Consider the following 56,677-nt stretch of genomic DNA (forward strand, 5'->3'; position numbering starts at 1 on the left):
CCCCACCAGCCCGGCCAGCTCGACCGACAGCAGCACGCTGACCAGCACGGTCAACGGGTTCAACCGCACCGCGCGGCCCATGATGACCGGTTGCAACAGGTGGTTCTCCACCTGCTGGTAGACCACGAAGAAGACGAGCACCACGAGGCCGGCGGTGGGGGAGTGCAGGAACGCCGCGCCGGCCGCGGCGAGCGCGCCGAGCGTGGCGCCGACGAGCGGGATCAGGTCGAACACGGCGACCGTCAGCGCGATCACCGCGGCGAACGGCACACCGAGCAGGAACAGCACGACGAAGGTCAGACCGCCGCAGATCACGCTGATCAGCAGGTTGCCGCTCAGGTAGCCGGTGACGATCCGGGACGAGCCACGCCCGATGCGCCGCAACCGCGCCGCCGCGCCGTCGCCGGTGAGCCGCAGCGTGGCGGCCACGATCTTCGGCGCCTCCAGGACCATCAGGTACGCCAGCACCACCACGGTGACCAGCGCGGCGACCGCCTGGGCCACGCTGCGGACCACCCCTACGGTCGGGTCGCCGAGCCGGGCGCCGTACCGGCGTAGCTGGCCGGGTTCGGCGTACCGGAGCAGGTGGAAGCGGTCCAGCAGCCGCCCGAGCGGCCCCTGCCCGGCCTGCGCCTCGCGTACCAGCTCCGGTGCCCGGTCGGCGAAGCGGCCGACCTCGTCCACCAGCGGCACCACGATCAGCGCGCCCACGGCGGCGAACAGCGCGAACGCGGCCAGGAACACCAGGAGCGTGGCGAGCGCACGGCGGCGTACCCGGCGTTCGAGACGGTCCACGAGCGGTTTGAGGGCGACCGCGAAGAACACCGCCACCAGCCCCCACACCAGCACCCGCCGGGTCGCCCAGACCAGCGCCAGCCCGACCCCGGTGGCGAGGACCAGACCGATCACGATCAGCGTCCGGCGCGCGATGGACCGATCGTCGGCGGCGCTCATCCGGCGCGGCTACCCGCGCTGGGGGTACGAAAACCGGCTCAGCCCAGGTCGGCGTCGGTGACCGGGTGGGCGCCCGCGGCGAACGCGTCGAGCGTCGTGCCGTGCAGCACCGTTCCGGGCACCGGGTCGGCGGCGACGCGGGTGGCGAGCCGGATCACCGGGATCCGGCCCGCCGTGGGCGTGGCGGCGAGCACCACGTTGCCGTAGCGGCGTCCGCGCAGCATCCGCCGGTCGGCGACCAGGCAGACGTCGGCGAACACCGCACGCAGCGTGGCCACCTGGGCCCGGGTGTGCGCCAGCGGCGGCAGATCGGTGAGGTTGATCAGGTAGAGGCCGTCCGGGCGCAGCACCCGGGCCACCTGCGCCGCGAACTCGACCGCCGCCACCTGCGGCGGCATCCGGGCCGCCCGGTACACGTCGGCCACCACCACGTCGTACGTTCCGGACGGCTCCCCGGTGACGGCCTCCCGGGCGTCGCCGAGCGCCACCACCACCTCCGGCGGCAGCCGCGGCAGCCTCCGCCGGACCAGCTCGACCACGCCCGGATCGCGCTCGATCACCCGCTGCACCGAACCGGGCCGGGTGCTCGCGAGCCAGCGCGGCAGCGTGAGCGCGCCGCCGCCCAGGTGCAGGGCGGTCAGCGCCACGCCGCGCGGGGCGGCCAGGTCGATCGCGGCGGCGATCCGCCGCACGTACTCGAAGTGCAGGTACCGGGCGTCGGCCACGTCCACGTACGACTGCTCGACCCCGTCGGCCAGCAGCGTGCGCCCGGACGGGCGGGCCGGGTCCACCACGATCTCCAGCGTCTCGGTGTCGTCGTGATCCACGGCGGGACACGGTACCGCGCGGCCACGGGCGGCCCCGGCCCGCGTGGGACCGGGGCCGTTCCGCCGCCGGGTCAGCCGGCCGCCATCCCGGCGCCGGCCTCGTCGACCGCCGCGTCCACCCGGTGCGCGAGGTCCACGTCCGCCGCCGTCACGCCGTCGACCTGCTGGGTCCGGACCGTCAGCACGGCGTTGTCCGGGTCCGGCCGCCCGATCTGCGGCGACCGCCCGACGTCGGACTTGAGCCGGTCCAGCCGGTCGAGCACCCGGTCCAGGTTGCCGCCGGGCAGCTCGATCGTGCGCACGAGTGAGCGCCGGTCGCTGGACCAGTAGGGCAGCGTCGCGAGCGCGTCGCGCAGCTCGGCCTCGGTCAGCGGCGCGGTGGCCGAGGACGCGCCCACCAGGCCGCCGCCGAAGTCGGTCGGCCCGAGCAGGTCGCGCAACTCGTCGGGTACGTGCAGCGACTCGACCAGTTCCGCGTCGGCCTCGGCGAGCGCGGCGAGCGTCGCCTCGGCCTGGTAGCGGGCCTGCTCCGGGGTGAGGCGGCTGTACCGGCCGACCTCGGCCAGGAAGCCGGGCAGGTCGCGGCGGCGTTCCAGGCCGTACACCGGCACCACGTCGTGCAGGGTCAGCGGCACCGCCTCCAGCAGCCGCTCCCGTTCCGCCTCGTCCAGCGCCTGGGCCAGGGCCAGCACGGTGCCCTCGGCCGCGACCTTGGCCGTGGTGAAGTCCACCCCGGCGCGCCGGCTCACGTCGTCGACGAGATCCCGGTAAGCCATCGAGACCCCGGGTGACGGCGTCGGTTCCGGCAGCGGGCGCTGCTGCTCCGCGACGGCGACCGGCGGCGGCGCGGGACCACCCCGGGTGGTGTCCGGCTTGTGCCGTCCGGCCGGCGGCGGGCCGGACCGGTCGTGCTGGTCCAGCGAGGTGACCTGCTTGGACGCGCTCAGGCTGGCGCCGGTCTGGCTCGGCCGCAGCCCTCGTTCGCGGGCCTCGCGGGCCAGGGCCCGGCGGCGCTGGTTGTCGCCCTCCATCTGCTTGCGCATCGTCGCACCTCGTTCCTGGGTCGGTTGCGCTTGCGCCCACCGCGTTCCCGGCGCTGCCGGGAAGGTAACGGCGGACCGCCGGGGCGGACGCTTCATTCGCTGCGGGTGAGGAGCGCTCACCCCGGCGGGCGGCAGGCTCGGACGGACCGGACAACTTCCGACGCACGCGGAAGGGCAGGTCGACATGAAACGGATCGTGGAGATCGTCCCCGCCCGTCCCGGCTGGTACGCCCGTTGGCGCATCGGCCCGGACGACACCCGCTCCTACCCGGTGACCCTGTGGGCGCTGCTGGAACACCACGACGGCAGCGGACGCGAGGTGGTCGGTGTCGACTGTGTCGGGCAGTGGCCCGGCGCGGACGACGACGACATGAGTGGGGACTTCGTCCGTTATCTGTTCCAGACGCCTGATTCCGGCGCGCCGGAGGACGTCGAGCCTCCGCTCGCGGGGCAGTCGCGCGACGAGACGCGGCACCGGCAGGCCGAGCCTGCCGCCTGAGCCATCCTCCCGGCCCCCGGCCCCTGGTCCCAGGGTCGGGGGCCACCCCTGTCCGCCCGTCGCTCAGCCCGCTTGACGGGTCGAACTGGGCAGGGTCAGCCGACCTCGCGGACGCCGCCGGTCAGGTCGCGCGGCGGGGCGGCCAGCAGTTCGGCCAGGCCGGTGCGGTCCAGCAGGTGCCTGATCTGCGGGTTCAGGTTGACCAGGCGGATCGCCCCGGTGCCGGCCCGGTGGATCACCACGAGCGCGCTCAGGCCGGAGGAGTCGCAGAGGTCCACCCCGGCGAAGTCGAGTTCCAGCTCCTGGTGACCGTCGCGGCGCAGGTCGGCCACGGCGTCGACGAGTTCCGGCGCGGTGTCGAAGTCCAGCTCTCCGGTCAGCCGCACCCGGGCGGAACCGGCGTCGAGCCGGTCCACCTCGATGGTCAACATCTGGGAGGGCACGTTCCCATGTTCCCAGCCGTGCCCGGCCGGGAAACCCCCGGGGTCACGCGGACGCGGCCGAACCCGGCGCGGCGAGGCCCGGCGCGTCGTCGACCGGCGAGCGGTCGAGCAGACCGGTGACGCCGGTCAGGTCGAGGATGGTCTCCAGGAACCGGGGGACCGACCGCAGCTCGATGGTGGTGCCCGCGTGCTGGCCCTCCCGCCAGGCGTGCACGATCACGGACAGGCCGGTGCTGTCCATGAACTGCAGGTCGCCGAAGTCGAACACGAGCGTCACCGGACGCGCGGCGAGCAGCCGGTCGATCTCGGCGCGCAGCGGGGTCGCCGTGGCGTACGCCAGGTCGCCGCCGACGACCACCACCGGAACGGCCGGGTCGGAACGATCCACGGAGATGCTCAGCGGGCTCGCCTCGGGCCTTCTCCGTTGAGGAACCACGTCACGCCTTTCCGCGGGGCTGCCGGCCGGGACCGGGATGACAGGATCGTAACAACAGCGGCATCACCTCGCTGGACGCGCGAGCGGGCCTGGCAGCGCCGTGGGGTGGCGGTCCCGGCATACCGGCGTAGGGTGGGCGGGGAGACGTGACCACAGGCGCCGGGTCCGGCGCCCCCGGGTGTCGACGAGGAGAGTGGGGCTCAGCTGGTGACTGCTGCCGACGTCAGGGGTGCCGACCCGGGCGACGGACGGATCTCCACGCCGAGCGTCGCACGGGCTCCGGCGTGGTCCGCCGGCGCGCCCGCGCCGTCCGCCCTGCCGCCGCTGGCCGCCGACCGCGACCTCACCGTCCCGAACTGGTCCGAGGTGGTCGAGCACTTCCGTGAGGGCCTGGTCGTCTGCGACGCCGACGGTGTCGTCCAGCACGTGAGCCCGGTCGCGGAGCGCCTGATCCCCGAGGTGACGCCCGGCGAGCTGCTGGCCGCCGCCGGTCCGGCCCCGCTGCGCGGCGACGGGCCGGCCGAGTTCACCCACCACGGGCGGCGGCTGCGCGTACGCCCGGTCGCACTGTCCCGCCGCCGGCGCTGCTGGTACGTCGACGACGTCACCGAGATCGTCAGCCGGGCCGACGCGCTGCTGGCCGAGCGGGCCCGCTCGGCGTTCCTCGCCGTGGTGGGCGAGAAGCTCGGCAACCCGCTGCACCCGGACCGGGCCGCCGCCGCGGTGGTGCGCCTGGCCGTGCCCACGGCGGCCGACGTGGCGGTCCTGGTCCTCGCCCCCCGCTCCGGCCGGGCCCGCTGGTGGCGGGCGGTACGCGCCGACGACCGGCCGCCGGTGGTGGACAGCGGGGTGCTGCCGGCCACGGCGCTTCCCGCGGCGATCGAGGCCGGCCTGGCCGGCACCGAGCCGCACGAGCTGGACTGGCTGGTCGAGCAGGCCGCCGATGCCGGCTGGCTGCCCGGCCTGGGTGCCTCCGGCGCCACCGCGCGGGTGGTGCCGCTGCCCGGCCGGGAGGCGCCTGCCGGTGCGCTGCTGGTGGCGCGGCGCGCCGACCGCTGGTACGACGAGGCCGACATGGACCTGGTCCGCGCGTTCGCAGCCCGGGCCGGTGCGGCGCTGACCACCGCCATGCTCTACCGCGACCAGGCTGAGGTCGCCGACACGTTGCAGGCCAGCCTGCTGCCGGTCGAGCCGGCCGCCGCGACGGGCGTGCAGTGGGGCACCGCGTACCGGCCGGCGCAGGCCGGGCTGCGCATCGGCGGTGACTTCTACGGCTCGCACCGGCTCGCCGACGGCGGCTCGGTCTTCTTCCTCGGTGACGTGTCCGGCAAGGGCGTGGAGGCGGCCGTGTTCACCGGCCAGCTGCGCCAGTGCCTGCAGGCGCTGCACCGGGTCGAGACGCAGCCGGGGCGGCTGCTGAAGCTGCTCAACGACGCGTTGCTGGAGACCACGCAGGCGCACGGGCAGGGTCGGTTCGCCACCCTGGTGCTCGGCGTGGCCCGGCCGCACCGCGACGGCGGCCTGACGCTGAGCCTGGCCGGCGGCGGGCACCTGCCGCCGCTGGTGCTGCGGGAGTCCGGCGAGGTCGAGGTGGTGCCGCTGCGCGGCATGCTGATCGGCGTGGTGCCCGATCCCCGCATCGGCGAGGTGACAGTGCACCTGGCGCCGGGGGAGACCTGCCTGTTCTACAGCGACGGGGTGACCGAGGCGCGCGGCGGCCGGCGCGGCGACGAGCAGTTCGGCCCCGAGCGGCTGCTCCACGCGGTGACCGGCTGCCACCGGATGCCCGCGCCGGCGCTCGCCGAGCGGGTCGAGCAGGTGACCTGCGACTGGCTCGCGCACGGTGACCACGACGACATCGCGGTGCTGGCGCTGCGCGCCACCGGACCGGCCGGGCGGGCGCCGCGGCACCTGCACGCGGTGCCGGACCCGGCCGTGACCGAACCGACGAGGGAGTTGTCCGCGTGACCGTGCCGACCGTCGAGGCCGATCCGGGCAAGGCCTTCCCCCGCTACCTGGAGTGCCTGGCCGACGCCGACGAGTCCGCCGCCGTGGCGGTGGCCCGGGGGCTGCTGGAAGCGGGTGTGCCGGCCGAGCGGGTGCTGCTGGACCTGGTCGCACCGGCCCAGGCCGAGGTGGGAGAACGCTGGGCCCGCAACGAGTGGAGCGTCGCCCAGGAGCACGCCGCCACCCACATCAGCGAGCGGGTGGTGGCGGCGGTGGCCGGGTACGCCGATCCCCGCCCGACCCGCGGGCGGATCGTGATGGCCTGCATGGACGGCGAGTGGCACGCGCTGCCGGCCCGGCTGGTGGCCGAGGTGCTGCGGCTGCGCGGCTGGCAGGTGGTCTTCCTCGGCGCCAGTGTCCCGGCCGCGCACCTGGTGTCCTACCTGCACCGCTACGACGCGGAGGCGGTGGCGCTGGCCTGCGCGCTGCCGATGCGGCTGCCGCACGCGCACCGGATGGTGGAGGCGTGCCGCCGCTCCGACGTGCCGGTGGTGGTCGGTGGCCGGGGCTTCGGCGACGACGGCCGCTGGGCGCGTGTGCTCGGCGTGCCGTGGGCGCCCGACGCGCCGGCCGCGGCGGACCTGGTGGCCGACGAGCGAGCGCTGCGCGAGGCGCCGCCAGCGCGGCTGGACCACCTGGCCGACGACGAGTACGCCAGCCTGGTGAAGCGGCGTGGCGAGCTGATCGACAGCGCCCTGGCCGATCTGCGGGAGCGGGTGCCGTCGACCGCGGACTACACGCCCGCGCAACTCGACTCCACGATCAGCGACCTCGGCTACATCGTGGACTTCCTGGCCGCCGCGCTCTACGTGGACGACGCGACGCTGTTCACCGGGTTCGTCGAGTGGCTGGTGGAGATCCTGGTCAGCCGCGGGGTGCCGGCGGGCGCGGTCGGGCTGACGCTGGAGCACTATGGACAGCAGCTGCGGGACTTCCCGCGCGCGGCCGCCTTCCTCGACCGGGGCCGCGCTCTGGTGGGCGGGCTGTCGGCGGCGGGCCGCTGACGGGCACCGGGGCGACCGTCGCATATACTTGCACCACTGCAAGTGTTTCCTGTGGTGGGAGCGAGGGGGGCCACTGTGACGTTCACCGTCACGTACGCCCAGCGGGACGGGGGCGGCGCCCGCCTCCGGCTGGCCGGCGAGCTCGACCTCGGCACGGCCGGAGAGCTGAACTCGGCGATCGACCGGCTGATCGCCGAGGGGCACCGTAAGCTGCTGCTCGATCTCACCGACCTGACGTTCTGCGACTCCACCGGCATCGCGGCGTTCGTCCGGGGGGACAACGTCGCCGCCGCCGACGGCGGCTGGCTGCGGCTCACCGGGGCGACCGGGCGGGTCGCCCGGGTGCTCCAGGTGACCGGGCTGGCCGAGGTGCTCCACCACGACCGCGACACCGTCGACCCGACCGCGCCGGCCGCCTCCTGATCCGATACATTTCCCCGCCAGCAGCCGGCCGTGCGGCCGGACGCCCTCCTCACCGAGAAACAGGTAACCCCATGGGTCAGACCAGTCCCAGCCCCGTTCGCATCCTGGTGGTGGACGACGACCCGGGCGACGTCCTGATGATCGAGGAGGCGCTCGCCGACTCCGACGTCGACAAGGTCATCGACGTGGTCGCCGACGGCCAGGAGGCGATGGAGTTCCTCCGCCGCGAGGGCCGGCACACCGAGGCGCAGCGCCCGGACGTGATCCTGCTCGACCTGAACATGCCCCGGATGGACGGGCGGCAGGTGCTCGGCGAGGTCAAGGGTGACGAGAGCCTGCGGACCATCCCGATCGTCGTGCTCACCACCTCCAACGCCGACACCGACGTGGTCAGCAGCTACACGCTGCAGGCCAACGCGTACGTGACGAAGCCGATCGACCTGGACGACTTCAACGACGTGGTGCGCCGGATCGACGAGTTCTTCGGACGGGTGGTCGTGCTCCCGAAGCACCAGTAGGGGCGGGAAGTCCGGGCCCCCGCATCCTGCACATTTTGTGGGAACGGCCGCGCCCGGGAGCGCCCGGACCGCAGGATCGGCTGGTGGGGACGCACACCGGCTGCCTGGGGGGCGACGCATGAGGTTCTCGGTGGTGGAGACCGGCTACGACAGGCGGCAGGTGGACGCCTGCCTGGACGAGCTGAGCCTGCGGCTGGGACGGCTGGCGGCGCGTGCGGAGGGTGCCGCCGGGGCCGGCCGGGAGTGGGACCAGATCCGGTCGGACGCCCTGCACCTGTGCGATTTCCTGCATCGCCGTACCGCTCCGGTCGAGGGCGGCACGTCCCGCCCGCCGGCCGCCGAACGGGAGGCGGCCGTGCTGCTCGCGCAGGCCCGCGCCGAGCTGGAGGCCGCCCGCGAGGAGGCCCGCCGGTTGCGGGAGGAGGCGTACGCCGAGGCCGTGCGGGCCCGCCGCGAGTTCGAGGCGGCCCTGCTGGCCCGCCGCCGCCGGGAGTCCCGGGTCGACGAGATCCTGGCCGGTGCGCGGGGCGATCGGGTGGCGGTGGACACCCCCACCGCCGCGGCGGGCGTGCGCCCCGGTGGCGACGGGCGCAGCGCCGCGTGACCCGCGCCGGTCAGACCAGCGCCGCCACCACGGTCGTGGCGCGCTTCTCGTGCCGGGCGTACGCGTCGGGGTAGGCGGACACCTGCACCGCCTGGGCCGCGGCGGTGACGCTCATGTCCGCCCAGCCGGGCACCTCGCGCAGCGCGGCGTAGAAGGCCCGGGTCGCGTACGCCGGCCGCATGAGCTGGGCGACGGTGCCCCAGCCGCTGCTGGGCCGCTGCTGGAACAGCCCGACCGAGTCGTGGTCGGAGCCGCTGCCCTGGTGCGGGTGGTCGAAGGACTCCGGCAGTACGTCGCTGGCCAGGTTGTAGAGGTCGCTCTCCTGCATGGCGGTGGCGACGGCGACGACCAGGGCCCGGCGGGGCATCTTCATCTCCCGCCCCACGTCGACGATGGCCTTGGCGTTGTCCATCTGCCGCTGGTCCAGGCCGGCGACCGGCCGAGGGCGCTTGGGCGGCGCAGGCTTGCGCGCCGGCTTCTTCGTCGCCGGGGTGGCGCTGGGCGTGGGAGCCGGCGGCGGCAGGGCCGCAGCGGCCGGTGGCGCGATCCGGGTGAAGTCGCGGGAGGCGCGCTGGTCGGCGGCGGCCCGGTCGGCGACCGCCTCGCGTACCTCCAGGTGCGCCGGGCCGGTCTCGCCGACGCCTGCCACGCCGATCAGGCCGAGGCAGCAGGTGACGCCGGTGGCGACAGCGATCCGGCCGGGTACGGTCCGGGCCGGGCCGCGTCGCGGCGGTCCCGGGGCGCGGTGACGCCCCACTCTCCGTTCGGCTGATGCCGGGTCAATCGTTCGGCGAACCGGGCGGTTGGCGGGCAGCGGCTGATGATCGGAGTCGTCGGGATGCACCCGCCGAGGCTAGAAAGCTTCCGGGCCTTTGCCATCGGGGTGATTGGTGGCATGCGCCACAATCTGCCGGATTCGCGGGCCGCATTAGGGGTGCTGAATCATGAAAACCGCCAACCTCGCGTACCCGGAAGAATGCCTATGTCGGTTTCAGCGGTGTGAAACGGACGTCATGCCGAGCCGGTGGCGGCGTACCCCCGGCTCCTCCGTTCGGCGGAGGGTGCCCTGGTCGGAAAGCCTGCGCGGGGCGGCGGTCCACCGACCCGCCGGGATCGACGCCTCGCTATCGGACACTCCGCGCCTGCGCCCTGTGGATCATGGCGAGGCCGCCGCGCGGCGGCCCGGGCGCTCGATACGATTCCCACGGTGACGGAGCGGATGGTCGACGAGCGCCCGAGCGGCCCCCGCAGCCGGCGCGGCACGCTCGTCGTCGTCTGCGCCGTGCTGCTCGCGCTGCTGCTCGCCGGGCACCGGCTGGTGCCCAACGTCCACGGCCTGGGCAGCCTGGTGGACAGCGTCACCCCGCTGCTCGGGATCGCCGTACCGCTGCTCGCGCTGGCGGCGCTGCTGCGCCGCTCCCGGCCCGCGCTGCTGGCGGTGCTGCTACCGGCCCTGATCTGGGCCGGACTGTACGGACGCGCCTGGCTGCCCCCGGCCGCCGGCGCGGACGGCGCCACGGTCCGGGTGGTCAGCCAGAACCTGCGCGTGAGCAACCCCGACCCGGCCGCCACCGTCGGCGCGCTGACCGGCGACGCCCCGGACCTGATCGGCCTTCAGGAGGTCGCCGACGGCGGCCGGGTGGCGCCGGTGCTGGCCGAGCGCTACCCGCACCGGGCGGTCGTGTCGACAGTCGCGCTGTGGAGCCGGTGGCCGATCCGCGAGGCGCACGGCGTGGACACCGGGCTGGGCTGGGACCGCGCGCTGCGGGCCGTGGTGGCCGCGCCCCGGGGCGACCTGACCGTGTACGTGGTCCACCTCGGCTCCGCCCGGGCCGGCCACACCGCCACCCGGGACCAGACCGTGGCCGCGCTGGCCGACGCCGTGCGCGCCGACCCGGCCGACCGGCTGGTGGTGCTCGGCGACCTGAACACCGCCACCACCGACCGCGTCTTCGACCCGCTGACCCGGCTGCTCGGCGACGCGCAGGCCGAGGCCGGGCAGGGATTCGGCTTCACCTGGCCGGCGGAGCTACCGGTCACCCGCCCGGACCACGTCCTCTACCGGGGCCTCACGCCGACCACCGCCGGGGTGCTGCACACCCCGGACAGCGACCACCGCGCGGTGACGGCCGGCTTCCGCTGGTGAACGCTCAGTGCCGGCCGTTCTCCGCCGGGGTCACGGTGAGCCGGTGCCGGCTCGGGTCGCCGCTGGAGAACGGCCACAGTCGGTCGGCGTACGCGACCAGGTCGGCCAGCTGATCCCGGGTCAGTCCCGCCGAGGAGATCTCGGCGTGCACGTCGGCCCGGTAGCGGCCGTCGTCGTCGCGGCCCAGCTTCGCCTCGGCCGTCACCTGCACGGTGTGCGCCTCGTCCGTGATCTCCCCGGCCGCCTCCACCGCCGCGTGGTGCAGGCAGGAGGCGAACGCCGCGGCCAGGAGCTGCTCCGGCGTCAGGCCGGTGCAGTGCGGCGCCAGCGGGGACGCCAGGGCGGAGGAGAGCCCGCCGTCGTCGGTGCGTACGTGACCGCCCGCCGCGGTCGCCGTGGCCGTCTCGGCCAGCCAGGAACTCGGATCCGGCATCGCGTTCCTCCCGTCACTCACCGGACCGCGTTCCCGGACCCGCAGCGGCGAAACCGTGCCCGGGCGGGCAGTAGGAGCGCTCAGCCGACCCGGCCGCTGGTCGCGGCGTCGACGGCCATCGCCTCGGTGGCCTCGGCGGCGGCCCGGCTGGTCCACGGCGACACCTGCGGTTCGCGCTGCCGGGGCAGCGTCGCGGTCATCGGTACGTAGACCCGGGCGTCCACCGCCTCGGCCAGCAGCAGCGCGGCCATCGGGCTGGTCGGCCGGGCGGACGGGTCGGCGTCGAGGCAGCGCCGGCACAGCTCGGCCACCTCGGCGGGCAGCCCGGGCACCTCGGGCAGGGGGCGGGGCGGCCGGCGGCGGCGCGACCCGAGCAGCTGGGTGGTGCTGCCGGCCTCGTACGGCAGCTCGCCGGTGAGGCAGTAGAACAGCAGCACGCCGAGCGCGTACATGTCGGCGGCCGGCGTGACCGGCCGCCGGTCGAGCTGCTCCGGCGCCAGGTACGCCGGGGTGCCCACCACCACGCCGTCCGGAGTGTGGTCCGGTGCCCCGGCCGGGGTGGCGATGCCGAAGTCGAGCACCTTCACCCCGCACGGGGTGAGGATCACGTTCGCGGGCTTCACGTCCCGGTGCACGATGCCGTGCGCGTGCGCGGCGGCGAGCGCGGCGCACACCTCGGCGCAGACCCGGACCGCGATCCGCCAGTCCAGCGGCCCGCTGCGCAGGTGCGCGGCGAGCGTCTCGCCCTCGGCCAGCTCCATCACGATGTACGGCACCGGCCGCCCGTCCGGCAGCGTCGCGGTGCCGAAGTCGTGCACGCTGGCGACGTTCGGGTGCACCAGCCGCGCCGCCGAGCGCGCCTCGGCCCGGATCCGGTCCACCGAGCCGGCGTCGCCGTCGAGCGCGGGGGAGATGAGCTTCACCGCGACGGTCCGGTCCAGCACGCGGTCGTGCGCGCGCCACACCTCCGACATGCCGCCCAGGCCGGCTCGCTGTTCGAGCTCGTACCGCCCGCCCAGCGTCCGCATCACCCACTCCTCGCCTCGTCGGTGCCCTCCGGTCCCGCTACCCGGCCCCGGAGCTGTGCAAACCGCCGAGGGGCGGCGCCGCGGCGGGGTAGCTTCGCGGCGGGGGCGTCGAGGAACGGGGGCAGTGGTGACCGTGGTGCGCGTACGGTTCGTCGGCGGACCGGCCGACGAGCTGACCCGGGAGCTGCCGGCCGGGCCGGACGGCGCGCCGCCGCTCCGGTGGGTGCTGCGTCATCCGGAGGAACCGGCCGAGGGCATCGCCGACCACCTCTACGAGCGCGACGACCACGCGTCGCCCGGTGGCTGGACGATGCGGTACGTGCACACGTTCCCGTTCGGCGCGACCGAGTGAGGCCCGGGAGCGGCCGGGCGCGCCGCGTCAGGCCGGCCGGACGCCGGTGGTGCCGAGGATGACCGAGGCGACCAGCTCCGGGTCGTCGTGCATCGGCACGTGCCCGCAGCCGGGCAGGTCCAGGTGCCGTGCGGCGGGCAGCCGGGTACGCGCCAGCGCCGCCTGCCGGTAGGGCAGGATCCGGTCCCGCGTACCCCAGGCCACTGTGACCGGCACCGTCGGCGCGCCCGCGTAGGCGTACCCCCGTCCGGCGCGGGCGACGGCGCGGAACGCCCGCGCCTGGCGCAGCGCGCGGGCGTCGGCGAGCGCGTCGTCGAGGGCCATCCGGTTGGGCCGGGCCAGGATCATGCCCATCGCCAGCATCCGCAGCGCGGGCGCGGCGAACAGGCGGCGCAGCACCGGTTCGGGCAGCCGGGCCGCGTTGCGGTGCAGGGACAGCACGGTCAGCGCCCAGCGCAGCTCACGCGCGGTGCAGAACCCGGCCGGCGACAGCGCGGTGGCCGACGAGACCGCGCCGAGCGCGGCCAGCTCCAGCGCGATCGCCCCGCCCAGGCTGTTGCCCGCGACGTGCGGGCGTTCCAGCCCGAACGCGGCGAACAGCTCGACCATGGCCACGGCCAGGCCGGGCATGTCGGCGGGCAGCCCGGCGGCGGGCACCGGGGAGCGGCCGAAGCCGGGCAGGTCGACGGCTATCACGTCGTGCGCCTCGGCGAGGCGGTCCAGCACCGGCCGCCAGGCGCCGCCGTGGTGGCCGATGCCGTGCAGCAGCACCAGCGTGGGCCCGGCGCCCCGCCGCTCGTAGACGACGTCCACCGGCGCGGTCACGGTCGCCCCTGCGGCGTGCTGGCGCCGAAGCCCCGGCCCAGCGCCCGGGACTGCTCCTCGATCAGCGGGACGGTGGCCCGTGCGGTGCGCCCCACCAGCCGGTCGGCCAGCGGGCTGACCAGCACCGATCGCATCGCTTGCACGCCGGCCACGGCGCGCGGCACGTACACCCGGCGGCTGCGGCGCTCGATCGCCCGGACGAACGCCTCGGCGCACTCGGCCACCGTGGTGGTGCGCCGCAGCGGCCAGGGCAGCTTCGCCAGCGCCGTGGAGAAAGCCGGCAGGTCGGCGCGCGCCTCGCGAACCAGGTCGGTGTCCACCCACGACGGATGTGCGGTGCCCACCGCCACGCCCCGGTGCGCCAGTTCGAGGCGGATCGCGTTGCCGAACTGCTCGACGCCCGCCTTCGACGCGCAGTAGGCGGCCATGCCGGGCAGCGCGGCGAACGCCGCGGCCGAGGAGACGATCAGCAGGTAGCCGCCCCGGTCCACGAGCGCCGGCACGGTCGCCGCCGCCGTGCGCATGACCCCGATCAGGTTGACCTCGACGGTACGCACCAGCGCCTCGACGTCGCCGACGGCGATCGTGCCGCGGTTGGCGACCCCGGCGTTCGCGACCACCGCGTCGATCCCGCCCAGCGCTGCCACGGTGCCGTCGACCGCCTCGGCCAGCGCCTGCTGGTCGGTGACGTCGGCGGCGAACCAGGCGTGCCCCGGGCCCAGCTCGGCGGCGAGCGCGGCGAGCCGGTCGGGTTCCAGCCCGACGAGGGACAACCGGGCGCCGCGTGCGGCGGCGAGGCGGGCGGTGTGCTCGCCGATGCCCCGGGCCGCGCCGGTCACCAGCACCACCTTGCCGGCCAGCCGGCCGGAAAAACGACCGTCGATGGACATGCCGGGAAGTTACCACCGGGTAGCCCGGGTGCGGAAGACCTCGCCGGACCTGCCCGGAACGGCACCGTACGGCGCGCACAGCTGGTACACAGGATCGGGACAGCCCGGCGACAGCGGGCCCGCCCACGATGGGGGCATGGTCATGAACGCGCAGTCCGCGCAGGGCCGCATCGAGCTGCGCCGCCCGGACGGCGAACCGGTGCGGGTGCTCGTCGTCGACGACGAGCCGACGCTCACCGACCTGCTCTCGATGGCCCTGCGGTACGAGGGCTGGCAGGTCGCCACCGCCGGCAGCGGCATGGCGGCGGTCACCACCGCCCGCCAGTTCCGCCCGGACGCCGTGGTGCTCGACGTGATGCTGCCCGACCTGGACGGCTTCCAGGTGCTGCGCCGCCTGCGCGAGGAGTCCCCGAGCGTGCCGGTGCTGTTCCTCACCGCCCGCGACGCCGTGGAGGAACGCGTCGCCGGGCTCACCGTCGGCGGCGACGACTACGTCACCAAGCCGTTCAGCCTGGAGGAGGTGATCGCCCGGCTGCGCGCGCTGCTGCGCCGCTCCGGCTTCGCGGTCGCCGCCCGCCAGGAGGCGGTGCTCACCGTCGGCGACCTCACCCTCGACGAGGACAGTCACGAGGTACGCCGCGGCAACGACCTGATCACGCTCACCGCCACCGAGTTCGAGCTGCTCCGCTACCTCATGCGCAACCCGCGCCGCGTGCTCAGCAAGGCGCAGATCCTCGACCGGGTGTGGAACTACGACTTCGGCGGCCAGGCCAACGTGGTCGAGCTGTACATCTCGTACCTGCGCAAGAAGATCGACGCGGGCCGCGCGCCCATGATCCACACATTGCGCGGGGCGGGTTATGTCCTCAAGCCCGCCGAGTGACAGCCGTGGCCGGCTGCGCCGCCGCCTGGCCGGCTGGTCGCTGCGCCGCCGGCTCGTGCTCTCCGTGGTGGCGCTGCTCGCGCTGGTCAGCCTCGGCATCGGCGGCCTGACCACAGTGGCGCTGCGGCACTTCCTGACCGACCAGATCGACAACCAGCTCACCTTCGGCGACCGTCGGCCCGCCGACTTCGAACGCTGGGCCCGGCGCGGCATCGACCCGCCGCGCCCGGATCAGCGGCCCACCCCGCCGGACTCCGACGAGGTCGCGCCGGACCCCCCGGGCGGCTTCCCGCCCGGCTCCATCGCGGTCCGGGTGCCCGCCGCCGCCGAACCCGTCGGCCGGGTCCGGTCCGAGAGCGGCGGCAGCGAAGAGGTGCCCGCCGCCGACCTGACCGCGCTGGCCCGCGTACCCGTCGGCGACCGCCCGCGCACCGTCGTCGTCGGGGACCGGGGGGACTACCGCGCGATCGCGCTGCCCTCGCCGCGCGGCGACGGCGACGTGCTGGTCCTCGCGATCCCGCTGGCCCAGGTGGACGACACCGTCATGTGGATGATCGTCGCGCAGGCCGGGGTGATCGGCGCCGGCCTGGTCATCGCCGGCGCCCTCGGTCTGCTCATCGTCCGGGTCACGCTGCGCCCGCTCAACCGCGTCGCCGCCACCGCCGCCCGGGTCACCGAACTGCCGCTCGACCGTGGCGAGGTCGCCCTGTCCGTGCGGGTCCCGGCCGCCGACACCGACCCCCGCACCGAGGTCGGGCAGGTCGGCGGCGCGCTCAACCGGATGCTCGGCCACGTCGCCGCCGCGCTCGCCGCCCGGCAGGCCAGCGAGACCCGGGTACGCCAGTTCGTCGCCGACGCCAGCCACGAGCTGCGCACCCCCCTCGCGGCCATCCGCGGGTACGCCGAGGTGGCCCGCCGGGGCCGCCAGGAGGTGCCGCCCGACGTGGCGCACGCGCTGCGCCGCGTCGAGTCGGAGAGCACCCGGATGACCAGCCTCGTCGACGACCTGCTGCTGCTGGCCCGGCTGGACTCCGGCCGCCCGCTCACCGCCGAGCCGGTCGATCTGACCGCCATGTCGGTGAACGCGGTCAGCGACGCGCACGTCGCCGGTCCGGACCACCGCTGGCAACTCGACCTGCCCGACGAGCCGCTCACCGTCACCGGTGACGCCCACCGGCTGCACCAGGTGCTGGCGAACCTGCTGGCGAACGCACGGGTGCACACCCCGGCCGGCACCACAGTCACGGTCCGGCTCGCACCGGCGCCCGACGGCGTCGAACTGCGCGTCACCGACGACGGGCCGGGCATCCCGGAGCAGTTGCAGCCGGAGGTCTTCGAGCGGTTCGCGCGCGGCGACACCTCCCGCTCCCGCGCCCAGGGCAGCACCGGCCTGGGACTGGCCATCGTCGCCGCCGTGGTGGAGGCACACCACGGCCGGGTCGACGTGATCAGCCGGCCCGGCCGTACCGCGTTCACGGTCTGGCTGCCCGGATCCACAGCCGACGCATAGGCCGTTCACGGGAGCGGGCCAGCGGGCCCGCCGAGTCTTGCCGGCATGAACCGAACCGACAGCCTGCCGACCGTGCCCACGGCCGCGTCACCCGGCACCGAGCCGGCCCCCGCGTCCGTACCTCTGGAGACCCGCACCGGCCGCGATCCGCGCTGGGCCCGGCCCGCCCTGCTCGGCCTGCTGGTCGTGACCGCGCTGCTCTACCTGTGGGGTCTGGGCGCCTCCGGCTGGGCCAACGCGTTCTACTCGGCCGCCGTGCAGGCCGGGTCGCAGAGCTGGACGGCGTTCTTCTACGGCTCGTCCGACGCGGCCAACTCGATCACGGTGGACAAGACCCCCGCCTCGCTGTGGCTGATGGCGCTCTCGGTGCGCATCTTCGGCCTGAGCGGCTGGTCGATCCTCGTGCCGCAGGCGCTGCTCGGCGTCGCCTCCGTCGGCGTGCTGTACGCGACGGTCCGCCGCTGGTACGGCCCGGCCGCCGGACTGCTCGCCGGTGCGGTGCTCGCGCTCACCCCGGTGGCGACGCTGATGTTCCGGTTCAACAACCCGGACGCGCTGCTGGTGTTCCTGCTCGTCGCCGCCGCGTACGCCACGGTGCGTGCGGTCGAGACGGCGAGCACCCGGTGGATCGCGCTGACCGGCGTGCTCGTCGGCTTCGGTTTCCTCACCAAGATGCTCCAGGCGTTCCTGGTGATCCCGGTCTTCGCCGGCGTCTACCTGCTGGCCGCCCCGACCGGCCTCGGACGGCGGATCCGCCGGCTCCTGCTCGCCGGGCTCGCAGTGGTCGTCTCCGCCGGCTGGTGGGTGGCGATCGTCGAGCTGGTGCCGGCGAGTGCCCGCCCGTACATCGGCGGTTCGCAGAACAACAGCATCCTGGAGCTGACGCTCGGCTACAACGGCCTGGGCCGCATCACCGGCGACGAGGTGGGCAGCGTCGGTGGCGGCGGGCGGCCCGGTGGGGGAGGCGGCGGACCGTTCTCCGGCCAGACCGGGCTGCTGCGGATGTTCGACACCGAGGTCGGCGGGCAGATCTCCTGGCTGCTGCCGGCCGCGCTGATCCTGCTGGTCGCGGGGCTGTGGCTGGCCGGGCGGGCGCCGCGTACCGACCGCACCCGGGCCGGTCTGCTGCTCTGGGGCGGCTGGCTGCTGGTCACCGGACTGATCTTCAGCTTCATGTCCGGGATCTTCCACGCGTACTACACGGTCGCCCTGGCCCCGGCGGTCGGCGCGCTGGTCGGCATCGGGACCACCCTGCTGTGGCGCGCCCGCTCCGCGGCGGTCCGGTGGCGCCGGCTGGCCGCCACGCTGGCCCTGGCCGGCACGCTGGCGGTCACCGCCTGGTGGTCGTGGCACCTGCTCGGCCGCACCCCCGACTGGCACCCCTGGCTGCGCCCCACAGTCCTGGCCCTGGGCCTGACCACCGCCGTCCTCCTGGCTGTCTCGGCGGTGATCAAGGAGTTCGGGTCCGGGAACGGCGTTCAGGACGACGCGAACTCCTTGGTCAACTCGGAGGCGCGGGCAACGGCGGGGCACCGGACCGGGTTCGCCGGGCGGGTCGTGCGGTGGGTCGCGCCGGTGGTGTCCGTCGCCGGGATCGCGGTGGCGCTGGCCGGGCCGGCCGCGTACGCGATGCAGACCGCTGCCACCCCGCACAGCGGCGCCATTCCGAGCGCCGGGCCGGCCGGAGCGGGTGGCTTCGGTGGCCCGGGTGGACCGGGCGGGCGGATGCCCGGGAACGGGCAGTTCCCGGGTGGCCCCCCGGGCGGGACCGGGCAGTTCCCCGGCTTCCCGGGCGGACCGAACGGCACCGGCCGGGACGGCGGGGCGAACGCCGGCGGATTCCCCGGCTTCCCGGGGGGCGGCCAGGCTCCGGGCGCACCCGGCGGCACCGGGCAGGACGGCACCACGCCGGGTGGCATCCCCGGTCAGGGTGGCTTCCCCGGACAGGACGGCGGGACCGGGCAGGAGGGGCGGGGGCAGCGCGGCGGTGGCATGGGCGGGCTGCTCGACGCCCGCGAGCCGAGCGCCGAGATGACCGCGCTGCTCACCGCCGACGCCGACGACTACACCTGGGTCGCCGCGACTGTCGGCTCGAACAACGCCTCCGGTTACCAGCTGGCGACCGGCCGGCCGGTCATGCCGATCGGCGGGTTCAACGGCAGTGACCCGTCGCCGACGCTCGCCCAGTTCCAGCGGTACGTCGCGGACGGGCGGATCCACTACTTCCTCGGCGGCGGCGGGTTCCGGGCCAACGGCGGCAGCAACGCCTCGGCCGAGATCGCCGCCTGGGTCGCGGAGAACTTCACCGCGACCACCGTCGACGGCGTGACCGTGTACGACCTGAGCAGCGGAAAGCAGGGCTGAGCGATGACTGACACGTACGCGCCCCGGGCCGCCGTGCAGGCCCGGCCCGCCGCAGACAGCGCGGTGCTCGACGTGGTGGTGCCGGTCTACAACGAGGAGGCCGACCTCGGGCCCTGCGTCCGGCGGCTGCACGCGCACCTGACCGCGCACTTCCCGTACCCGTTCCGGATCACGGTGGCCGACAACGCCAGCGTGGACGGCACCCCGGCGGTGGCCCGGGCACTCGCCGACGAGTTGCCCGAGGTGGGGGTGCTGCGCCTGGACGAGAAGGGCCGCGGGCGGGCGTTGCGGGCGGCGTGGTCGGCGTCGCCGGCGCCGGTGCTCGCGTACATGGACGTGGACCTGTCCACCGACCTGGCCGCGCTGCTGCCGCTTGTCGCGCCGCTCATCTCCGGGCACTCGGACCTGGCCATCGGCACCCGGCTGGCCCGCACCAGCCGGGTGGTCCGGGGCACCAAGCGGGAGGTCATCTCGCGCGGCTACAACCTGCTGCTGCGCGGTGCGCTGGCGGCGCGTTTCTCCGACGCCCAGTGCGGGTTCAAGGCGATCCGCGCCGACGTGGCCGCCGAACTGCTGCCGCTGGTGCGCGACACCGGCTGGTTCTTCGACACCGAGCTGCTGGTGCTGGCGCAGCGGGCCGGGCTGCGCATCCACGAGGTGCCGGTGGACTGGGTGGACGACCCGGACAGCCGGGTCGACATCGTCGCCACCGCGCTGGCCGACCTGCGCGGTATCGGGCGGCTGGGCCGGGCGCTGGTGACCGGGGCGCTGCCGCTGGCGCAGTTGCGCGCCCAGCTCGGCCGGGGGCCGTTGCCGGCACCGCCGGCGCAGGTGCCGATCGGGTTGCCGCGCCAGCTCGCCCGGTTCGCCGCGGTGGGCGTGGCGAGCACGCTCGCGTACCTGCTGTTGTTCCTGCTGGCCCGCGGCCCGCTCGGGGCGCAACCGGCGAACCTGCTGGCGCTGCTACTCACCGCGGTGGCCAACACGGCGGCCAACCGGCGGCTCACATTCGGGGTCAGCGGGCGCCGGCACGCCGGCCGGCACCACCTCCAGGGGCTGCTCGCGTTCGCGCTCGGTCTGGCCCTGACCAGCGGCTCCCTCGCCGTGTTGCACGCCACCACCACCCCGAACCGCGCCCTGGAGCTGACCGTCCTGGTCGCGGCCAACCTGGCCGCGACCGCCCTGCGCTTCCTCCTGCTCCGCCTCGCCATGCACCACCGCCCCTGACCCCCACCCCCCAGAAACATCCCGTCGATCATGAGGTTGGCGGTGCGACACGCCGGACGCCGGTGCCGTCAACTTCATGATCGACGGGGAGGGTGGCAGGGTTGTGGTGTGTACCGGGAGTGGGAGGCAGCGGGGGTTCCGGGCGCGGTTCTGTGGAGCAGCGTCTCCGGCGAGGGCGAGACGCGGGTGCTGCCGGACGGGTCCCTCGACCTGCTCTGGTCCAGCCGGTCCGGGCTGCTGGTGGCGGGTCCGGACCGCACGGCGTACCTGTCGCGGTCCGCGCCGGGGGACCGGTGGATCGGGCTGCGCCTGCCGCCGGGGACCGGCCCGGCCGTGTTCGGGGTACCGGCCGAGGAACTGCGGGACTGCCGCGTACCGCTGGCCGACCTGTGGGGCCGCGCCGCCGCCGAGGTGACCGAGCGGGTCGAGGCGGCGCTGGCCGCGCCGATCCGCGGCGACGCACCCGACGCCGTCAGCGCCGCCGATGCCCACGCCGCCTCGGTGCTCACCCGGGTCGCCCGGGACCGGCTGCGCGCGGCCGGCGGCCCCGACCCGGTCGGCGCGCGGGTCGCCGCCCGCCTGGCCGCCGGGGCCACCGTCGCCGCGACCGCCGCCGAGGTCGGCCTCGGCCCGCGCGCCCTGCACCGCCGCAGCCGGGTCCTCTTCGGGTACGGCCCGAAGACGCTGGCCCGCATCCTGCGGATGCGCCGCGCGCTGGACCTGGCCCGCGCCGGTGCGCCGCTCGCCGAGGTGGCGGTGCGCAGCGGGTACGCCGACCAGGCCCACCTGACCCGCGAGGTACGGGATCTGGCCGGGGTGCCGCCGACCCGGCTGCTCTGACCGGTGCGGAGCCGCCCGCAGGCGAGCTGACCGGTCCGGAAGCCGCAGGGCGAGCCGGCCCGCGCCTACTCGGCCGCGGGCAGCGGGGCGAACAGATCCACGCCGTTGCCGTCGGGATCGTGCAGGACCGCGTACCGCTGGCCCCAGAAGGCGTCCCACGGCGGCATCTCGCCGTGGTGCCCGGCGCCGGTCAGCTCGGCGTACCAGCGGTCCACCTCGGCCGGGTCGGCGCACCGGAAGGCCAGGCTCATCCGGTTGTTGCCGCCGGACGGGTCGAACCCGGGATGGAAACTGCGGATCACCTCGACCGTGTCCCAGGCCAGCCGTACCCCGTTCGGCAGGGTGACCTCGACGTGCCCTTCCGTCTCGGCGCCGGGCGGGATCGGCAGCCCCAGCCGCCGGTAGAAGTCGAGCGTGCGGGCCATGTCGGTGACCACGGCCCCGACCAGATCGAACTGCGGTGTCATGCCGGCCACGGTAGGCGCGACCGGCCCGGCCCGTCTTGAACGGATCGGACGGGGGACGAGTGGCCGGTGTGGCCGCGCACCCGGACGTCGAGACGTTACGGTGGGGGACAAGTCCGGCGTGGAGCAATAAAGCTCGCATTCCGGGCGTGCTCCGATGACCGGCGAGGGAAGGAAAGCAGCCGTGACGCATCTGGCCTACCTGGACGCGGGATCCGGCAGTCTCATCGTGCAGGCGGTGGTCGGCGGGGTGGCCGGGGTGGCGGTGGCCGCCAAGCTCTACTGGCGCCGTCTGGTGTCCCGGTTCCGGCGTCAGCCCTCCGACCAGGGTCCGGCGGCGTGACGATCCCCGACACCGGCGTACGCGTCGAGCCCGGCTCCTTCCGCGACCCCGGCAACCGGGTGTTCCACCGGGGCGAGGAGGTGCTGCGCGGACTCGACGAGCGCTCCGCCCGCGACTGGCGGGCGCTGTCCGTCACCGACTTCTTCCGGCAGGCCACCAGGGCCGGGCAGATCGTCGGCACCGAGGAGCTGACCCCGACCCCCGTCGACGCGCCCTGGACCACGGTGCTGCGGCACGAGCGGATCCCGTTCGTCTCGCACCCCTACGAGTGGTCGTACGCCATGCTGCGCGACGCGGCGCTGCTGCACCTGGACGTGCTGCGCGCCGCGCTGGAAGCCGGCTTCACCACCAAGGACGGCTCGGCGTACAACGTGCAGTGGCGCGGCGCCCGGCCGGTCTTCATCGACGTCGGCTCGTTCGAGGCGCTGCGCGACGGCGAACCCTGGGCCGGCTACCGGCAGTTCTGCCAGACGCTGCTCTATCCGCTGCTCATCCAGGCCCACCTCGGGCTGGACTTCCAGCCGTTCCTGCGCGCCCGCGTCGACGGCGTCGAGCCGGACCAGATGCGCCGGCTGTTCGGCGGCACCCGGCGCTGGCGGGCCGGCGTGCCCACCCACGTGCACCTGCACGGCGCCATGCAGGCCCGCAACTCCGCCGCGAGCACCACCGACGTCCGCGCCCAGTTGCGCGCCGCCGGATTCTCCCGCGAGCTGGCGCTGGCCACGGTACGCGGGCTGGCGAAGCTGGTCCGCCGCCTCGACCACCGGCCCGGCGACAGCCACTGGTCGGACTACCAGCGCACCTGCGCGTACTCGGTGCCGGACCGGCAGGCCAAGGAGGAGTTCGTCGACCGGGCGGTGGCCGCCGTCGGTGGCGGCTCGGCGCTGGACCTGGGCGCCAACGACGGCCGGTACGCCCGCATCGCCGCCCGGCACGCCGCGCACGTCGTCGCCGTCGAGCAGGACCCGGCGGTGGTCGACACGCTCTACCGCGCACTGCGCGACGAGAGCGAGACACGGATCCTGCCGCTGGTGATGGACCTGGCCGACCCGTCCCCGGGTGGCGGTTGGCGCGGCGTCGAGCGGGCCGCGTTCGCCGACCGGGCCCGAGCGGACATCGTCCTGGCCCTGGCCGTGGTGCACCACCTCGCGATCGGGCGCAACGTGCCGCTGCCCGAGGTGCTCGACCAGCTCACCGCGCTCACCGCCACCGGCGGCAGCCTGGTGGTGGAGTTCGTCCACCCGGACGACCCGATGGCCCGCCGGCTCCTGGCGAACAAGCCCGACGGCCTGTTCCCGGACTACCGGCGCGACGCCTTCGAGGCGTTGCTCGCCCGCCGGGGCCGGGTGGTCGCCCGCACCGAGCTGCCGTCCGGCACCCGCACGCTCTACCAGGTGGTGGTGGGTGGCTGAGGAGACCCTCGCGCCACCCCGGGACCACGCCGCCGTCCCGGTCCGGCGGGAACGCCGGCAGTGGTGGCGGGCCGAGGCGGCCCGGCTGGCCGAGGTGGTGGCGCTGGTCGGGCTGGTGGTCACCCAGCCGCTGCTCGACGTGCTCGGCCGCAGCCCCGACTTCTTCCTGTTCCACCGCGCCTCCCGGGCCGACGTGCTGCTGCTTGTCGCCCTGATCGCGCTCACCCCGACAGTGCCGTTCGCACTGCTGGGCGCGCTCACGCTGCCCGCCGGACGCCTCACCCGGGCCGCCGTGCACACCGCGTTCGTGGGCCTGCTGCTCGCCGCGCTGGCGGTCCAGGTCGGCCGGCACCTGACACCGCTTCGGGGCGTACCCCTGCTCGTCGTCGCCGGTGTGGCCGGAGCCGCCGGCACGGCCGCCCACCGGCGGTGGCGGGCGCCCCGGCGGGTGCTGCGGGTCGCCGCTGCCGGGCCGCTGGTGTTCGTCGGGCTGTTCCTGTTCGCCTCGCCCGCCTCGGCGGTGGTGCTGCCGCGCGGCGAGGGCGGCGCGGCCGGTGTCGCCGGCGCGGGCGCGCACCCGCCGGTGGTCATGATCGTGCTGGACGAGCTGCCGCTGGTCTCCCTGCTCGGGCCGGACGGCCGCATCGACGCCGAGCGCTACCCGAACTTCGCGGCGCTGGCCGGCGGGTCGACGTGGTACCGCAACGCCACCGGCGTCAGCGGCTGGACGCCCTACGCGCTTCCCGCGATGCTCACCGGGCGCTACCCGGAGCGGGGGGTGGCACCGCACTACTCGCAGTACCCGGACAACCTGTTCACCGCACTCGGCGGCCTCTACCGCATCAAGGCCGAGGAGAGCATCACCCGGCTCTGCCCGCCGAGCCGCTGCGAACAGGCCACCACCCCGGAACAGGGGCTCGGCGTGCTGGTCCGGGAGAGCGGCAAGCTGCTCGGCCGGATCGCCGCGCCGATGGACAGCCGGATCGACCCGGAGGACTCCTACCGCGAGCGGACCGCCGCCGAGGCCGGGCTGGACGCCGCCGAGCCGGTGCCGGACGACCCGAAGTTCCGCTGGGACACCCTCGACGACAACCAGCCGGCCCGGTTCACCTCGTTCCTGGCCGGGCTGCGCCCCGACACCCGGCCCACGCTGCACTTCCTGCACCTGCTGATGCCCCACTCGCCGTGGGCGTACCTGCCGTCCGGGGCGCACTACGCGGCCCCGGAGGACCTGCCGAACGACGGCGCCGGCTGGGTCGACCTGGCCCGCGCCCGGCACCTGGCGCAGCTCGGCTACACCGACCGGCTGATCGGCGAGACGCTGCGGACGCTGCGCGCCACCGGCCTCTACGACAAGGCGCTGGTGGTGGTCACCGCCGACCACGGCGTCAGCTTCCGCCGCGACTGGCAGGGCCGGGGGATGGACGCCATCGACCACGCCGCGAACGAGGTGGCCTGGGTGCCGATGTTCGTCAAGGAACCCGGCCAGCGCGCCGGACGTGTGGACGACCGCAACTGGGAGCACGTCGACCTGCTGCCCACGATCGCCGACGAGACGCACATGCGGGTGCCCTGGCCGATGGACGGCCGGTCGGCGAAGGCCGCGCCGCGCGAGCGGGCCGACAAACGCTTCTACGACCGCCCCGGCCAGCCGGTCACCGTCACCGGCGGCGTGCCCGCCCCGCTCCCACCGCTCCCGGTCGACCGGCTCGTCGGCACCCGCGTCGGTGACGTGCCGGTCGGCGGGACCGCCACGGTGGCGAACCGGGACGCGTTCGACGCGGTCGACCCGGCCGGCGGCGGGCTGCCCGCGATGGTCTGGGGCACCGTGCCGGACGGCGTACCCGACGGCACCCGGCTCGCCGTGGCGGTCAACGGCACCGTCGGCGCGGTGGTGCCCGTGGTGCCGCCGGACGCCGGTGGGCGGCGGTTCGCCGCGCTGCTCGCCGACGACCGTCTGTTCGCCGCCGGCGCCAATCGCCTCGACCTCTACCGGGTGGGCGACGACGGGACGCTGCGGCGGCTCACGCTGTCGTGACGGACCTCCCGAACATGCCCGTGGCCGCGCTCCCATCCGGTTTCCGGACCGGCTGGCCGGGAAACAGGTGACGCACACCTCACCCTCAAACCATGACGAGCGGTGTTCTCCGCGCCGTGATTACGGTAGAAGCGAAGGCAATTCAACGAAGATCTTGCCGGCGAAGCGAGGAACAGATGACGGAAGTCAAGCTCGACCACCCCGGTGGGCAGCTGTCGATGCCGGTGCAGTCCGCGGTTGAGGGCCCCGCCGGGATCGGGGTGAGCAAGCTGCTCAAGGAAACCGGGATGACCACGTACGACCCCGGTTTCGTGAACACCGCGTCCTGCTCGTCCGCCATCACCTACATCGACGGTGATGCCGGCATCCTGCGGTACCGGGGTTACCCGATCGACCAGCTGGCCGAGAAGTCCTCCTTCCTGGAGGTCTCCTACCTGCTGATCTACGGCGAGCTGCCGACCCAGACGCAGCTCACCGAGTTCAGCGAGCGGATCCGGCGGCACTCGCTGCTGCACGAGGAGATGCGCCGCTTCTTCGACGGCTTCCCCCGCGAAGCGCACCCGATGGCCGTGCTCTCCTCGGCCGTCAGCGCCATCTCGACCTTCTACCAGGACAGCCTGGACCCGTTCGACTCCGAGCACGTGGAGATGTCCACGGTGCGGCTGATGGCGAAGGTCCCCACCATCGCCTCGTACGCGTACAAGAAGTCGATCGGGCAGCCGCTGCTGTACCCGGACAACTCGCTGGGCTACGTCGAGAACTTTCTGCGGATGACGTTCGGCGTACCGGCCGAGCCGTACGAGGTCGACCCGGTCGTCGCCCGGGTGCTGGACATGCTGTTCATCCTGCACGCCGACCACGAGCAGAACTGCTCCACCTCGACCGTGCGGCTGGTCGGCTCCAGCAACGCCAACCTGTTCGCCTCGGTCTCGGCCGGCGTGAACGCGCTGTTCGGCCCGCTGCACGGCGGCGCCAACCAGGCCGTGCTGGAGATGCTCCAGAAGATCCAGGCCGACGGCGGCGACGTCCGCTCCTTCGTGCAGAAGGTGAAGGACAAGCAGGACGGCGTGAAGCTGATGGGCTTCGGGCACCGGGTCTACAAGAACTACGACCCGCGCGCCGCCATCGTGAAGAAGGCCGCCCAGGACGTGCTCGGCCGGATGGCCAAGCCGGACCCGCTGCTGGACCTCGCGGTGCAGCTCGAGGAGATCGCGCTCGCCGACGACTTCTTCGTGTCCCGGCGGCTCTACCCGAACGTGGACTTCTACACCGGCCTGATCTACAAGGCCATGGGCTTCCCGACGAAGATGTTCACTGTGCTGTTCGCGCTCGGCCGGCTGCCCGGCTGGATCGCGCAGTGGCGCGAGATGATCAACGACCCGGAGACCAAGATCGGTCGGCCGCGGCAGATCTACACCGGCGCCACCGAGCGGGACTACGTCCCCGCCGCCCAGCGCTGACGCAACCCCGGCGAAAGGCCGCCGCCCCCCACCCGGGGGCCGGCGGCCTTTCCCCTGTCCCGGCGCGCCGCCCTCGCTCCCGCCGATCTTGCACTCGATGCCCGGGTATTCCGGGCACTCCGGACCTCCTGCGGGCACCAAGTGCAAGATCGCGGGGGAGAGGGGCGGGGGAGAGGGGCTAGCGGAGGCCGGCGGCGGTGAGGAGGTTGCCCTCGGGGACGCGCGGGGTGGTGTGGCCGTGTGCCATGCGGTGCTGGGCGCGGGCGGCCGTGAAGGCCGGGTCGCCGGCGATGGCGGCGGCGTACGCGGCGGCCGTACGGGACGCGATCGCCGCCCAGCCGTACTGCTCGTGCACCATCGCGCGGGCCCGCCGGGCGAGCGCACGCGCCCGGTCCCGGTCGGACAGCAGCGTGTGCACCGCCTCGGCGAGGCCGTCCGGGTCGTGCGGGGCGAACGTCATCCCCGTGACGCCCGGTTCGACGATCTCGGCCAGCCCGCCGGTACGGGCCACGGCGAGCGGCGCGCCCGCGGCGGCCCCCTCCAGCGCCACCATGCCGAACGGCTCATAGATGCTCGGCACCGCGAAGCAGTCCGAGGCGGCCATCACGGCCGGCAGGTCGGTGCCGCCGAGGAACCCGGGCATGCTCACCGTGGCGCCGAGCCCGAGGCGGTGCACCTCGGCCTCCAGGTCCGCCTTGTACGGCCCGTCGCCGACGATCACCGCGCGCAGCCCGGGGTGCCGGTCGCGCAGCCGGGGCAGCCCGGCCAGCAGGTGCTGCACGCCCTTCTCGTACACCAGGCGGCCGGCGAACGTGACCAGCGGGCCGTCGGCGGCGAACCGGGCCCGGGCGGCGGCGACCGCCGACGCGGGCACCCGCCAGCGGTGCGGCTCGACGCCGTTGGGCACCACGTCGACCCGGGCGGCGTCCACACCGAACAGCGCGCCCACCTCGTCGCGCATGTAGCCGGAGCAGACGATCACCCGGCCGGACTCGCCGGCGAGCCAGTGTTCGACGCCGTGGATGGTGCGGTTCATCTCCTCGGGCAGCCAGCCCTGGTGCCGGCCCGCCTCGGTGGCGTGGATGGTGCTGACCAGCGGCACGTCCAGGTGCTCGCGCAGCGTCATCGCGGTGTGCGCGACGAGCCAGTCGTGGGCGTGGATCACGTCGTACGAGCCGGCGGAGGCGGCGCGCAGCGCGGCCCGGGTCAGTGTGTGGTTGAACGCCATCGTCCAGGCCAGCAGCGAGCCGGTGGCGAGGGGAAAGGTGACCGGGTCCTCGGCGGCGCGGACGACGCGCACGCCGTCGGCGTACTCCTCCAGGGGAGCGCCCTCGGCGTGGCGGGTGACGACTGTGACCTCGTGCCCGGCGGCGGCCAGGGCGACGGACAGCGCGTGCACGTGGCGGCCGAGCCCGCCGACGAGCACCGGCGGGTACTCCCACGACAGCATCAGGATGCGCCGGGTCCGGGGCGCGGACCCGGCCGGCGACGGGGGCGCCGGGCGGGAGGTGAGGGTGGGCCGGTGGAGCCGGTCCGTCGCGGTGGCGGGCTGAGCGCCGACCCGCAGAGTGGTCACGTGGATCTCCGTCCATGCATGGTGAGGCACGCCGGCATCGGTGGCGGCGACGAGCGGTGGTGGTGAGGGGTGGCCGAACGGCCGGGCGGGCCCGCGCGCGCGTGGGCCCGGATCCAGGAAAGTCCATCCGCCGCCGGTCCGCATCTCGAAAAGGGCGATCGTGACGGATGACACCCGAACGTCTATCCGTTCGCACGAGGGCGGATTCGGTTACGGTCCGAACGGGTGGATTGACGGCGGGTACGACTGGGCATCACCGGCGTGCGCATCGGCGGTTCCCCCTGTCCGGTGCGCTCACGATCATGGGCCGAAGGAGCGACATGCAGGTCTGGCCGGGCGAGAGCTACCCCCTCGGCGCCACGTACGACGGGATGGGCACCAACTTCGCGATCTTCTCCGAGGTGGCGGAGAAGATCGAGCTGTGCCTGTTCGACGAGTGGGACATCGGCACCGAGCGCCGGGTGGAGCTGCGCGAGGTCGACGCGTACGTCTGGCACGCCTACATCCCCGGCGTCGAGCCCGGCCAGCGCTACGGCTACCGGGTGCACGGGCCGTGGAACCCGGCCGAGGGGCTGCGCTGCAACCCGCACAAGCTGCTGCTCGACCCGTACGCGAAGGCGGTCGACGGGGAGGTCACCTGGCACCCGTCGGTCTACGACTACGAGGTCGGCGGCGACCCGGACCGGATGAACACCGAGGACTCGGCGCCGTACATGCCGAAGTCGGTGGTGGTGAACCCGTACTTCGACTGGGGCAACGACCGGCCGCCGCGCACCCCGTACCACCATTCGGTGATCTACGAGGCGCACGTGCGGGGCCTGACCATGCGCCACCCGGGCATCCCGGAGGAACTGCGCGGCACGTACGCGGCGATCGCCTCACCGGTGATGATCGAGCACTTCAAGCGCCTCGGCGTGACGGCGGTGGAGCTGATGCCGGTGCACGAGTTCGTGCACGACCACCGCCTGGCCGACCTGGGGCTGCGCAACTACTGGGGCTACAACACCATCGGGTTCTTCGCCCCGCACCACGGCTACTCCGCGCTGGGCCGCCTGGGCCAGCAGGTGCAGGAGTTCCGGGGCATGGTCAAGGCGCTGCACGCCGCCGGCATCGAGGTCATCCTCGACGTGGTCTACAACCACACCGCCGAGGGCAACCACCTCGGCCCGTCGCTGAGCTTCAAGGGCATCGACACCCCGAGCTACTACCGGCTCTCCGAGGACGACAGGCGCTACTTCGTCGACTACACCGGCACCGGCAACAGCCTCAACGTGCGCAGCCCGCACTCCCTGCAACTGATCATGGATTCGCTGCGCTACTGGGTGACCGAGATGCACGTCGACGGCTTCCGGTTCGACCTGGCCGCCACGCTGGCCCGCGAGTTCTACGAGGTGGACCGCCTGTCCACGTTCTTCGAGGTGGTGCAGCAGGATCCGGTGGTCGGCCGGGTCAAGCTCATCGCCGAACCGTGGGACGTCGGCCCCGGCGGCTACCAGGTCGGCAACTTCCCGCCGCAGTGGACCGAGTGGAACGGCAAGTACCGCGACACCGTCCGCGACTTCTGGCGCGGCGAGCCGGCCACGCTCGCCGAGTTCGCCTCCCGCATCTCCGGCTCCGCCGACCTCTACCAGGACGACGGCCGCCGCCCGTTCCACAGCATCAACTTCGTCACCTGCCACGACGGGTTCACGCTCACCGACCTGGTCTCCTACAACGACAAGCACAACGAGGCGAACGGCGAGGACAACCGGGACGGGGAGAGCCACAACCGGTCCTGGAACTGCGGCGTCGAGGGGGAGACCGACGATCCCGGTGTACGCGCGCTGCGCGCCCGGCAGCGGCGCAACTTCCTGGCCACGCTGATGCTGTCCCAGGGCGTGCCGATGCTCGGCCACGGCGACGAGCTGGGCCGCACCCAGCGCGGCAACAACAACGCCTACTGCCAGGACAGCGAGATCGCCTGGGTGGACTGGGACCGGGCCGACGACGAGCTGCTGGACTTCGTCCGCCGGCTCACCGAGTTCCGCAACCGGCATCAGGTGTTCCGCCGCCGCCGGTTCTTCACCGGCCTGCCGGTGGGCGGCCGGGCCGCCGGTTCCGGGCTGCCCGACCTGGCCTGGTACACCCCGGACGGCCGGGAGATGACCGGCGAGGACTGGGGCAACGACTTCGGCCGCTCGGTGGCCCTGTTCGTCAACGGCGACGGCATCGGCGAGCGCGGCCAGTACGGCCAGCGCCACCGGGACGACTCGTTCCTGCTGCTGTTCAACGCGCACGACGCGCCGCTGGACTTCACGCTGCCCGGCGAGGAGTTCGGCACCCGGTGGGAGCTGGTGATCAGCACCGCGGAACCCGATCCGGAGAAGACGATGCTCGTCGAGGCGGGCGGCACGGTCTGCGTGCCGGACCGCTCGCTGCTGGTCCTGGAGAGGACGGCCTGACCGATGCCCGCCACCCCCCGCTCGACGTACCGGGTCCAGGTGCGTCCCGGCTTCGACCTGGACGCCACGGCCGAGCTGGCGGGCTACCTCGCCGCGCTCGGCGTCACCCACCTCTACACCGCGCCCCTGCTCACCGCCACCCCCGGCTCCACGCACGGCTACGACGTCGTCGACCACCGCGAAGTCAACCCGCAGCTCGGCGGCGAGGCCGCCCGGGCGCGGCTGGTCCGGGCGTTGCGCGCGGCCGGGCTGGGTTTGGTCGTGGACATCGTGCCCAACCACGCCGGGGTGGCCCGGCCGGAGGCCAACCCGGCCTGGTGGGACGTGCTGCGGCGGGGACGCGAATCGGTGTACGCGCGCTGGTTCGACATCGACTGGGACCGCGGGCGGCTGCTGCTGCCGGTGCTCGCCGACACCGCCGACGCGCTCGACGACCTGAAGCTCGTCGACGGGGAACTCCGCTACCACGAGCACCGCTTCCCGGTCGCCGACGGCACCGGCGACGGCACGCCCCGCCAGGTGCACGACCGGCAGCACTACGAGCTGGTGAACTGGCGGCGCGGCGACGCCGAGCTGACGTACCGCCGGTTCTTCGCCGTGTCCGACCTGGCCGGCCTGCGGGTGGAGGACCCGGAGGTCTTCGACGCCACCCACGCGGAGATCCTGCGCTGGGTCGACGCCGGGGTGGTCGACGGCATCCGCGTCGACCACCCGGACGGGCTGCGCGACCCGGCCGGCTACCTGGCCCGGTTGCGCGCCGCCGCACCGGCGAGCTGGCTGGTGGTGGAGAAGATCCTGGAGTACGGCGAGGACCTGCCGGACTGGCCGGTCGACGGCACCACCGGCTACGACGCGCTGGCCGCCGTGTCCGGGCTGTTCGTCGACCCGGACGCCGAACCGGAGTTCACCACGCTCGACGGCCGGCTGACCGGGCGGCACACCTCCTGGCCGGACCTGACGCACGCCACCAAGCTGGAGGCCGCCACCCGGCTGCTCGCCGCCGAGCTGACCCGGCTGACCGCGCTCGTGCCGGAGCTGCCGGGCGAGCAGGTCCGCGCGGCCCTGGCCGAGTTGGCCGCCTGCTTCCCGGTCTACCGTGGCTATCCGCCCTCCGGCGCCCGGCACCTGGCCGCCGCCCGCAGCGAGGCGGGCCGCCGCCGCCCCGACCTGACCGGCGTACTCGACCAGGTCACCGCCCGGCTGCGCGACCCCGGCCACGAGCTGGCCGCCCGGTTCCCGCAGCTGACCGGCGCGGTGATGGCCAAGGGCGTGGAGGACACCGCGTACTACAGGTGGAGCCGGTTCGTCGCCCTCAACGAGGTCGGCGGCAGCCCGGCCCACTTCGGTGTGCCCCCGGCCGAGCTGCACCGGTTCGCCGCCAGCCGGCACGTGCGCTGGCCGGCGAGCATGACCGCGCTGTCCACCCACGACACCAAGCGCGGCGAGGACGTCCGCGCCCGCCTCGCGGTGCTGTCCGAGCTGCCCGGCCGCTGGGCCGAGCGGGTCGCCGACTGGATGTCGCGCGCGCCGCTGGCCGACCCCGCGCTGGCCCACCTGCTCTGGCAGACCGCCGTCGGGGCGTGGCCGATCGAACGGGAGAGACTGCACGGGTACGCCGGGAAGGCCGCCCGGGAGGCGTCGGTCACCACGAGCTGGGCCGATCCGGACCCGGCCTTCGAGCACGAGATGCACGCCCTGGTCGACCGGATGTACGACGACCCGGAACTGCACGCCCAGATCACCGCGTTCGCCGCCGAGATCACCCCGCCCGGCTGGTCGAACGCGCTGGGGCAGAAGCTGGTGCAGCTCGCCATGCCCGGCGTGCCCGACGTCTACCAGGGCACCGAGCTGTGGGAGAACTCGCTCGTCGACCCGGACAACAGGCGGCCTGTCGACTTCGCCGTACGCCGGGACCTGCTGGCCCGGCTCGACGCCGGCTGGCGGCCCGCGGTGGCCGCCGACGGCGCGGCCAAGCTGCTGGTGGTGTCCCGGACGCTGCGGCTGCGCCGCGACCGCCCGGACCTGTTCGGCGGCTACCGGCCGGTGCCGGCGCGCGGCCCGGCCGCCGCGCACGCGGTGGCCTTCGACCGTGGTGGCGCGGTCGCGGTGGCGACCCGGCTGCCGCTGCGGCTGGCCCGTTCCGGCGGCTGGCGGGACACGGCGCTGTCACTTCCCGTTCACGAGTGCACCGACTTGTTCACCGGGCGGGTCTACAGTGGTTCTGAGCTGCTCCTTCATGATCTGCTGAGCACCTATCCCGTCGCCCTCCTCGCACCCACCGACTCAGTGGAGGCCGCCGCATGACCGAGTTCACGGTGTGGGCGCCCGAGGCCGCCCGGGTGCGGCTGCGCCTTTCCGGTGCGGCCGACCACGCGATGCGTCAGGGGCCGGACGGCTGGTGGCGGGTCGAGGTGCCCGATGCCGGGCCCGGCACCGACTACGCGTTCCTGCTCGACGACGACGAGCAGGCCCTGCCCGACCCCCGCTCGGCCTGGCAGCCGGCCGGGGTGCACGGGCCCAGCCGGCTCTACGACCACGCCGCGTTCGGCTGGACCGACTCCGCCTGGACCGGCCGGCAACTGCCCGGCAGCGTGCTGTACGAGCTGCACATCGGCACGTTCACACCCGAGGGCACGTTCGACGGTGCGATCGCCAAGCTCGACCACCTCGTCGACCTCGGCGTGGACATGGTCGAGCTGCTGCCCGTCAACTCGTTCAACGGCGAGTACAACTGGGGCTACGACGGTGTCTGCTGGTACGCCCCGCACGAGCCGTACGGCGGCCCGGACGGCCTGAAACGGTTCGTCGACGCCGCCCACGCCAAGGGCCTGGGGGTGATCCTCGACGTCGTCTACAACCATTTCGGGCCCTCCGGGGCCTACGCGCCGCGGTTCGCGCCGTACCTCACCGAGCAGAGCAACACCTGGGGCCGCACCGTCAACCTGGACGGCCCGCACTCCGACGGGGTACGCCGCTACATCGCCGACAGCGTGCTGGGCTGGCTGCGCGACTACCACGTCGACGGGCTGCGGCTGGACGCCGTGCACGCCATGCCCGACGGCCGGGCCGTGCACTGGCTGGAGGAGGTCGCCGCCGAGGTCGAGGCGCTGTCCACGCACCTCGGGCGGCCGCTGTCACTGGTCGCCGAGAGCGACCTCAACGACCCGCGCCTGATCACGCCCCGCGAGGCGGGCGGCTACGGCCTGCACGCCCAGTGGAACGACGACGCCCACCACGCGCTGCACACGCTGCTCACCGGCGAACGGCAGGGCTACTACGGCGACTTCGGCTCCCTGGAGTGCCTCACCGACGTGCTGACCGGCGGGTTCTTCCACGCCGGCACCTGGTCCAGCTTCCGGGGCCGCAGCCACGGCCGCCCGGTCGACAGGCAGCGCACACCCGGCCACCGCTTCGTGGCGTACCTGCAGAACCACGACCAGATCGGCAACCGGGCCACCGGCGACCGGATCTCCGCCACCCTGTCGCCCGGCCTGCTGCGCGTCGGCGCGACGCTGCTGATGACCGCGCCGTTCACGCCGATGCTGTTCATGGGGGAGGAGTGGGCGGCCTCCACGCCGTGGCAGTTCTTCACCAGCCACCCCGAGCCGGAACTCGCCGTGGCGGTCGCCACCGGCCGCAGACGCGAGTTCGCCGACCACGGCTGGGCCACCGAGGACGTGCCCGACCCGCAGGACCCGCAGACGTTCCTGCGGTCCCGGCTGGACTGGGCCGAGCTGGACAAGCCGGAACACCGCGAGACGTACGACCTCTACCGGCGGCTGATCGCGCTGCGCCGTTCCCGGGCCGACCTGTCCGACCCCCGGCTGGACCGGGTCGACGTCCGCCACGGCGACCGGTTCCTGGTGATGCGGCGCGGCGACACGCTCGTGGTGGCGAACCTGGCCGGCCGGGCGCAGCGGATCAACCTGCCCGGCGTGGTACGCCGGGTGCTACTCGCCACCTCCGAGGGCGTCACCGTGATGCGCGACGGCATCGAGCTGCCGCCGGAGAGCGCGGCGATCGTGGCGCTCTGAGCGCTCACCGGTGAAGTTTGCGCCGTACCGCCTCGGCGTCGGCGTGACCGAGTTCCTCGTACAACGCGAGTGACCGCCGCCAGGCGTCCCGGGCCGCGTCCGGCCGCCCGGCCGCGGCCCACGTGTCGCCGAGGTGGTCCAGCACGATGCCCTCGGCATGCCGGTCGCCGATCTCGGCGAACAGGGCGAGGGCCTGGTGGAAACAGTCGACCGCCTGGTCGTACTCGCCGAGGTGGTGGTGGGCGAAGCCGATGCTGTCCCACGTGTTCGCCTGCCCGTACGCGCTCCCGGCCTGCTCGGACAGGGCGAGCGCACGGCGGCAGAACGTGATCGCGTCGTGGTGCTCGCCGAGCTGCGAGTGGTACCAGCCGATCGCGTTGAGCGCGACCGCCTGCTTGAGCGGGCTCCCGACCCGTTCGTAGAGGGCGAGGCTCCGCCGGGCGTGCGGCAGGGCCTCCCGGGGCTGCCGTTGCCGGTCGTGCAGCATGCTGAGGTCGAAGTGGGTGTGCGCCCGTCCCTCGTCGTCGCCCAGGGCGGCGAACAGGTCCAGCGCGGCGAGCAGGTTGCGCTGCGCCTCGGCGTACCGGCCCAGGTTGGAGCAGGCCCCGGCGAGGAGCCGGTGCGCCTGCGCCTGCGCCGGGCGGTCACCCGAGCGTCCGGTCGCCTCGACCGCCCGGCGGGCCACAGTGGCCCAGTCGTGCCAGTGGCCCTGCCTGTCGAAGTACGTGGCCAGGGTCCACGAGAGCTGCCCGGCCGCGGCGTCGAGGCCGTTGCCGGCCGCGTACTCGATGGTCGCCATGAGCACGTGGTGCTCGCGGGTGAACCAGGCCAGCGCCGCCGCCAGGTCGTCGAGCCGTTCGACGGTAACCCCCGGCGCGGCGGGGGCCAGGGTCAGCGGGTCGCGCTGCGGTGACAGCAGCAGCGCGGCCGCGTGTGCCGTGTGCAGGTGGTGGTCGACCAGCCGGCACAGCGCGGGCCGGGGACCGGCGCGGTCACCTGTCGCCCGCTCGACCGCGAAACTCCGGACCAGGTCGTGCATGCGGTACCGGCCCGCGACGTGCTCCTGCACGAGATGCGCGTCGACCAGCTCGCGCAGCGACGGGCGCAGCTCGTCCGGCGTACGGGCGGTCAGGCTTGCCACCGCGTCCCGGCTGATGTCCGGGCCGGGGGCGAGGCCGAGCAGCGTGAACACGTCCGCCGCGGCCGGCGTGAGTGCCGCGAGCGAGCGGGACAGCACCACGCGCAGGTTCGTCGTCGGCTCGTCGCCGGCCAGCGCGTCCAGCGGGTGGACCGCCGTGGTCAGCTCCGCCGCGACCGACGACAGCGGGAGGTCTGGGTGAAGCGCCGCACGGGCCGCCACGATCCCGAGCGCCAGCGGCAGACCCCCGCAGAAGCGCAGGATGTCCGCGACGGCGTCCGGGTGTCCCGCCACCCGTGCGGCACCCACCTGCCGGACGATCAGCTCGTGGGCCTCGTCGTCGGGCAGCACGTCCAGCGGCAGCGGTCGGGCGCCGTGGGTGGTGACGAGGCCGGCCAGCTGCCGGCGGCTGGTCACCAGGACGGCGCTCGTGGGCGTGCCGGGCAGCAGCGGGACAACGGTGGCGGCGTCGCGGGCGTCGTCGAGGACGATCAGCAGCCGGCGGCCGGCGACGAGCGTCCGGTACAGCGACGCCTGGGCCTCCGGATCGGCCGGGACGCGTGCCGGTTCGACGCCGAGCGCCTCGAGGAAGCCGCGCACGGCCACCGGCCAACCGACCGGGTCCCCGGTCGGGTCGAAGCCGCGCAGGTTGACGTAGAGCTGCCCGTCGGGGAAGCGGCCGGCGTTGGCGTGCGCCCAGCGCAGCGCCAGCCAGGTCTTGCCGACGCCCCCGCCGCCGATGGACGAGATCACCACCGGCGATCCGGCGCCGTCCGGGTGGCCCGCGTCGGCGAGTTGTTCGTCGAGGCGCGCGAGCTGGGCGGTACGGCCGGCGAAGACCCCTGGTGACGCGGGTAGCTGCCGGGGCGCGGTGCCCGCATCCCGTGCCGTGCCGGGCGACCGGTCGGTGGCCGGCGTGCCCGGTTCCCCGTCTGCCGGGAGGTCCGGCGGCGCGATCGCCGCGTCGGCGGTGAGGATCTGCTGATAGAGCTGTGCCAGCGGCGGGCTGGGGTCGGCGCCGATCTCGGCGGCCAGCCTCCGGCGCAGCCGGTGGAAGTGCTCCAGCGCGTCGGCCTGCCGCCCGCACCGGTAGAGCGCGAGCATCGCCTGCGCCGCCAGGCGCTCGTCCCACGGGTACCGGCCGCTCAGATCCAGGACGTCGGGGAGGAGACGGGCATGTGTGCCCCGGCGCAGCGCGATGTCGTTGCGGTCCAGTGCGGCCGCGAGTCGCTGCCGGTCGAGGGTCTGCCGGTAGGCCGCCAGCCACGGCGTGGCCAGCCCGTCGAACGCCTCGCCGCGCCAGAGTCCGAGCGCCCGCTCCAGAGCGCTGATCGCCGTCGTGTCGTCCTCGGCGCGCCGGGCCTGCTCGGTCAGCGCGCGGAAGCGGTGCAGGTCGACGCGGTCCGGGTCGACGGCGAGCAGGTAGCCGGGATGACGCCGGACGATGCGGACGTCGTCCGTGCCGGCCAGCGCGTGCCGCAGCCGCGACAGGTAGCCACGCAGGGTTGCGGTGGCCCCGTCCGGCACCTCGTCGCCCCAGACCCGGCTGATGAGCTGTCCGGTCGCGACGACCCGGTTGGGCTCGACCAGCAGGGCGGCGAGGACGCACTGCTGACGGGCGTGACCGACCCGGACCGCCCGGCCGTCGACCCGGACGTCCAGGTCGCCGAGCACCCGGAACTCCACCGCCACGGACTGTCACGCTAGCCCCGGGTGGTGCTGGCCGGACCGGGCGTGACGACGATCCGACAGGTGGCGGCGCGACGGTCCGCGCTCCCGGTCTCCCGGTGCGCGGACCGCCGTGCCGGCGGGATCACGGGCAGTTGAGCGGGAGATCCAGTGTGGGCCGGGGATCGTCGATCACCGCGTCCGGGCCGCAGTCACCCTCGTCCCAGCCGGGGCCGCCGACCAGGGTGTCCACGCCCTTGTCGCCGAAGAGGTGGTCGTCGTTGCTGCCGCCGTCCACGCGGTCGTTGCCGTCCAGCGCGCTGGGCCCGATGAAGCGGTCCCCGTGGATGGTGTCGGCGCCACCGTCGCCGTGGAGGTTGTCGTTGCCCAGGTCGCCCCAGATGTCGTCGCCGTGAAAGCCGCCGTAGACGATGTCGTCGCCGGTGTTGGCCTTGATGTCGTCGTTGCCGGCGAGGCCGCAGATGATGTCGTCGTAGACGCTTCCGACGATGACCTCGCGAGCGGGCGTGCCGATGATGAACTCCCGGTTGTTGCTGCTGGTGCTGACGTAGACCCCGACGGCGTCCATCCTGGTGTATCCGGCCGGCACCGGAAACCCGGAGTAGGGGCCGCAGTCGGGGGGGACGATGTAGGCCGCCGACGCCGGGGTGGCGCCGCCGGCCAGGCCCGCGGCGGCCAGGACGAGCGCCCCGGCCACCGAGGCGGCGGTACGGGCGGTGGAGAGGTACCGGTGTGACATGACGCTTCTCCCTTGCGGTTGATGTGTACGAGAAGCGTCACCGGCGAGCGTTCAGCGGACGTGCAGCAAACGTGCAGCCCGCCCGTCTCAGCGTCGATCTTGGAGTTGTGGCGCCTCGAAGGTCGCACATGTCCGGTTCGCGAACCACCACAACTCCAAGATCGGCGGAGCGGGGAGCGGTGAGTTCGCCGAGGGGGCGCGGTCCTACCTCTGACGGCCCGACTCTGGAGGTTTCATGTCCGACACGCTGACCCGCCGCGAGCTGTGGGCGCTCGCGCACGCCGAGCGCGCCGCCCTGGCCGACGACCTCGCCGATCTCGACCCGGCGCACTGGGCCCGGCCCTCGCTGTGCGGCAGGTGGACGGTGCAGGAGACGCTCGCGCACATGACGGCGGCGGCGAGCGTCGGCCGCGTCCGGTGGCTCGCCAGCGTGCTCGGCGCCCGGTTCGACTTCGACCTGCACAACGACCGCCGGCTGGCCGAGCACCGCGGCGCCGGCCCGGGGGAGACGCTGGACCGGTTCCGCCGGATCATCGGCAGCACCACGTCGACGTTCGGGCCGACCGAGGCGTGGCTCGGTGAGGTGGTCGTGCACGCCCAGGACATCCGGCGTCCGCTCGGCCTGACGCGGACGCCGTCGGTCGAGGCCGTCACGCCGGTCGCCCGGTTCTACGCCGGGCGGGACTTCACGGTGGCCGGGCGCAGCGCGATCGAGGGCCTGCGGGTGGAGGCCACCGACGGGCCGTTCACCGCCGGCGCCGGCCCGCTGGTCAGCGGCACCACTGTCGCGCTGATGATGGCGATGGCCGGGCGGGCCGCGTACTGCGACGACCTCACCGGCCCCGGCGTGCAGACGCTGCGGGAGCGGTGCGCGCCCGCCTGACCGAGGCCGATGACCCGGGGGCGGGCCCGGTCACGACCGCGGCAGCGTCAGGATCTCCGCGCCGTCGTCGGTGATGGCGATGGTGTGCTCGCTGTGCGCGGTACGGCAGCCGGTCGCGCTGCGCAGCGTCCACCCGTCGGCGTCGGTGACCAGCGTGGCGGTGTCCGCCATGATCCACGGCTCCAGCGCCAGCAGCAGCCCGGGCCGCAGTGTGTAGCCGCGACCGGGCCGCCCGGTGTTCGACACGTGCGGGTCCTGGTGCATCGTCGACCCGACGCCGTGGCCGCCGAACTCGGTGTTGACCGTGTAACCGGCTCCGGCGAGGACCGAGCCGATGGCGTACGAGAGGTCGCCGACGCGGGCACCGGGGCGGGCGGCGGCGATCCCGGCCTGCAACGCCCGTTCGGTCGCGTCGATGAGCGCGACGCTCTCCGCGGGCCGGGTGTCACCGACGACGAAGCTGATCGCGGAGTCGGCCACCACCCCGCCCAAGGAGACGGCCAGGTCGAGGCTCAGCAGGTCGCCGTCGACGAGCGTGTAGTCGTGCGGCAGCCCGTGCAGCACCGCGTCGTTGACCGAGGTGCAGATGTAGTGGCCGAACGGGCCGCGCCCGAACGACGGCTCGTAGTCGACGTAGCAGGACTGCGCCCCGGCCTCGGCGATCATGCGCTGGGCCTGCCTGTCGATGTCGAGCAGGTTGGTGCCGACGGTGGTGCTGCCGCGCAACGTCTGCAGGATGTGGGCGACCAGGGCGCCGGTGTCCCGCGCCCGCCGGACGTCGGTGCGGCTCAGGATCTCGATCATGCAGGCGCCTTCCTCGCAGAACCAATAAGTATCCCGGCCATGTTATCCCGGTATTAGAATCCTGGCATGGTCCGGTTGCCCCTCACCCCCGCCGAGGTCGAGCGCGGGCAACGCCTCGGCGCGCTTCTGCGCCGCGCCCGGGGTGAGCGTTCGATGCTGCTCACCGCGCTCGACGCCGGAGTCTCCCCGGAGACCCTCCGGAAGATCGAGTCCGGCCGCGTCGCCACGCCGGCGTTCCCCACCATCGCCGCCATCGCCGACGTCCTCGGCCTCTCCCTCGACGAGGTGTGGGCCGAGATCAACCGCTCCGACACCGCGGTGCGTCTCGCGCCGTCGGAGCAGCGCCTGGCCTCGTAGCGCGCCCTGTCGGCGAGGAGAACATACCGAGTATGTAAGCTCCGTCGCATGCCGCCCTCGCGTCGCGCCGTCGCGCTTGTCGTACCCGTCGCCGGTTTCCTGCTCGGTTTCCTGGACTTCGTCTGGATCAAGTGGGTGCCGTTCCCCTTCGCCGAACTCGGCAACTCCACCGCCACCTGGGCGGTGGCCGCGTTCGCGCTCGGCTGGTGGATCCGGGCGGGCGCGGTGCGCGCCGCCGTGGCCGCCGGCGTCCTGCTGATCGTCGCGGTGCCCAGCTACTACCTGGCGGCGACGCTGCTCCAGGGCGACGACATCGCCGTGATCTGGGCGCTCACCTCGTTCGTCTGGATGGCGTTCGGCGTGGTGGCGGGCGTGGTGTTCGGCGTCGCCGGAATCTGGGCGCGGACGCAGGGATGGCGGCGCGTCGTCGGGGTCGCGCTGCCGGTGGCCGTGTTCGTCGAGGAGGCGCTGCGGTTCGCGCTGAAGTCACGGTCCGGTTATCCCGGAGCGTGGTGGAACGTGGCGATCGACCTCGCACTCGCCGCGCTGCTCGTGGTGCTGATCGGCCGGTCCGCCCGGGTGCGGCTGCTGGCCGCCGCGGTGGCGCTGCCGCTGGCCGCGGCGGGCGCGGTCACGTTCGCCGCCGTCGCGGGCTGACCTGTCCCGTCGGCCGGCGGGCCATCGCCGGCCGAGGACACGGGCCGACCAGGGCAGCGGGCCACCGCGCCGGCCGAGGCGGCGAGCGGCCGGCCCGACCGGGGTCGGCGACAATGACCCGAGTAAGGCGTGGTCCGGACGACGGGGGAGGAAACGGATGATCCGACGACAGGTGCTCGCGGCGGCGATGCTCACGGCGACGGCTCTGGTGGCCGGCTGCACGAAGGACCGGCCCGAAGCCGCACCGCCCACCAGCGCCCCGGCCGCATCCACCGCCACGGCCACGCCGAGCGCCACACCGAGCGCCGAGCCGGTGCCCGCGCCGGCCGAGCTGGCGGCACTGGAGCGGCGCTTCGGCGCCCGGATCGGCGTCTTCGCCCTCGACACCGGCACCGGCCGTACCCTCGCGCACCGGGCCGACGAGCGGTTCGCGTACGCCTCGACCTGCAAGGCCCTCGTCGCCGGCGCGATGCTGGCCGCCACGTCCGACGCCGACCGGGACCGGGTCGTCCGCTACCGGCGCGCCGACCTGGTGGCGCACTCCCCGGTGACCGAACGGCACGTGGAGACCGGCATGACGCTGCGGGACGCGGCCGAGGCAGCGGTGCGGTACAGCGACAACACCGCCGGCAACCTGCTGTTCGACGCGCTCGGCGGCCCGGCCGGCTTCGCACGGGCACTCCGGGACGTGGGCGACCAGGTCACCCGGCCCGCCCGCACCGAGCCGGAACTCAACGCGGCCACGCCCGGCGACGAGCGCGACACCAGCACGCCCCGCGCGCTGGCCGGCTCGCTGCGGGCGTACACGCTGGGGGAGACCCTGCCGCCCGCGGACCGCGACCTGCTGCTGGGCTGGATGCGGGCCAGCACCACCGGCAGCGGGCTGGTCCGGGCCGGCGTGCCGGCCGGCTGGCAGGTGGCGGACAAGTCCGGCACCGGCGGGTACGGCACCCGCAACGACATCGCCGTGGTGTGGCCGCCGGACCGGGCGCCGATCGTGCTGGCGGTCATGACCAGTCACGACAGCCGCGACGCGAAGCCCGACGACACCCTGGTCGCCCAGGCCGCGCGGGCGACAGTGACCGCGTTGCGCTGACCGGAGGCCCGGCTCAGGGGATCGGCCACTCGTGCACGGGCCGGTTGCTGTGCATCAGGTCGACGTAGTGGCGGACCACCTCGCGCAGCGCCGCCGGCCGGTCCAGGTGGTCGGCCGACTCCAGCCGGTGCAGCGTCTCCACCTGCCACGTCGCGCCGTTGCGGCCGGTCAGGCAGCGCTGCTCGACGATGCCGAGCAGCCGGTCCCGCTCGGCCGGGTCCAGGCCCCACCGGTCCAGCCCGTGGTGGGCCATCGGCAGCAGCCGGCGCAGCACCAGCTCGGTCACCGGCAGATAGCCCAGCCCCGGCCAGTACACCTGGGCATCGATGCCGTGCCGGGCGCAGGCGTTGAAGTTCTCCTCGGCCGCGCTGAACGACATCTGCGACCACAGCGGACGGTCCGACTCGGCGAGCGCCCGCACCAGGCCGAAGTAGAACGCGCCGTTCGCGACCGTGTCCAGCACCGTCGGCCCGGCCGGCAGCACCCGGTTCTCCACCCGCAGGTGCGGCCGGCCCTTGAGCACGTCGTAGACCGGCCGGTTCCACCGGTAGATGGTGCCGTTGTGCAGCCGCAGCTCGGCCAGCTTCGGCACGCCGCCGCTGTGCAGTGTGGCCGCCGGGTCCTCCGGGTCGCACACCGGCAGCAGCGCCGGGAAGTAGCGGACGTTCTCCTCGAACAGGTCGAACACCGAGGTGATCCAGCGTTCGCCGAACCACACCCGGGGGCGTACGCCCTGGGCCTTGATCTCCTCCGCCCGGGTGTCGGTGGCCTGCTGGAACAGCGGCACCCGGGTCTCGCGCCACAACTCCCGGCCGAAGAACAGCGGGGAGTTCGCGCCGAGCGCCACCTGGATGCCGGCGATCGCCTGCGCGGCGTTCCAGTAGTCGGCGAACTGCGCCGGGCTGACCTGGAGGTGGAACTGGGTGCTGGTGCACGCCGCCTCGGGGGTGATCGTGTCGGCGGTGGTGGCCAGCCGCTCCACCCCGCTGATCGCGATCGGCAGGTCCTCGCCGCGGGCGGCGAAGATCTGCTCGTTGAGCAGCGCGTACCGGGGATTGGCCGACAGCGTCTCGGCGGTCAGGTGCTCCGGGCGCAGCGTCGGCAGGATCCCGACCATCACCATATGCGCGCCCACCGTGCGGGCCTTCTCCTCCGCGGCGTTCAGGCTGGCCCGGACGTGCTCCTCGAACGCCGCGGTGCCGGTGCCGGCGAGCCGCCGCGGCTCGACGTTGATCTCCACGTTGAACTGGCCCAGCTCGGTCTGGAACGCCGGGTCGGCGATCGCCTCCAGCACGTCGGCGTTGCGCATGGCCGGGTCGAAGCCGTCGTCGACCAGGTTCAGCTCGATCTCCAGGCCGGTCATCGGCCGCTCCACGTCGAACCGGGACTCGCGCAGCATCTCGGCGAACACGTCCAGGCACCGCCGGACCTTCTCGCGATAGCGGGCCCGGTCCTCCCGGCTGAAGGTACGCACGCCGACGTCCTCGCCCATGGTCACCACCCTGTCACCGTTGGTTCTCCCCAACCTCGCACGGAGTGGCGGGTCAGGAAAGGCCCGGAGGCCCTTTTCTGTACCCCGTGGTGGCCCCGGTGATCCCCGTCGCGGGGCTGCGGGTTCCGTCCGGGCGGCCCGGCCCGGACGGCTAGCATGGCCGCCGACGGCGAAGGGGAGTGGCGGAATGCGCGACGGGTGGATCCGGGCGTTCGTGGTGGCGGCGTTCGCCGAGGGATGCTCGTGGGCGGCGCTGCTGGCCGGCATGGCGGTCAAGTACGGCCCGCCGGGCAACGAGATCGGCGTGAAGATCTTCGGCCCCATCCACGGCGCGTTGTTCGTGATCTACGGCCTGCTGGCGCTCGTGGTGGCCCGGCGGCGCCGCTGGACGCTCGTGCAGACCGGGCTGGCCCTGGTCAGCGCGGTGCCCCCGTTCGCCACAGTGCTGTTCGAGCGCTGGGCGAGCCGCCGGGGCCTGCTCGACGCGCCGGCGCCGGTGGGAAAGCCGCTCACCCCCGCCGGTCGCTGACCGCGGCGACGTCCTCCGCGAGGAAGCCGGCCAGCACGTCGGTCAGCTCCCGCGGCGCCTCCTCGGCCATGTGGTGCCCGGACGGGATCGACGCGGTCCGCACGTCGTCGGCCCAGTCGCGCCAGATCGCGGCCGGGTCGCCGTAGAGGTCGACCATGTCGTCGCGCTCGGACCAGGCGAACAGCACCGGGCAGCCGATCCGGCGCCCGGCGGCCCGGTCGGCGTCGTCCGCCGCCCGGTCCGGCCCGAGCCCGGCCCGGTAGTCCTCGCACATGGCGTGCACAGTCGCCGGGTCACCGATGGCCCGCCGGTAGTCGGCGTACGCCTGCTCGCCCATCTCCTCCGGTGACCCGCCGTACCAGGCGTCCGGGTCGGCGTTTATGACCCGCTCGGCCGGCTTGGCGAGCTGGCCGAGGAAGAACCAGTGCCACCAGCGGGCGGCGAACCGGGCGTCGCAGCGGGCCAGCGCCTCACCGATCGGCACCCCGTCCAGCACACCGAGGCGGCTCACCCGGTCCGGGTGGTCCAGGGCGGTCCGCATCGCCACGTACGCGCCGCGGTCATGACCGATCACTGCGGCCCGGCGGTGGCCGAGCGCGTCGAGCAGCCCGACCACGTCGGCGGCCATCGCCCGCTTGGAGTAGACGGTGTGCTCCGGGTCGCTCGGCGGCTTCGACGAGCCGCCGTAACCGCGCAGGTCCGGGCAGATCACCGTGTGTCGCGCGGCCAGCCGCGGCGCCACCCGGTGCCAGGTCGCATGGGTACGCGGGTGCCCGTGCAGCAGCACCACCGGTGGCCCGGAGCCGCCGTGGCGTACGCGCAGGCGGACCGCGCCGACGTCGATCTCGGTGAGTGTGAAACCGGGGAACATGGCCGCAGCGGTGCCCGCCACCGGCGGCCGGGAAACCTAGGTGAGCGCCGAGCAGGCGGCCACGCCGAACAGCAGCACGGCGCCCAGCATCGCCTGGAGCAGCAGCGCCGGACCCAGGTGCGACCAGAGCGTGGCCGTACGCGGGGTGAGCAGCTGCCCGGTGGTCAGGTTGACGATCCGCTCGATCCGCGGCGGCAGGTCCTCGTCGCGTTGCGCCCGCAGCGTGAGCTGGACGTGGTCGCCGGGGTGCAGCGCGCTCTGCGGCAGGTGGCCGTGCAACTCGACCTCGACCAGCCGGCCGGTGGCGTCGCGGACCCGGACCGGGGTGACCAGGAACTCCGGCCCCTTCTTCAGCTCCTTGAAGCTGCGCCGGGCCCCGCCGCCGCCACTGCTGAGCAACGCGCGCACCACCTTCAGCAGCAGCCCCACCACCCCCGCGGCGGTGAGCACCGCGACCAGCGCGGGCTGCCCGACCCGGACCTCCCGGGCGTAACCCTCCATCAACCGGACCAGACGCCCGGTGACGACGCGTTCCGTCGGGTGGACGACGCGTCGGGTGTACAACTCCGTATCCATGTTCACCACCGAGAGTCCCGTGCCGTGCACAGATGGTATCGGCCCTTCGGGTTGAACGACGTGAATGAACGGTGGTCACGCCCGGGCGGCCGGCAGGTGAACTCCGCCGGGGCGCGGGTATGCGTGCGGCCGAGCCGGAAAGGGGTCGAGCATGCAGCTGTCCTTCCTGCGCCCGCTCTACGACCGTCCCGGGCCGTGGTGCTCGGTGTACATGGACGCCTCCCGCGACACCCAGGACGCGCGAGCGCAGGTCGACCTGCGCTGGCGGGCCCTCAAGGGCGACCTGCTGGGGCAGGGCGCCGACCCGGTCACCGTCGAGGCGGTGGAGGAGGTCGTCCGCCGGCACCAGCCGATGCCCGGCGACTACGGCATCGCCGTGTTCGCCAGCCGGGGCCGCGTGGTGCTCACCGAGTACCTGTCCGCACCGCCGCTGCGTGACCTGGCGAGCTGGTCGGCGCTGCCGCACACCATGCCGCTCGTGGCCCAGCGGGGCGAGCAGGTGGCCTGGGTGCGGGTGCTGGCCGACCGTACCGGCGCGGACGCGATGGCGGTCAGCGCCGGCGGGGTGCCCCGGCGGGCCCAGGTGCAGGGCGGGCAGAGCCGCCAGCTGCGCCGGGTGCAGCCGGGCGGCTGGTCGCAGTCCCGCTACCAGCGCGCCGCGATGGAGGCGTGGCACCAGAACGCCGGTGACGCCGCCGCGGCCACCGCCGACCTGGCCGAGCGCGTCGGCGCGGACGTCGTCGTGGTGGCCGGGGACGTCCGGGCCACCGGCATGATCGCCGCCCAGCTCCCCGCCCGCTGGCAGGACGTGCTGGTGCGCACCGACGCGGGTGCCCGCGACGTGGGCGCCGACGACACGCTGATGGACGACATCACCGTGCAGACCGTCGCCGAGGTCGCCGACCGGCGGATCGCCGCCGCGCTGGACCGCTTCGGCGTCCAGGAGGACGTCGGCGCCGGGCTCGACGCCGTGGTCTCCGCGCTGCAACGCAACCAGGTCGACACCATGCTCATCGTGGACGACCCGTCGGCCGACGGCGAGCTGTGGGTGGGCCCCGAGCCGACCGAGATCGCCACCGACCCGGGGCAGCTGGCCGGCATGTCGGTGGCCGACCCCCAGCGGGTACGCGCCGACGCGGCACTGTTGCGCGCGCTGATCGGTACCGACGCGGACCTGACGGTGCTCGCGCCCGAGGAGGCGCCGGAGCTGACCGACGGGGTCGGCGCGGTGCTGCGCTACGTCGACGCGAGCACGCCGGGGCGGGGTAATGGCTGAGCGCATCGTCGCCGACCTGGTGGTCGAACGCCTGCGGGCCTGGCGGGTGCCGCGGGTGTTCGGCTGTCCGGGCGCGGCGATCGCCCCGCTGGTGGGCGCGCTCGACGACGCGGGCGGGGATCCGGTCTTCGTCCCCGCCCGGCACGAGGAGACCGCCTCGTACATGGCCACCGGGCACGCGAAGTTCACCGGCGGCGTCGGGGTGTGCCTGGCGACCCAGGGTCCGAGCGCGGTGCACCTGCTCAACGGGCTCTACGACGCCAAGCTCGACAGCAAGCCGGTGGTCGCGATCATCGGCGAGGACGTCACCGGCCCGCTCGGCGGCGCGCACGAGGAGATCGGGTTGAGCCGCCTCTTCGGCGACGTGTGCAACCAGTTCGTCCGCTACGGCCGCAGCCCGGAACAGGTGCCCGCGCTGCTCGACCAGGCGTTCCGTACCGCTGCGGCGACCCGCAGCCCGACCTGCGTGGTGCTGCCGCGCGCGTTGCAGGTCACCGCCGTACCGGACCTGCTGCCGCAGACCGCCGGGGTGGTCACCGCGACGCCCGGCGAGCCGCTGGCCCGGGTGCTGCCGCACGACGCCGACCTGGACGCCGCCGCCTCGCTGCTCGGCAACGGGCGGCGGGTGGCGATGCTCGTCGGCCAGGGCGCGCACGGCGCGGCCGAGGAGATCGTCGCGCTCGCCGACCGGCTCGGCGCGGGCGTGGCCACGTCGCTGCTGGGCAAGCCGGTGCTCGACGAGCGGCTGCCGTTCCACACCGGCGTGCTCGGCGAGGTCGGCACCACCGCCGCCGCGCAGCTCATGGGCTCCTGCGACACGCTGCTGATGATCGGCACCAACGATCCGTGGACCGACTGGTTCCCGATGCCGGGCCAGGTACGCACCATCCAGATCGACATCGACGGCCGGCGCATCGGCACCCGCTACCCGGTGGACGTGCCGCTGGTCGGCGACGCCGCCGAGACGCTGCGGGCGCTGCTGGCCCGGGTGTCGGAGAATCCCCACCGCGAGTGGCGCGGCATGGTGGAGAAGATGGTGGACCGGTGGCGTGAGGCCGCCGCCGAACGCGCCGCCACGCCCGCCGATCCGGTCGACCCGCGGCTCGTGCTGCGTGAGCTGTCCACCCGGCTGCCCCGGCACGCCGGCGTCGCCGTCGACGTCGGTTCGGTCGTCTACTGGTACGCCCGGCACCTGGAACTGCCGCCGGGGGTGCAGGCCCGGCTGTGCGGCACGCTCGGCTCGATGGGCTGCGCCCTGCCGTACGCGGTGGCGGCCAAGCTGGCCCGCCCGGACGAGCCGGTGCTCGCACTGCTCGGTGACGGCGCGATGCAGCTCAACGGCCTGGCCGAGCTGATCACTGTGGCGCACCACTGGACGCGGTGGCGCGATCCGCGGCTGATCGTGCTGGTGCTGAACAACAGGGACCAGTCCGGCGTCGGCGGCGGCCGGTCACCGGGGGAGCGGGGGCCCGAGGTGCCGTACGCCGGGTGGGCCCGCCTGCTCGGGCTGCACGGCGTCCGGGTGGACCGGCCGGACCTGGTCGGACCCGCCTGGGACGAGGTGCTGGCGGCCGACCGGCCCGCCGTCCTGGAGGCGGTGGTGGACCCGGCCGTGCCGCTGGACGCGCCCGAACCGGCGCTGGCCGACCTGCGCGGCCTGGTGGCCGACGGGGACGCGGCCCGCCGGGTGCGGGAGCGGGTGATCCAGACCGAGGCCATCGCGGCCGACGAAGTCGTTTAGCGGCATCGGGGCGGGGCACTGCGACCGGGCGCAACCGTCCCGGGAGGTCACCATGTCCGTCGCCGCCGACAGCCGTTACGGCCCCGCTCCGCTGCCCGCGGCGCGCGGGCCGGTCTCCGCCGCGCTGCTGGCCGCGCTGCGCGGCGCTCCGCGCGAGCTGCCGGGCGGGCTGGGCGCGGGGTTCGGCGCGCTGGCCGCGCCGCTGACCGACGACGACCTCCAGCTCACTCTGTTCCTCTGCTACGAGCTGCACTACCGGGGCTGGGCCGGCGTGGACGAGGCGTGGGAGTGGGAGCCGTCGCTGCTGGCGCTGCGCGTCCGCGCCGAGCGGCCGTTCGAGGCGGCGCTGCGGGAGCTGGCCGGCCCGCCGCCGGCGGTGCTGCCGGCCGGCGTGCCTGGTGCACTGGCCGATTTGGTGGCGGCCGACGACGGCCCGCCGCTGGCCGCCACGCTGCAACGCCGCGCGGATCTCGACCGGTTCCGCGAGTTCGTCGTCCACCGTTCGATCTACCACCTGCGCGAGGCCGACCCGCACAGCTGGGCGCTGCCCCGGCTCGGCGGCCCGGCGAAGGCGGCGCTGGTGGAGATCCAGACCGACGAGTACGGCAACGGCCGGCTGGACCTGATGCACGCCGAGCTGTTCCGCACCACGATGGACCGGCTCGGCCTGGACACCGGCTACGCCGCCCACCTGGACCGGGTGCCGGCGGTGACGCTGGCGACGAACAACCTGATGTCGCTGTTCGGCCTGCACCGACGGCTGCGCGGCGCGCTGCTGGGGCACCTGGCCGCGTACGAGATGACCTCGTCGCTGCCGAACCGCCGCTACGGCAACGGGCTGCGCCGGCTCGGCTTCGACGCGGTCGCCACGCGCTTCTACGACGAGCACGTCGAGGCCGACGCCGTGCACGAGCAGATCGCCGCGTACGACATGTGCGGCGGGCTGGTCCGGGCGGAGCCGGCGCTCGCGTCCGACGTCCTGTTCGGGGCCGCCGCCGCGCTGGCGCTGGACGCCCTGTTCGCCGCGCACCTGCTCACCGCCTGGTCCGCCGGCGAGTCGTCCCTGCGCCCGCGAGCCGAGACCCTGGCCGCAGCCTGACCCGCCCCGCCCCGCCCCTCGCGATCTTGCAGTTCGGGCCCTCAGGATGCCCGTTTCGCTACGTTTGCCGGGTCGCAAAGTGCAAGATCGCGGGGGAAGGGGCGCGGGGGTCAGGGTGAGCGGTCGCTGCCGGCCCGGAAACCGGCCACCTTGTGCGTGCCGTCGCAGAACGGCTTGATCGCGCTCTTACCGCACCGGCACAGCGCCACCGTGCCCCGGCGCGTCTCGATCGGCTTGCCCTCGGGCGTGACGAGCGCGAAGTCGCCGCGTACCAGCAGGGGTCCGTCCCGGTACGGGGTGATGGTCGCCGCCGGGGTGCTCTCGTCGTCGGGCATGCGCCGTGCAGTGCCCGTCCCGGTCCGGCCCAAACCCGCCCGCGACGGCGGGCACGCGGCGCGACGGCGTACCTGGGTGTGGCGGGCGGTGCCGGTACCGGGCGGGCCTTGGTCCTGACCCGTGGGGAGATGCCCCGTTTAGACCCCAGAGGGACGGGAAGCCGGGCCGCGTGGTGAGCGAACGAGTCGAACGGGCCGGCGGCGCGGGCCTGCCCGTGGAGCGGGTGGTGGCGGCCGGCAGTGCAGCCCGGATCCTGGTCGCCGCGACCGCCCGGGCGCTGCGCGGCGACGACTGCGGCGACCTCGGCCACCCGGGCGCGCTGTCCCGCCTCACCGGCGCGCCCGAGCCGGTACGCCGCGCCGCCACCCTCCGGGCCGCCGGGCGGGCGGCGCTCACCGCCGGCCAGATCGCCGCCGTGGACGCCGAGCGGGTCGCCGGATGGTTCGCCGATCAGTACCCGGAGCGGCGCTTCCCCGGCGTGGTGCTCGGGTCGCCGCACGGCGCCGCCGTCCACCTCGCGGCGGCGCTCGGCGTGCCCTGGCTCCCGGCCGGGTTCGAACTGGCCGGGCAATGGGCCCGGGGGGCGGTGGACCGCCCCGACGCCGCGTACGCGCACGGCGCCACGCTGGCCGCCCGGCTGCTCGACGGCAACCCGCGCGTGCACGTCCGCCAGGTGCACTGCCCGGCCAGCCGGGGCGCGGTGGCCGGCGCGGCGGTGACGTTCGCGGTGCGCTGGCGCACCCTGCCGGAGGCGTACGCGCGCTTCCTGGCCGACCGGCTGGAACCGGCCGCGCCGGTGCTGCTGCTGCACGACGCCCGCACCTGGCCGGTCCGCGACGGCGGCGACGGGCACAGCTTCCAGGCCGGCTGCCCGGCCGGCGGCCTCGACCCGGTCGACTTCCACCCGGACGCCCGCGCGCTCGGCCAGGTGCTGCGCGCCGCCGGCGGCGACGAGACGCGCTGGGCGGCGCCGGAGGTCACGGTGGCGGGCGCGTTCGCCGAACACGGCGTGGAGTCCGGTTTCGAGCACGACGCCCGCTGTCTCGGCGACCGGTACGGGCATCCGCTGCACCGGGTGGTCGTGCCGCAGCCGGACGCGCTGAGCGCGGTGACCGCCGACCTGTACCGGCGCTGGCTGCGACGGGCCGGCAAGACCGGCAACCGGCTGGTGGTGGAGTGCGGCCGGCTGCTCGACCCGGCGCAGGTGCTGCGGGCCGGCCTGGTGCCGTACTGGTGCGAGAACGCCACCGCGCGGCGGGTCGCCGGCGTCGAGTGGTGGCTGGCCGGCAGCGAGCCGTTCACCTCGGTGGATGTGCTGCCCGAGCCGCCCGGCCTGCGCTCGCCCGCGTCCGCGGGGCTGCCCCAGTGGCTGGCGGTGGCCGGCTTCGGGCGCAAGCGGCGGGCCCTCGACCGGGGCGCCGCGCGCGGCTACCCGGTCGCCTCGGTACCCACCCGACGTGCCACGGAGGTGTTGCGCAACCAGCCCTGCGACCTGCCCGCACCACCGCCGCTGCGGATGGCCGAGGCCCTCACCGCGCTGCGGGACGCGGGCGCACACCAGGGCCTGCTGGTCTCCTGAACCGCCGCCGGGACCGGCTGCCGGCCAACCTGGCGAAACTTCCTCGCGATCCTGCGGTCCGTGATTGAGTACCTACGGAGCGGGAAGACCGCTCGCCGCGAAACGGCCCACGACGCCGTGCGGCGGGCAGCCACCGCTTTCGACGTATCCGTCACGTAACCCAACTTCCTCACCCGGTGCGTGGTCCGACCACGCGCACGACCGGTTCCGACCGGGCGGGGGCTCTTCGGCGAGGGGGCGCGGATGTTCGGACAGACCACCACACCCACACCACCGACCACCGACCGGGGTCTGGAGGACCTGGACGCGGCGGCGCTCGCGTACGCGGCCCGGATCGAGGGCCTGCCACCGGAGCGGCGGCAGGAGGCGCGGGACGACCTGGTCCGGTTCGCCCTGCCGTTCGCCGGCCGGCTCGCCCGCCGCTACCGCGGGCGCGGTGAGCCGCTGGAGGACCTGGAACAGGTGGCCCGTCTCGGCCTGGTGAACGCCGTCGACAGGTACGACCCGGAACGCGGTTCGTTCACCGCGTACGCGGCCATCACCATCGTCGGCGAGATCAAACGGCACTTCCGCGACCGCACCTGGGGCGTGCACGTGCCGCGCCGGTTGCGGGACCTGATCCTCGAGGTGGGACAGGCGACGGCGACGCTGACCAGCGAGCTGTCCCGCGCGCCCACGGTGGCCGAGCTGTCCGCCCGGCTGGAGACGCCGGAGGAGGAGATCCTCGCCGCGCTGGAGTCGGCCGCCGGCTACAGCCCGGCGTCGCTGAACGCGCCGGTGGGCGGGGAGAGCTCGGCCGAGTTCGGCGATCTGGTCGGTGAGTCCGACCACGCGTTGGAGTCCGTCGACGACCGGGTCACCGTCAGCGGCCTGCTGCACCGGCTGCCCTGGCGGGAGCGCCGCATCCTGGCGATGCGCTTCTACGGCAACCAGACCCAGGCGGAGATCGCCGCCCGGTTCGGCATCTCGCAGATGCACGTGTCCCGGCTGCTGTCGCGGGCGCTGACCTGGCTGCGTCAGGCGATGCTGGCCGAGGCGCCGCCGCCCTGGCAGAACGGCGCGGCCGAGGCCGAACCGGGCAAGGCGCGGATCTCGGTGAAGCAGAACGGCGACCGGGTGGTCGTCGAGGTCGGCGGCGAGGTGGACCGGGCCGGCGCGGACCAGTTGCGCCGGGCCGTGCTCCAGGCGGTCACCGGGCAACCCCGCGAGGTGGTGGTCGACCTGGTGGGTGCCGGTGGCTTCGACGCCGGCGGGATCGCCGCGCTGATGGCCGGCCGGGAGGCCGCCGCGCGTACCGGCGTGCCACTGCGGCTGACCCGGGTGCAGCCGGCGGTGCGCCGATCGCTGGCCGCGGCCGGACTGCCGGCCGCCGACTGACCCCACCGCACGTACCGCGCCGGCCCCCCACCACGGGAGCCGGCGCGAGGCGTACGACGAGCGGGCCGGCGCCCGACGGCGCCGGCCCTCCTGCGATGTCTCAGTTCTCCGGGGTGTCCCCGTGCCCGCGCGGGTGCCGCCACCTGTCGTTCGGCTGCTCGTCGCGCTCGGCGTTGAGCGCGCTGCCCTCGGGCTCGTCGGTCTCCTCGAAGCTGGGCCGGCGCACCTCCTCCGGCTCCGGCACCTCCACCGGACGGGCGCCGGACTGCGGCGCGGGCTGGTAGTCCACCGCCTCGCGCGCGCCGTACGCGCCGCCGGCCGATGGCGACTCCGGCACGTGCCGCTCGTGGTGCAACTCCTCGCTGAAGCTCTGCGGCGGTTTCGTGGTGCGCTGCGGCAGGTCCCGGCCCAGGTCGGACACGAGCGGGCCGTACTTGAGGTCGAACGCGGGCCGCTCGGAGCGGATGCGCGGCATCCGGTCGAAGTTGCGCAGCGGCGGCGGGCAGGTGGTGGCCCACTCCAGCGAGTTGCCGAAGCCCCAGGGATCGTCCACGGTGACCATCGCGCCGTACCGCCACGACTTCCAGATGTTCCAGATCACGAACAGGGTGGACGCGCCGAGGACGAACGAGCCGATGCTGGAGATCGTGTTCAGCGTGGTGAAGCCGTCGCCGGGCAGGTAGTCGGCGTACCGGCGGGGCATGCCCTCGTTGCCCAGCCAGTGCTGCACCAGGAAGGTGGCGTGGAAGCCGATGAACATGGTCCAGAAGTGCATCTTGCCGAGCCGCTCGTCGAGCAGCCGCCCGGTCATCTTCGGGAACCAGAAGTAGAGCCCGCCGAACGCGGCGAACACGATCGTCCCGAACATCACGTAGTGGAAGTGCGCCACCACGAAGTAGGTGTCGGTGACGTGCCAGTCCACCGGCGGGCTGGCCAGCAGCACCCCGGTCAGGCCACCGAGCAGGAACGTCACCAGGAAGCCGACGGCGAACAGCATCGGCGTCTCGAACGTGATCTGTCCCTTCCACATGGTGCCGATCCAGTTGAAGAACTTCACCCCGGTCGGCACCGCGATCAGGAAGCTCAGGATGCTGAAGAACGGCAGCAGCACCTGGCCGGTGGCGAACATGTGGTGCGCCCAGACCGTCATCGACAGCACCGTGATGGCGATGGTGGCGAGCACCAGGCCGGTGTAGCCGAAGATCGGCTTGCGGGAGAACACCGGGATGATCTCGGTGATGATGCCGAAGAACGGCAGCGCGATGATGTACACCTCGGGGTGACCGAAGAACCAGAACAGGTGCTGCCAGAGCATCGGCCCGCCGGTCGTCGAGTCGTACACGTGCGAGTGCAGCAGCCGGTCCGAGGCCAGCGCCATCAGCGCGGCCGCCAGCAGCGGGAACACGAAGATCACCAGGACGCTGGTGAGCAGCGCGTTCCAGGTGAAGATCGGCATCCGGAACATGGTCATGCCCGGGGCGCGCAGCGTCACGATCGTGGTGATCAGGTTGACCGCGCCGAGGATCGTGCCCAGGCCGGACACGGCCAGGCCGACCACCCACAGGTTCCCGCCGACGCCGGGGGAGTGCTGCGAGGTGCTCAGCGGCGTGTACGCGGTCCAGCCGAAGTCCGCCGCGCCGGCCGGGGTGGCGAACCCGCCCACGACCATCAGCGCGCCCAGGAAGTAGAGCCAGTACGCGAACGCGTTCAGCCTGGGGAACGCCACGTCGGCGGCGCCGATCTGCAGCGGCACCAGGTAGTTGGCGAACCCGAAGAACAGCGGGGTGGCGAACAGCAGCAGCATCACCGTGCCGTGCATGGTGAACATCTGGTTGTACTGCTCCGGGGAGACGATCTGCATCCCCGGCCGGGCCAGCTCCGCCCGGATGATCAACGCCAGGATCCCGCCGACGATGAAGTATCCGAACGACGTGACCAGGTAGAGCAGGCCGATCTGCTTGGCGTCGGTGGTGCGCAGCAACCGCCACAGCGCGTTGCCCTTCACCGCCTCCCGTACGGGCCCGGGGAATCCCCCGAACCGGGCCGGCGCGAGGATCGCGGGCCCCCGGTCTCGTGCCGGTTCCGTGACTACCCGCTTGGGCATGGCTTCTCACCCCGTGTGACGACAGACAGGACGGGCGGGCGTACCCGGCCCTCTGCCCATGTAACCAGGCGAGAGCGGAGAATTCGGTCAATTAGCCGGGAGCATGGCCCAGACGACCTTGCCGGCGCCGACCGGCGTGCTGCCCCAGCGCTGGGTCAGCTCGCGGACCAGCATCAGCCCGCGGCCGCCCTCCGCACGCGGGTCACGGCTGCTCGCGGCGCGCGCGTCGGCCGGGCTGCCGTCCATCACCGCCACCCGCAGGTACGGCCGGCGCAGCGTCAGCGTCACCTGCATCGGGGTGCCGGCGTGCCGCACCACGTTGCCGACCAGCTCGCTGAGCACCAGCGATGCCGGGCCGGCCAGCTCCGGCACGTTCCACCTGCCGCACGCCTCGGTGACCAGCTCCCGGGCCCGCCGGCAGGCGCCGGCGACCGGCTCCAGCCGGGCCCGCAGCCGGGGCGACGCCGCCGCACCGGCCAGCGCCGTCGCCTCGGCGCAGTCCCGGCGCACCGGCACCACCCGGCAGGCGGTGGTCTCGTTCAGCCACGCTGCCGTCTCGGCGCAGGGAGCGGCGAGCACCATCGGCACCGCCGGCCAGTCGGCGGCCCGGCGGGCGGCGGCGGCGAAGACGGACAGCGCCAGCGGCTCGCCGACCTCGATCTCCTCCAGGTCGACCACCAGGGCGTCCGGCTGCGCGGCGAGGCAGCTGTCGAGCACCTCGTGCACCGCGCGCATCGTGCCCAGGTCGAGCGCTCCGGCCAGCCGTACGACAGTGACCGGCGACTCGTCGCGGACCTCGCACCTGATCCGGGTCACCATCGCCGCCTCGTTTCCTTCTCGTCGGGGAGGGTCGCCCTCGTCGGGGGAGGGCCGCCCGGCCGGGGCGGTCGCCGCCTCCCACAGCCGGAGGACTACGGACGTACCCGCGCCCCGGACCGGCGAAACCGGGCATCGGGGCCGCCGGGGCGCAGGTCAGCGGCGCTCCCCGCGCCGCGACGCGAGCAGCCCCAGCGCCAGCATGGCGGCACCCAGCAGCAGGTGCAGCCACGAGTCGGCCCGGTTGACCGCGAGCGCGTTCGCCGCGTCGCGCCGGTCGACCGCCAGCCCGTAGAGCCACAGCGCCAGGTAGACCGCGCCGGCGCCGACCAGGAACGCGCGGGCGCCGCTGACGGTACGGGCCAGCACCAGCCCGGCCACCCCCAGCACCAGGTGCACCAGGTTGTGCACCACCGAGACCTGGAACACACCGAACAGCCGGGCGCCGGAACCCGGCCCGGCGACGCGCAGATCCGCGAAGTGGCTGGTGACGC

Annotated in this window: 52 protein-coding genes (2 of these 52 cut by a window edge); 30 read left to right on the forward strand and 22 right to left on the reverse strand. The window is 74.4% G+C overall.

The genetic code is table 11. The features are described from left to right. The 3 genes from O7611_RS12095 to O7611_RS12105 all read right to left on the reverse strand — a co-directional run. Positions 1 to 954, reverse strand: the 5' portion of a protein-coding gene (locus O7611_RS12095) for an AI-2E family transporter (RefSeq protein ID WP_269696848.1). The gene continues 189 nt to the left of window position 1, outside the view; the window shows 954 of its 1,143 coding nt (coding positions 1-954); the start codon lies at positions 952 to 954; its stop codon lies off the left edge, out of view. A 38-nt stretch (positions 955 to 992) separates the two neighbouring features. After that, a complete protein-coding gene (locus tag O7611_RS12100) occupies positions 993 to 1,781 on the reverse strand; it encodes a spermidine synthase (protein WP_194801688.1) in 789 nt (262 codons plus the stop codon). Positions 1,782 to 1,852: 71 nt separating this feature from the next. Beyond that, on the reverse strand, positions 1,853 to 2,824 hold the full coding sequence (locus O7611_RS12105; protein WP_269696849.1) for a DUF2267 domain-containing protein: 972 nt from the start codon (positions 2,822 to 2,824) through the stop codon (positions 1,853 to 1,855). A 184-nt stretch (positions 2,825 to 3,008) separates the two neighbouring features. On the opposite strand from O7611_RS12105, the gene O7611_RS12110 reads away from it, so the two are divergent. After that, complete coding sequence (locus O7611_RS12110) at positions 3,009 to 3,323, forward strand: hypothetical protein (protein ID WP_194801686.1); 315 nt, start codon at positions 3,009 to 3,011, stop codon at positions 3,321 to 3,323. Between the two features lie 95 nt (positions 3,324 to 3,418). On the opposite strand, the gene O7611_RS12115 is transcribed toward O7611_RS12110, so the two are convergent. Further along, a complete protein-coding gene (locus O7611_RS12115) occupies positions 3,419 to 3,766 on the reverse strand; it encodes an STAS domain-containing protein (protein ID WP_269696850.1) in 348 nt (115 codons plus the stop codon). A gap of 43 nt (positions 3,767 to 3,809) precedes the next feature. Next, positions 3,810 to 4,154, reverse strand: a complete 345-nt coding sequence (locus O7611_RS12120; protein ID WP_194801685.1) for an STAS domain-containing protein — start codon at positions 4,152 to 4,154, stop codon at positions 3,810 to 3,812. A gap of 255 nt (positions 4,155 to 4,409) precedes the next feature. On the opposite strand from O7611_RS12120, the gene O7611_RS12125 reads away from it, so the two are divergent. The 5 genes from O7611_RS12125 (at position 4,410) to O7611_RS12145 (ending at position 8,758) form a co-directional block, all read left to right on the forward strand. Continuing rightward, on the forward strand, positions 4,410 to 6,170 hold the full coding sequence (locus tag O7611_RS12125; protein WP_194801684.1) for a PP2C family protein-serine/threonine phosphatase: 1,761 nt from the start codon (positions 4,410 to 4,412) through the stop codon (positions 6,168 to 6,170). Beyond that, entirely contained in the window at positions 6,167 to 7,213 is a 1,047-nt protein-coding gene (locus O7611_RS12130) for a cobalamin B12-binding domain-containing protein (protein WP_194801683.1), read from the forward strand. Before O7611_RS12125 ends, O7611_RS12130 begins: the two co-directional genes overlap by 4 nt. 75 nt (positions 7,214 to 7,288) lie before the next feature. Further along, positions 7,289 to 7,636 carry an STAS domain-containing protein gene (locus O7611_RS12135; RefSeq protein ID WP_194801682.1) on the forward strand — a complete coding sequence of 116 codons (348 nt, stop codon included), beginning with the start codon at positions 7,289 to 7,291 and terminating at the stop codon, positions 7,634 to 7,636. A gap of 71 nt (positions 7,637 to 7,707) precedes the next feature. Further along, the gene (locus O7611_RS12140) at positions 7,708 to 8,154 is read left to right on the forward strand and encodes a response regulator (RefSeq protein ID WP_120570165.1); all 447 of its coding nucleotides are present in this window, start codon (positions 7,708 to 7,710) and stop codon (positions 8,152 to 8,154) included. A 118-nt stretch (positions 8,155 to 8,272) separates the two neighbouring features. Next, complete coding sequence (locus O7611_RS12145; RefSeq protein WP_194801681.1) at positions 8,273 to 8,758, forward strand: ATPase; 486 nt, start codon at positions 8,273 to 8,275, stop codon at positions 8,756 to 8,758. A gap of 10 nt (positions 8,759 to 8,768) precedes the next feature. On the opposite strand, the gene O7611_RS12150 is transcribed toward O7611_RS12145, so the two are convergent. Then, complete coding sequence (locus O7611_RS12150) at positions 8,769 to 9,602, reverse strand: hypothetical protein (RefSeq protein WP_442929343.1); 834 nt, start codon at positions 9,600 to 9,602, stop codon at positions 8,769 to 8,771. Between the two features lie 363 nt (positions 9,603 to 9,965). On the opposite strand from O7611_RS12150, the gene O7611_RS12155 reads away from it, so the two are divergent. After that, a complete protein-coding gene (locus O7611_RS12155; protein WP_269696852.1) occupies positions 9,966 to 10,904 on the forward strand; it encodes an endonuclease/exonuclease/phosphatase family protein in 939 nt (312 codons plus the stop codon). 4 nt (positions 10,905 to 10,908) lie between these two features. On the opposite strand, the gene O7611_RS12160 is transcribed toward O7611_RS12155, so the two are convergent. Both O7611_RS12160 and O7611_RS12165 read right to left on the reverse strand, forming a co-directional pair. Continuing rightward, positions 10,909 to 11,337: an OsmC family protein gene (locus O7611_RS12160; protein WP_013285994.1), complete on the reverse strand. Its 429-nt coding sequence runs from the start codon at positions 11,335 to 11,337 to the stop codon at positions 10,909 to 10,911. Positions 11,338 to 11,417: 80 nt separating this feature from the next. Continuing rightward, on the reverse strand, positions 11,418 to 12,365 hold the full coding sequence (locus tag O7611_RS12165) for a serine/threonine-protein kinase (protein ID WP_269696853.1): 948 nt from the start codon (positions 12,363 to 12,365) through the stop codon (positions 11,418 to 11,420). Between the two features lie 127 nt (positions 12,366 to 12,492). Between O7611_RS12165 and O7611_RS12170 the strand changes: the two genes are divergently transcribed. Beyond that, on the forward strand, positions 12,493 to 12,717 hold the full coding sequence (locus O7611_RS12170) for a hypothetical protein (protein ID WP_194801678.1): 225 nt from the start codon (positions 12,493 to 12,495) through the stop codon (positions 12,715 to 12,717). Between the two features lie 27 nt (positions 12,718 to 12,744). Here the strand turns inward: O7611_RS12170 and O7611_RS12175 are convergent, their stop codons facing one another. Both O7611_RS12175 and O7611_RS12180 read right to left on the reverse strand, forming a co-directional pair. Beyond that, complete coding sequence (locus O7611_RS12175; protein ID WP_194801677.1) at positions 12,745 to 13,542, reverse strand: alpha/beta fold hydrolase; 798 nt, start codon at positions 13,540 to 13,542, stop codon at positions 12,745 to 12,747. After that, a complete protein-coding gene (locus tag O7611_RS12180) occupies positions 13,539 to 14,432 on the reverse strand; it encodes an SDR family oxidoreductase (protein WP_194801676.1) in 894 nt (297 codons plus the stop codon). Before O7611_RS12180 ends, O7611_RS12175 begins: the two co-directional genes overlap by 4 nt. Positions 14,433 to 14,568: 136 nt before the next feature. Between O7611_RS12180 and O7611_RS12185 the strand changes: the two genes are divergently transcribed. The 5 genes from O7611_RS12185 (at position 14,569) to O7611_RS12205 (ending at position 21,256) form a co-directional block, all read left to right on the forward strand. Further along, positions 14,569 to 15,315 (forward strand): response regulator transcription factor, encoded by a 747-nt coding sequence (locus O7611_RS12185; RefSeq protein WP_370584969.1) that lies wholly within the window; start codon positions 14,569 to 14,571, stop codon positions 15,313 to 15,315. Next, positions 15,293 to 16,825 (forward strand): sensor histidine kinase, encoded by a 1,533-nt coding sequence (locus O7611_RS12190; RefSeq protein ID WP_269696854.1) that lies wholly within the window; start codon positions 15,293 to 15,295, stop codon positions 16,823 to 16,825. Before O7611_RS12185 ends, O7611_RS12190 begins: the two co-directional genes overlap by 23 nt. A 45-nt stretch (positions 16,826 to 16,870) precedes the next feature. Further along, positions 16,871 to 19,189 carry a glycosyltransferase family 39 protein gene (locus tag O7611_RS12195; protein WP_269696855.1) on the forward strand — a complete coding sequence of 773 codons (2,319 nt, stop codon included), beginning with the start codon at positions 16,871 to 16,873 and terminating at the stop codon, positions 19,187 to 19,189. A 3-nt stretch (positions 19,190 to 19,192) separates the two neighbouring features. Continuing rightward, complete coding sequence (locus O7611_RS12200; protein WP_269696856.1) at positions 19,193 to 20,416, forward strand: dolichyl-phosphate beta-glucosyltransferase; 1,224 nt, start codon at positions 19,193 to 19,195, stop codon at positions 20,414 to 20,416. Between the two features lie 108 nt (positions 20,417 to 20,524). After that, the gene (locus tag O7611_RS12205) at positions 20,525 to 21,256 is read left to right on the forward strand and encodes a helix-turn-helix transcriptional regulator (protein WP_194801672.1); all 732 of its coding nucleotides are present in this window, start codon (positions 20,525 to 20,527) and stop codon (positions 21,254 to 21,256) included. A gap of 65 nt (positions 21,257 to 21,321) precedes the next feature. Here the strand turns inward: O7611_RS12205 and O7611_RS12210 are convergent, their stop codons facing one another. Further along, on the reverse strand, positions 21,322 to 21,723 hold the full coding sequence (locus tag O7611_RS12210; RefSeq protein ID WP_194801671.1) for a VOC family protein: 402 nt from the start codon (positions 21,721 to 21,723) through the stop codon (positions 21,322 to 21,324). 181 nt (positions 21,724 to 21,904) lie between these two features. Between O7611_RS12210 and O7611_RS12215 the strand changes: the two genes are divergently transcribed. From O7611_RS12215 to O7611_RS12230, 4 genes are all read left to right on the forward strand, one after another. Then, complete coding sequence (locus O7611_RS12215; RefSeq protein ID WP_013286005.1) at positions 21,905 to 22,063, forward strand: hypothetical protein; 159 nt, start codon at positions 21,905 to 21,907, stop codon at positions 22,061 to 22,063. Then, positions 22,060 to 23,475, forward strand: a complete 1,416-nt coding sequence (locus tag O7611_RS12220) for a methyltransferase domain-containing protein (RefSeq protein ID WP_194801670.1) — start codon at positions 22,060 to 22,062, stop codon at positions 23,473 to 23,475. The genes O7611_RS12215 and O7611_RS12220 overlap by 4 nt, the downstream gene beginning before the upstream one ends. Beyond that, positions 23,468 to 25,513 carry a sulfatase-like hydrolase/transferase gene (locus O7611_RS12225; RefSeq protein WP_269696857.1) on the forward strand — a complete coding sequence of 682 codons (2,046 nt, stop codon included), beginning with the start codon at positions 23,468 to 23,470 and terminating at the stop codon, positions 25,511 to 25,513. The genes O7611_RS12220 and O7611_RS12225 overlap by 8 nt, the downstream gene beginning before the upstream one ends. Before the next feature lie 176 nt (positions 25,514 to 25,689). Beyond that, positions 25,690 to 26,973: a citrate synthase gene (locus O7611_RS12230; RefSeq protein ID WP_194801668.1), complete on the forward strand. Its 1,284-nt coding sequence runs from the start codon at positions 25,690 to 25,692 to the stop codon at positions 26,971 to 26,973. Positions 26,974 to 27,151: 178 nt separating this feature from the next. Here the strand turns inward: O7611_RS12230 and O7611_RS12235 are convergent, their stop codons facing one another. Beyond that, positions 27,152 to 28,549: a glycosyltransferase family 4 protein gene (locus tag O7611_RS12235; RefSeq protein ID WP_269696858.1), complete on the reverse strand. Its 1,398-nt coding sequence runs from the start codon at positions 28,547 to 28,549 to the stop codon at positions 27,152 to 27,154. Positions 28,550 to 28,869: 320 nt separating this feature from the next. Between O7611_RS12235 and glgX the strand changes: the two genes are divergently transcribed. Genes glgX through treZ form a run of 3 tightly spaced genes read left to right on the forward strand, consistent with a single transcriptional unit; the run spans position 28,870 to position 35,024 of the window. Next, the gene (gene glgX, locus O7611_RS12240) at positions 28,870 to 30,990 is read left to right on the forward strand and encodes a glycogen debranching protein GlgX (RefSeq protein ID WP_194801666.1); all 2,121 of its coding nucleotides are present in this window, start codon (positions 28,870 to 28,872) and stop codon (positions 30,988 to 30,990) included. Between the two features lie 3 nt (positions 30,991 to 30,993). After that, positions 30,994 to 33,294 carry a malto-oligosyltrehalose synthase gene (gene treY, locus O7611_RS12245; protein ID WP_269696859.1) on the forward strand — a complete coding sequence of 767 codons (2,301 nt, stop codon included), beginning with the start codon at positions 30,994 to 30,996 and terminating at the stop codon, positions 33,292 to 33,294. Next, complete coding sequence (gene treZ, locus O7611_RS12250; protein WP_194801664.1) at positions 33,291 to 35,024, forward strand: malto-oligosyltrehalose trehalohydrolase; 1,734 nt, start codon at positions 33,291 to 33,293, stop codon at positions 35,022 to 35,024. The genes treY and treZ overlap by 4 nt, the downstream gene beginning before the upstream one ends. Positions 35,025 to 35,028: 4 nt before the next feature. Here treZ and O7611_RS12255 read toward each other — a convergent pair whose 3' ends face one another. Both O7611_RS12255 and O7611_RS12260 read right to left on the reverse strand, forming a co-directional pair. Next, a complete protein-coding gene (locus O7611_RS12255) occupies positions 35,029 to 37,854 on the reverse strand; it encodes an AfsR/SARP family transcriptional regulator (RefSeq protein WP_269696860.1) in 2,826 nt (941 codons plus the stop codon). 121 nt (positions 37,855 to 37,975) lie between these two features. Then, on the reverse strand, positions 37,976 to 38,590 hold the full coding sequence (locus O7611_RS12260) for a calcium-binding protein (protein ID WP_269696861.1): 615 nt from the start codon (positions 38,588 to 38,590) through the stop codon (positions 37,976 to 37,978). A 235-nt stretch (positions 38,591 to 38,825) separates the two neighbouring features. On the opposite strand from O7611_RS12260, the gene O7611_RS12265 reads away from it, so the two are divergent. Further along, positions 38,826 to 39,473 (forward strand): maleylpyruvate isomerase family mycothiol-dependent enzyme, encoded by a 648-nt coding sequence (locus O7611_RS12265; RefSeq protein ID WP_194801661.1) that lies wholly within the window; start codon positions 38,826 to 38,828, stop codon positions 39,471 to 39,473. A 30-nt stretch (positions 39,474 to 39,503) separates the two neighbouring features. Here the strand turns inward: O7611_RS12265 and map are convergent, their stop codons facing one another. Further along, the gene (gene map / locus O7611_RS12270; protein ID WP_269696862.1) at positions 39,504 to 40,277 is read right to left on the reverse strand and encodes a type I methionyl aminopeptidase; all 774 of its coding nucleotides are present in this window, start codon (positions 40,275 to 40,277) and stop codon (positions 39,504 to 39,506) included. A gap of 66 nt (positions 40,278 to 40,343) precedes the next feature. On the opposite strand from map, the gene O7611_RS12275 reads away from it, so the two are divergent. From O7611_RS12275 to bla, 3 genes are all read left to right on the forward strand, one after another. After that, positions 40,344 to 40,634, forward strand: coding sequence for a helix-turn-helix domain-containing protein (locus tag O7611_RS12275; protein WP_194801659.1), 291 nt, complete (start codon positions 40,344 to 40,346; stop codon positions 40,632 to 40,634). 48 nt (positions 40,635 to 40,682) lie between these two features. Further along, the gene (locus O7611_RS12280; RefSeq protein WP_269696863.1) at positions 40,683 to 41,291 is read left to right on the forward strand and encodes a DUF6518 family protein; all 609 of its coding nucleotides are present in this window, start codon (positions 40,683 to 40,685) and stop codon (positions 41,289 to 41,291) included. Between the two features lie 157 nt (positions 41,292 to 41,448). Next, positions 41,449 to 42,387, forward strand: coding sequence for a class A beta-lactamase (gene bla / locus O7611_RS12285; RefSeq protein WP_269696864.1), 939 nt, complete (start codon positions 41,449 to 41,451; stop codon positions 42,385 to 42,387). Positions 42,388 to 42,400: 13 nt separating this feature from the next. Here the strand turns inward: bla and O7611_RS12290 are convergent, their stop codons facing one another. Beyond that, positions 42,401 to 43,879 (reverse strand): glutamate--cysteine ligase, encoded by a 1,479-nt coding sequence (locus O7611_RS12290; RefSeq protein WP_194801656.1) that lies wholly within the window; start codon positions 43,877 to 43,879, stop codon positions 42,401 to 42,403. A 187-nt stretch (positions 43,880 to 44,066) separates the two neighbouring features. Here O7611_RS12290 and O7611_RS12295 point away from each other — a divergent pair, with 187 nt between their 5' ends. Next, the gene (locus O7611_RS12295; protein ID WP_194801655.1) at positions 44,067 to 44,408 is read left to right on the forward strand and encodes a DUF3817 domain-containing protein; all 342 of its coding nucleotides are present in this window, start codon (positions 44,067 to 44,069) and stop codon (positions 44,406 to 44,408) included. Here the strand turns inward: O7611_RS12295 and O7611_RS12300 are convergent. Continuing rightward, positions 44,389 to 45,279 carry an alpha/beta fold hydrolase gene (locus O7611_RS12300; protein WP_194801654.1) on the reverse strand — a complete coding sequence of 297 codons (891 nt, stop codon included), beginning with the start codon at positions 45,277 to 45,279 and terminating at the stop codon, positions 44,389 to 44,391. The two genes, O7611_RS12295 and O7611_RS12300, sit on opposite strands and share 20 nt — an antisense overlap. Positions 45,280 to 45,315: 36 nt before the next feature. Further along, positions 45,316 to 45,855 carry a hypothetical protein gene (locus O7611_RS12305; RefSeq protein ID WP_410054955.1) on the reverse strand — a complete coding sequence of 180 codons (540 nt, stop codon included), beginning with the start codon at positions 45,853 to 45,855 and terminating at the stop codon, positions 45,316 to 45,318. 151 nt (positions 45,856 to 46,006) lie between these two features. Here O7611_RS12305 and O7611_RS12310 point away from each other — a divergent pair, with 151 nt between their 5' ends. From O7611_RS12310 to O7611_RS12320, 3 genes are read left to right on the forward strand one after another with little or no spacing between them, the layout of a single operon-like run. Continuing rightward, positions 46,007 to 47,131 carry a baeRF2 domain-containing protein gene (locus O7611_RS12310; protein ID WP_135239893.1) on the forward strand — a complete coding sequence of 375 codons (1,125 nt, stop codon included), beginning with the start codon at positions 46,007 to 46,009 and terminating at the stop codon, positions 47,129 to 47,131. Continuing rightward, a complete protein-coding gene (locus O7611_RS12315; protein WP_194801652.1) occupies positions 47,124 to 48,872 on the forward strand; it encodes a thiamine pyrophosphate-binding protein in 1,749 nt (582 codons plus the stop codon). The genes O7611_RS12310 and O7611_RS12315 overlap by 8 nt, the downstream gene beginning before the upstream one ends. A gap of 52 nt (positions 48,873 to 48,924) precedes the next feature. Beyond that, a complete protein-coding gene (locus O7611_RS12320; RefSeq protein WP_269696865.1) occupies positions 48,925 to 49,971 on the forward strand; it encodes an iron-containing redox enzyme family protein in 1,047 nt (348 codons plus the stop codon). A 110-nt stretch (positions 49,972 to 50,081) separates the two neighbouring features. On the opposite strand, the gene O7611_RS12325 is transcribed toward O7611_RS12320, so the two are convergent. Next, positions 50,082 to 50,306, reverse strand: a complete 225-nt coding sequence (locus O7611_RS12325; protein WP_194801650.1) for a CDGSH iron-sulfur domain-containing protein — start codon at positions 50,304 to 50,306, stop codon at positions 50,082 to 50,084. A 170-nt stretch (positions 50,307 to 50,476) separates the two neighbouring features. On the opposite strand from O7611_RS12325, the gene O7611_RS12330 reads away from it, so the two are divergent. Then, a complete protein-coding gene (locus tag O7611_RS12330) occupies positions 50,477 to 51,886 on the forward strand; it encodes a hypothetical protein (protein WP_194801649.1) in 1,410 nt (469 codons plus the stop codon). 243 nt (positions 51,887 to 52,129) lie between these two features. Next, complete coding sequence (locus tag O7611_RS12335; protein WP_194801648.1) at positions 52,130 to 53,263, forward strand: SigB/SigF/SigG family RNA polymerase sigma factor; 1,134 nt, start codon at positions 52,130 to 52,132, stop codon at positions 53,261 to 53,263. 100 nt (positions 53,264 to 53,363) lie between these two features. On the opposite strand, the gene ctaD is transcribed toward O7611_RS12335, so the two are convergent. From ctaD to O7611_RS12350, 3 genes are all read right to left on the reverse strand, one after another. Beyond that, positions 53,364 to 55,367 carry an aa3-type cytochrome oxidase subunit I gene (ctaD, locus tag O7611_RS12340; protein ID WP_194801647.1) on the reverse strand — a complete coding sequence of 668 codons (2,004 nt, stop codon included), beginning with the start codon at positions 55,365 to 55,367 and terminating at the stop codon, positions 53,364 to 53,366. An 87-nt stretch (positions 55,368 to 55,454) separates the two neighbouring features. Continuing rightward, on the reverse strand, positions 55,455 to 56,186 hold the full coding sequence (locus O7611_RS12345) for an ATP-binding protein (protein ID WP_135239900.1): 732 nt from the start codon (positions 56,184 to 56,186) through the stop codon (positions 55,455 to 55,457). Positions 56,187 to 56,339: 153 nt separating this feature from the next. Further along, a protein-coding gene (locus tag O7611_RS12350; RefSeq protein ID WP_269698085.1) for a DUF4383 domain-containing protein crosses the window boundary here: on the reverse strand, positions 56,340 to 56,677 show its 3' portion. The gene runs 115 nt beyond the window's last position; 338 of the gene's 453 nt are visible here — the last part of the coding sequence; its start codon lies off the right edge, out of view; its stop codon occupies positions 56,340 to 56,342.

This window comes from Micromonospora sp. WMMC273, from assembly GCF_027460285.1.
GTDB lineage: Bacteria > Actinomycetota > Actinomycetes > Mycobacteriales > Micromonosporaceae > Micromonospora > Micromonospora aurantiaca.

Coding starts and splice junctions, on each gene's coding strand:
- O7611_RS12105 (WP_269696849.1), bottom strand. CDS start 2,824: ATGCGCAAGCAGATGGAGGGCGACAACCAGCGCCGCCGGGCCCTGGCC.
- O7611_RS12110 (WP_194801686.1), top strand. CDS start 3,009: ATGAAACGGATCGTGGAGATCGTCCCCGCCCGTCCCGGCTGGTACGCC.
- O7611_RS12140 (WP_120570165.1), top strand. CDS start 7,708: ATGGGTCAGACCAGTCCCAGCCCCGTTCGCATCCTGGTGGTGGACGAC.
- O7611_RS12145 (WP_194801681.1), top strand. CDS start 8,273: ATGAGGTTCTCGGTGGTGGAGACCGGCTACGACAGGCGGCAGGTGGAC.
- O7611_RS12160 (WP_013285994.1), bottom strand. CDS start 11,337: ATGCCGGATCCGAGTTCCTGGCTGGCCGAGACGGCCACGGCGACCGCG.
- O7611_RS12165 (WP_269696853.1), bottom strand. CDS start 12,365: ATGCGGACGCTGGGCGGGCGGTACGAGCTCGAACAGCGAGCCGGCCTG.
- O7611_RS12180 (WP_194801676.1), bottom strand. CDS start 14,432: ATGTCCATCGACGGTCGTTTTTCCGGCCGGCTGGCCGGCAAGGTGGTG.
- O7611_RS12185 (WP_370584969.1), top strand. CDS start 14,569: ATGGTCATGAACGCGCAGTCCGCGCAGGGCCGCATCGAGCTGCGCCGC.
- O7611_RS12190 (WP_269696854.1), top strand. CDS start 15,293: ATGTCCTCAAGCCCGCCGAGTGACAGCCGTGGCCGGCTGCGCCGCCGC.
- O7611_RS12195 (WP_269696855.1), top strand. CDS start 16,871: ATGAACCGAACCGACAGCCTGCCGACCGTGCCCACGGCCGCGTCACCC.
- O7611_RS12200 (WP_269696856.1), top strand. CDS start 19,193: ATGACTGACACGTACGCGCCCCGGGCCGCCGTGCAGGCCCGGCCCGCC.
- O7611_RS12210 (WP_194801671.1), bottom strand. CDS start 21,723: ATGACACCGCAGTTCGATCTGGTCGGGGCCGTGGTCACCGACATGGCC.
- O7611_RS12230 (WP_194801668.1), top strand. CDS start 25,690: ATGACGGAAGTCAAGCTCGACCACCCCGGTGGGCAGCTGTCGATGCCG.
- glgX (WP_194801666.1), top strand. CDS start 28,870: ATGCAGGTCTGGCCGGGCGAGAGCTACCCCCTCGGCGCCACGTACGAC.
- treY (WP_269696859.1), top strand. CDS start 30,994: ATGCCCGCCACCCCCCGCTCGACGTACCGGGTCCAGGTGCGTCCCGGC.
- treZ (WP_194801664.1), top strand. CDS start 33,291: ATGACCGAGTTCACGGTGTGGGCGCCCGAGGCCGCCCGGGTGCGGCTG.
- O7611_RS12260 (WP_269696861.1), bottom strand. CDS start 38,590: ATGTCACACCGGTACCTCTCCACCGCCCGTACCGCCGCCTCGGTGGCC.
- O7611_RS12265 (WP_194801661.1), top strand. CDS start 38,826: ATGTCCGACACGCTGACCCGCCGCGAGCTGTGGGCGCTCGCGCACGCC.
- map (WP_269696862.1), bottom strand. CDS start 40,277: ATGATCGAGATCCTGAGCCGCACCGACGTCCGGCGGGCGCGGGACACC.
- O7611_RS12275 (WP_194801659.1), top strand. CDS start 40,344: ATGGTCCGGTTGCCCCTCACCCCCGCCGAGGTCGAGCGCGGGCAACGC.
- O7611_RS12280 (WP_269696863.1), top strand. CDS start 40,683: ATGCCGCCCTCGCGTCGCGCCGTCGCGCTTGTCGTACCCGTCGCCGGT.
- bla (WP_269696864.1), top strand. CDS start 41,449: ATGATCCGACGACAGGTGCTCGCGGCGGCGATGCTCACGGCGACGGCT.
- O7611_RS12290 (WP_194801656.1), bottom strand. CDS start 43,879: ATGGGCGAGGACGTCGGCGTGCGTACCTTCAGCCGGGAGGACCGGGCC.
- O7611_RS12295 (WP_194801655.1), top strand. CDS start 44,067: ATGCGCGACGGGTGGATCCGGGCGTTCGTGGTGGCGGCGTTCGCCGAG.
- O7611_RS12300 (WP_194801654.1), bottom strand. CDS start 45,279: ATGTTCCCCGGTTTCACACTCACCGAGATCGACGTCGGCGCGGTCCGC.
- O7611_RS12305 (WP_410054955.1), bottom strand. CDS start 45,855: ATGGATACGGAGTTGTACACCCGACGCGTCGTCCACCCGACGGAACGC.
- O7611_RS12310 (WP_135239893.1), top strand. CDS start 46,007: ATGCAGCTGTCCTTCCTGCGCCCGCTCTACGACCGTCCCGGGCCGTGG.
- O7611_RS12315 (WP_194801652.1), top strand. CDS start 47,124: ATGGCTGAGCGCATCGTCGCCGACCTGGTGGTCGAACGCCTGCGGGCC.
- O7611_RS12320 (WP_269696865.1), top strand. CDS start 48,925: ATGTCCGTCGCCGCCGACAGCCGTTACGGCCCCGCTCCGCTGCCCGCG.
- O7611_RS12325 (WP_194801650.1), bottom strand. CDS start 50,306: ATGCCCGACGACGAGAGCACCCCGGCGGCGACCATCACCCCGTACCGG.
- O7611_RS12335 (WP_194801648.1), top strand. CDS start 52,130: ATGTTCGGACAGACCACCACACCCACACCACCGACCACCGACCGGGGT.
- ctaD (WP_194801647.1), bottom strand. CDS start 55,367: ATGCCCAAGCGGGTAGTCACGGAACCGGCACGAGACCGGGGGCCCGCG.
- O7611_RS12345 (WP_135239900.1), bottom strand. CDS start 56,186: ATGGTGACCCGGATCAGGTGCGAGGTCCGCGACGAGTCGCCGGTCACT.